The sequence below is a fragment of the Bacteroides sp. AF32-8BH genome (assembly GCF_003435205.1).
Lineage (GTDB): Bacteria > Bacteroidota > Bacteroidia > Bacteroidales > Bacteroidaceae > Bacteroides > Bacteroides ovatus.
In genome coordinates this window covers 1-51,426 of record NZ_QVLZ01000047.1, presented here as the reverse complement: position 1 = coordinate 51,426, position 51,426 = coordinate 1, and the positions used below count along the sequence as shown (strand labels likewise).

At 44.1% G+C, this 51,426-nt stretch carries 47 protein-coding genes and 2 riboswitches; of the genes, 19 read left to right on the top strand and 28 right to left on the bottom strand.

The window, feature by feature from the left end:
• The first annotated feature begins 174 nt into the window (after window positions 1-174).
• Window positions 175-369, top strand: a riboswitch (cobalamin riboswitch).
• Window positions 370-408: 39 nt separating this feature from the next.
• From DWZ47_RS25025 to DWZ47_RS25015, 3 genes are all read left to right on the top strand, one after another.
• Window positions 409-2,802 (top strand): anaerobic ribonucleoside triphosphate reductase, encoded by a 2,394-nt coding sequence (locus tag DWZ47_RS25025; protein WP_004296781.1) that lies wholly within the window; start codon window positions 409-411, stop codon window positions 2,800-2,802.
• A 2-nt stretch (window positions 2,803-2,804) separates the two neighbouring features.
• The gene (nrdG, locus tag DWZ47_RS25020) at window positions 2,805-3,263 is read left to right on the top strand and encodes an anaerobic ribonucleoside-triphosphate reductase activating protein (RefSeq protein ID WP_004296782.1); all 459 of its coding nucleotides are present in this window, start codon (window positions 2,805-2,807) and stop codon (window positions 3,261-3,263) included.
• Window positions 3,264-3,468: 205 nt separating this feature from the next.
• A complete protein-coding gene (locus tag DWZ47_RS25015) occupies window positions 3,469-4,872 on the top strand; it encodes an MFS transporter (RefSeq protein WP_117515035.1) in 1,404 nt (467 codons plus the stop codon).
• Window positions 4,873-4,973: 101 nt separating this feature from the next.
• Here DWZ47_RS25015 and DWZ47_RS25010 read toward each other — a convergent pair whose 3' ends face one another.
• The 3 genes from DWZ47_RS25010 to DWZ47_RS25000 all read right to left on the bottom strand — a co-directional run bounded on the left by DWZ47_RS25010 (window position 4,974) and on the right by DWZ47_RS25000 (window position 8,297).
• Window positions 4,974-6,062: a 2-aminoethylphosphonate--pyruvate transaminase gene (locus DWZ47_RS25010; RefSeq protein WP_004306876.1), complete on the bottom strand. Its 1,089-nt coding sequence runs from the start codon at window positions 6,060-6,062 to the stop codon at window positions 4,974-4,976.
• Window positions 6,063-6,136: 74 nt separating this feature from the next.
• Window positions 6,137-6,922, bottom strand: coding sequence for a phosphonoacetaldehyde hydrolase (phnX, locus tag DWZ47_RS25005; protein ID WP_004306877.1), 786 nt, complete (start codon window positions 6,920-6,922; stop codon window positions 6,137-6,139).
• Window positions 6,923-6,959: 37 nt separating this feature from the next.
• The gene (locus tag DWZ47_RS25000; protein WP_004296790.1) at window positions 6,960-8,297 is read right to left on the bottom strand and encodes a DUF5690 family protein; all 1,338 of its coding nucleotides are present in this window, start codon (window positions 8,295-8,297) and stop codon (window positions 6,960-6,962) included.
• Between the two features lie 187 nt (window positions 8,298-8,484).
• On the opposite strand from DWZ47_RS25000, the gene DWZ47_RS24995 reads away from it, so the two are divergent.
• Window positions 8,485-9,366 (top strand): hypothetical protein, encoded by an 882-nt coding sequence (locus tag DWZ47_RS24995; protein ID WP_008998748.1) that lies wholly within the window; start codon window positions 8,485-8,487, stop codon window positions 9,364-9,366.
• Between the two features lie 110 nt (window positions 9,367-9,476).
• On the opposite strand, the gene rseP is transcribed toward DWZ47_RS24995, so the two are convergent.
• The 7 genes from rseP to tsaB all read right to left on the bottom strand — a co-directional run bounded on the left by rseP (window position 9,477) and on the right by tsaB (window position 16,292).
• A complete protein-coding gene (gene rseP / locus DWZ47_RS24990) occupies window positions 9,477-10,832 on the bottom strand; it encodes an RIP metalloprotease RseP (protein WP_004296792.1) in 1,356 nt (451 codons plus the stop codon).
• A gap of 129 nt (window positions 10,833-10,961) precedes the next feature.
• Complete coding sequence (locus DWZ47_RS24985; protein ID WP_004296793.1) at window positions 10,962-12,131, bottom strand: 1-deoxy-D-xylulose-5-phosphate reductoisomerase; 1,170 nt, start codon at window positions 12,129-12,131, stop codon at window positions 10,962-10,964.
• A 14-nt stretch (window positions 12,132-12,145) separates the two neighbouring features.
• Window positions 12,146-13,006 carry a M23 family metallopeptidase gene (locus DWZ47_RS24980; RefSeq protein WP_004296794.1) on the bottom strand — a complete coding sequence of 287 codons (861 nt, stop codon included), beginning with the start codon at window positions 13,004-13,006 and terminating at the stop codon, window positions 12,146-12,148.
• A 75-nt stretch (window positions 13,007-13,081) separates the two neighbouring features.
• Complete coding sequence (gene rimM / locus DWZ47_RS24975; RefSeq protein ID WP_032845262.1) at window positions 13,082-13,624, bottom strand: ribosome maturation factor RimM; 543 nt, start codon at window positions 13,622-13,624, stop codon at window positions 13,082-13,084.
• Window positions 13,621-14,925: a UDP-N-acetylglucosamine 1-carboxyvinyltransferase gene (murA, locus tag DWZ47_RS24970; RefSeq protein ID WP_004296796.1), complete on the bottom strand. Its 1,305-nt coding sequence runs from the start codon at window positions 14,923-14,925 to the stop codon at window positions 13,621-13,623. Before murA ends, rimM begins: the two co-directional genes overlap by 4 nt.
• 29 nt (window positions 14,926-14,954) lie before the next feature.
• Entirely contained in the window at window positions 14,955-15,566 is a 612-nt protein-coding gene (locus tag DWZ47_RS24965) for a DUF4290 domain-containing protein (RefSeq protein ID WP_004296797.1), read from the bottom strand.
• Window positions 15,567-15,602: 36 nt separating this feature from the next.
• The gene (tsaB, locus tag DWZ47_RS24960) at window positions 15,603-16,292 is read right to left on the bottom strand and encodes a tRNA (adenosine(37)-N6)-threonylcarbamoyltransferase complex dimerization subunit type 1 TsaB (RefSeq protein WP_004306883.1); all 690 of its coding nucleotides are present in this window, start codon (window positions 16,290-16,292) and stop codon (window positions 15,603-15,605) included.
• Window positions 16,293-16,381: 89 nt separating this feature from the next.
• Between tsaB and DWZ47_RS24955 the strand changes: the two genes are divergently transcribed.
• Genes DWZ47_RS24955 through nadD form a run of 3 tightly spaced genes read left to right on the top strand, consistent with a single transcriptional unit; the run spans window position 16,382 to window position 18,457 of the window.
• On the top strand, window positions 16,382-17,263 hold the full coding sequence (locus tag DWZ47_RS24955) for a YicC/YloC family endoribonuclease (RefSeq protein ID WP_004296799.1): 882 nt from the start codon (window positions 16,382-16,384) through the stop codon (window positions 17,261-17,263).
• 43 nt (window positions 17,264-17,306) lie between these two features.
• Window positions 17,307-17,873, top strand: coding sequence for a guanylate kinase (gene gmk / locus DWZ47_RS24950; protein WP_004306884.1), 567 nt, complete (start codon window positions 17,307-17,309; stop codon window positions 17,871-17,873).
• Window positions 17,870-18,457: a nicotinate (nicotinamide) nucleotide adenylyltransferase gene (gene nadD, locus DWZ47_RS24945; RefSeq protein ID WP_115484351.1), complete on the top strand. Its 588-nt coding sequence runs from the start codon at window positions 17,870-17,872 to the stop codon at window positions 18,455-18,457. Before gmk ends, nadD begins: the two co-directional genes overlap by 4 nt.
• Here nadD and DWZ47_RS24940 read toward each other — a convergent pair.
• Window positions 18,432-19,493 carry a metallophosphoesterase gene (locus DWZ47_RS24940; RefSeq protein ID WP_004306886.1) on the bottom strand — a complete coding sequence of 354 codons (1,062 nt, stop codon included), beginning with the start codon at window positions 19,491-19,493 and terminating at the stop codon, window positions 18,432-18,434. The genes nadD and DWZ47_RS24940 overlap by 26 nt on opposite strands.
• A gap of 88 nt (window positions 19,494-19,581) precedes the next feature.
• Here DWZ47_RS24940 and DWZ47_RS24935 point away from each other — a divergent pair, with 88 nt between their 5' ends.
• Window positions 19,582-20,475 (top strand): 1,4-dihydroxy-2-naphthoate polyprenyltransferase, encoded by an 894-nt coding sequence (locus tag DWZ47_RS24935; RefSeq protein WP_004296804.1) that lies wholly within the window; start codon window positions 19,582-19,584, stop codon window positions 20,473-20,475.
• A 3-nt stretch (window positions 20,476-20,478) separates the two neighbouring features.
• On the opposite strand, the gene rfbB is transcribed toward DWZ47_RS24935, so the two are convergent.
• From rfbB to DWZ47_RS24920, 3 genes are all read right to left on the bottom strand, one after another.
• The gene (gene rfbB / locus DWZ47_RS24930) at window positions 20,479-21,615 is read right to left on the bottom strand and encodes a dTDP-glucose 4,6-dehydratase (RefSeq protein ID WP_004296805.1); all 1,137 of its coding nucleotides are present in this window, start codon (window positions 21,613-21,615) and stop codon (window positions 20,479-20,481) included.
• A 21-nt stretch (window positions 21,616-21,636) separates the two neighbouring features.
• Complete coding sequence (gene rfbA, locus DWZ47_RS24925) at window positions 21,637-22,506, bottom strand: glucose-1-phosphate thymidylyltransferase RfbA (RefSeq protein ID WP_004296806.1); 870 nt, start codon at window positions 22,504-22,506, stop codon at window positions 21,637-21,639.
• 99 nt (window positions 22,507-22,605) lie between these two features.
• Window positions 22,606-23,100 (bottom strand): metallophosphoesterase family protein, encoded by a 495-nt coding sequence (locus tag DWZ47_RS24920; protein WP_008650393.1) that lies wholly within the window; start codon window positions 23,098-23,100, stop codon window positions 22,606-22,608.
• Between the two features lie 55 nt (window positions 23,101-23,155).
• Here DWZ47_RS24920 and DWZ47_RS24915 point away from each other — a divergent pair, with 55 nt between their 5' ends.
• The 5 genes from DWZ47_RS24915 (at window position 23,156) to DWZ47_RS24890 (ending at window position 30,609) form a co-directional block, all read left to right on the top strand.
• On the top strand, window positions 23,156-25,243 hold the full coding sequence (locus tag DWZ47_RS24915) for an RNA degradosome polyphosphate kinase (protein ID WP_004296808.1): 2,088 nt from the start codon (window positions 23,156-23,158) through the stop codon (window positions 25,241-25,243).
• A gap of 482 nt (window positions 25,244-25,725) precedes the next feature.
• Window positions 25,726-27,975 carry an inorganic phosphate transporter gene (locus tag DWZ47_RS24910; protein ID WP_099146383.1) on the top strand — a complete coding sequence of 750 codons (2,250 nt, stop codon included), beginning with the start codon at window positions 25,726-25,728 and terminating at the stop codon, window positions 27,973-27,975.
• Window positions 27,976-28,209: 234 nt separating this feature from the next.
• Entirely contained in the window at window positions 28,210-28,716 is a 507-nt protein-coding gene (gene imm9 / locus DWZ47_RS24905) for an Imm9 family immunity protein (protein WP_008650395.1), read from the top strand.
• Window positions 28,717-29,000: 284 nt separating this feature from the next.
• Entirely contained in the window at window positions 29,001-29,627 is a 627-nt protein-coding gene (locus tag DWZ47_RS24895) for an HU family DNA-binding protein (RefSeq protein ID WP_004306889.1), read from the top strand.
• Between the two features lie 91 nt (window positions 29,628-29,718).
• The gene (locus DWZ47_RS24890; RefSeq protein WP_008650396.1) at window positions 29,719-30,609 is read left to right on the top strand and encodes a hypothetical protein; all 891 of its coding nucleotides are present in this window, start codon (window positions 29,719-29,721) and stop codon (window positions 30,607-30,609) included.
• A gap of 15 nt (window positions 30,610-30,624) precedes the next feature.
• Here the strand turns inward: DWZ47_RS24890 and DWZ47_RS24885 are convergent, their stop codons facing one another.
• Complete coding sequence (locus DWZ47_RS24885; RefSeq protein ID WP_032845269.1) at window positions 30,625-31,392, bottom strand: MBL fold metallo-hydrolase; 768 nt, start codon at window positions 31,390-31,392, stop codon at window positions 30,625-30,627.
• Window positions 31,393-31,562: 170 nt separating this feature from the next.
• Entirely contained in the window at window positions 31,563-32,843 is a 1,281-nt protein-coding gene (locus DWZ47_RS24880) for an O-acetylhomoserine aminocarboxypropyltransferase/cysteine synthase family protein (protein WP_004306892.1), read from the bottom strand.
• Window positions 32,844-32,972: 129 nt separating this feature from the next.
• Here DWZ47_RS24880 and DWZ47_RS24875 point away from each other — a divergent pair, with 129 nt between their 5' ends.
• Window positions 32,973-34,013 (top strand): N-acetylmuramoyl-L-alanine amidase, encoded by a 1,041-nt coding sequence (locus DWZ47_RS24875; RefSeq protein ID WP_117515033.1) that lies wholly within the window; start codon window positions 32,973-32,975, stop codon window positions 34,011-34,013.
• Between the two features lie 609 nt (window positions 34,014-34,622).
• On the opposite strand, the gene DWZ47_RS24870 is transcribed toward DWZ47_RS24875, so the two are convergent.
• The 3 genes from DWZ47_RS24870 to accC are packed head-to-tail and all read right to left on the bottom strand — an operon-like array spanning window position 34,623 to window position 38,225.
• The gene (locus DWZ47_RS24870) at window positions 34,623-36,158 is read right to left on the bottom strand and encodes an acyl-CoA carboxylase subunit beta (protein ID WP_004308982.1); all 1,536 of its coding nucleotides are present in this window, start codon (window positions 36,156-36,158) and stop codon (window positions 34,623-34,625) included.
• A gap of 20 nt (window positions 36,159-36,178) precedes the next feature.
• A complete protein-coding gene (locus DWZ47_RS24865) occupies window positions 36,179-36,688 on the bottom strand; it encodes an acetyl-CoA carboxylase biotin carboxyl carrier protein subunit (protein ID WP_004306894.1) in 510 nt (169 codons plus the stop codon).
• Window positions 36,689-36,710: 22 nt separating this feature from the next.
• Entirely contained in the window at window positions 36,711-38,225 is a 1,515-nt protein-coding gene (gene accC, locus DWZ47_RS24860; RefSeq protein ID WP_074559085.1) for an acetyl-CoA carboxylase biotin carboxylase subunit, read from the bottom strand.
• Window positions 38,226-38,356: 131 nt separating this feature from the next.
• Window positions 38,357-38,561, bottom strand: a riboswitch (cobalamin riboswitch).
• A gap of 170 nt (window positions 38,562-38,731) precedes the next feature.
• Here accC and DWZ47_RS24855 point away from each other — a divergent pair.
• Complete coding sequence (locus tag DWZ47_RS24855) at window positions 38,732-39,055, top strand: thioredoxin family protein (RefSeq protein ID WP_004296832.1); 324 nt, start codon at window positions 38,732-38,734, stop codon at window positions 39,053-39,055.
• Between the two features lie 137 nt (window positions 39,056-39,192).
• On the opposite strand, the gene pncB is transcribed toward DWZ47_RS24855, so the two are convergent.
• The 7 genes from pncB to DWZ47_RS24820 form a co-directional block, all read right to left on the bottom strand.
• Entirely contained in the window at window positions 39,193-40,368 is a 1,176-nt protein-coding gene (gene pncB, locus DWZ47_RS24850; RefSeq protein ID WP_008650402.1) for a nicotinate phosphoribosyltransferase, read from the bottom strand.
• Between the two features lie 169 nt (window positions 40,369-40,537).
• A complete protein-coding gene (locus DWZ47_RS24845) occupies window positions 40,538-41,068 on the bottom strand; it encodes a hypothetical protein (protein WP_117515031.1) in 531 nt (176 codons plus the stop codon).
• 44 nt (window positions 41,069-41,112) lie between these two features.
• The gene (locus DWZ47_RS24840) at window positions 41,113-41,838 is read right to left on the bottom strand and encodes a hypothetical protein (RefSeq protein ID WP_117515029.1); all 726 of its coding nucleotides are present in this window, start codon (window positions 41,836-41,838) and stop codon (window positions 41,113-41,115) included.
• Between the two features lie 4 nt (window positions 41,839-41,842).
• Complete coding sequence (locus DWZ47_RS24835) at window positions 41,843-42,448, bottom strand: TetR/AcrR family transcriptional regulator (RefSeq protein ID WP_008776365.1); 606 nt, start codon at window positions 42,446-42,448, stop codon at window positions 41,843-41,845.
• Between the two features lie 137 nt (window positions 42,449-42,585).
• A complete protein-coding gene (locus DWZ47_RS24830; RefSeq protein ID WP_004296838.1) occupies window positions 42,586-43,365 on the bottom strand; it encodes an SDR family NAD(P)-dependent oxidoreductase in 780 nt (259 codons plus the stop codon).
• 372 nt (window positions 43,366-43,737) lie between these two features.
• The gene (locus DWZ47_RS24825) at window positions 43,738-44,676 is read right to left on the bottom strand and encodes a DUF1848 domain-containing protein (RefSeq protein WP_004306900.1); all 939 of its coding nucleotides are present in this window, start codon (window positions 44,674-44,676) and stop codon (window positions 43,738-43,740) included.
• A gap of 312 nt (window positions 44,677-44,988) precedes the next feature.
• On the bottom strand, window positions 44,989-45,315 hold the full coding sequence (locus tag DWZ47_RS24820) for a cupin domain-containing protein (protein WP_004296840.1): 327 nt from the start codon (window positions 45,313-45,315) through the stop codon (window positions 44,989-44,991).
• A gap of 122 nt (window positions 45,316-45,437) precedes the next feature.
• Between DWZ47_RS24820 and DWZ47_RS24815 the strand changes: the two genes are divergently transcribed.
• From DWZ47_RS24815 to DWZ47_RS24805, 3 genes are all read left to right on the top strand, one after another.
• Window positions 45,438-46,307: a DUF6845 domain-containing protein gene (locus DWZ47_RS24815; RefSeq protein WP_004296841.1), complete on the top strand. Its 870-nt coding sequence runs from the start codon at window positions 45,438-45,440 to the stop codon at window positions 46,305-46,307.
• A 151-nt stretch (window positions 46,308-46,458) separates the two neighbouring features.
• Window positions 46,459-47,262 (top strand): helix-turn-helix domain-containing protein, encoded by an 804-nt coding sequence (locus DWZ47_RS24810; RefSeq protein ID WP_008776366.1) that lies wholly within the window; start codon window positions 46,459-46,461, stop codon window positions 47,260-47,262.
• Between the two features lie 94 nt (window positions 47,263-47,356).
• Complete coding sequence (locus DWZ47_RS24805) at window positions 47,357-47,728, top strand: VOC family protein (RefSeq protein ID WP_004296844.1); 372 nt, start codon at window positions 47,357-47,359, stop codon at window positions 47,726-47,728.
• 64 nt (window positions 47,729-47,792) lie between these two features.
• Here the strand turns inward: DWZ47_RS24805 and DWZ47_RS24800 are convergent, their stop codons facing one another.
• Window positions 47,793-48,650 carry a GyrI-like domain-containing protein gene (locus tag DWZ47_RS24800; RefSeq protein WP_117515027.1) on the bottom strand — a complete coding sequence of 286 codons (858 nt, stop codon included), beginning with the start codon at window positions 48,648-48,650 and terminating at the stop codon, window positions 47,793-47,795.
• 311 nt (window positions 48,651-48,961) lie between these two features.
• Here DWZ47_RS24800 and DWZ47_RS24795 point away from each other — a divergent pair, with 311 nt between their 5' ends.
• Window positions 48,962-49,186, top strand: a complete 225-nt coding sequence (locus DWZ47_RS24795; RefSeq protein WP_004296847.1) for a winged helix-turn-helix domain-containing protein — start codon at window positions 48,962-48,964, stop codon at window positions 49,184-49,186.
• A 263-nt stretch (window positions 49,187-49,449) separates the two neighbouring features.
• Here the strand turns inward: DWZ47_RS24795 and DWZ47_RS24790 are convergent, their stop codons facing one another.
• The gene (locus tag DWZ47_RS24790; protein ID WP_004306902.1) at window positions 49,450-50,556 is read right to left on the bottom strand and encodes an AAA family ATPase; all 1,107 of its coding nucleotides are present in this window, start codon (window positions 50,554-50,556) and stop codon (window positions 49,450-49,452) included.
• Window positions 50,557-51,426: the final 870 nt, after the last annotated feature.

Genomic DNA, 51,426 nt, shown 5'->3' with positions numbered 1-51,426 from the left:
AAGATTATTTATTCACAATAGAAGAAGTACCACCAAATTTGACGAAGAACCAATTGGAATATTATCCACGTTAAAATCAGAAAAAAGTTTTCCGTTTTGGAAAACTTTCTGTATCAGCGAGAAAGAAATGTTTCCCGAAATTTAATGTTAAAAGCTAACCAAGCTATTAGATTATCTTCTATCTTTGTATCCGGTTTCGGAGCTAAAAGAGGTTTAGTCAATGAGGGAACGCTGTGTAAATCGGCGACAGTACCCGCTGCTGTAATTCTCTAAGAATCCGCACAATAAGCCACTGCATCGATGTCGGTGTGGGAAGGTGTTGCGAGGGAGGGATAAGTCAGAAGACCTGCCGGAACTTTTTCTTTTAGTTATCAATATTTTAAATTTAAACTTTCGGGAGTTAAAGTTATGAACTACGCGGAAATTTGTATCATCAAACGTGATGGTAAGAGAGAAGATTTCTCTATCAGTAAGATCAAGAATGCAATTAGTAAAGCATTCAGTGCAACAGGTATTCAGGATGAGCAGCAGTTGGTGGCTGACATCACTATGAACGTAATCAGTCAGTTTACTACTCCTACTATTACCGTAGAAGAGATTCAGGATTTAGTAGAAAAGTCGTTGATGAAAGTACGCCCGGAAGTAGCGAAGAAATATATTATTTATCGCGAATGGCGGAATACGGAGCGCGATAAGAAAACCCAGATGAAGCAAGTGATGGACGGCATCGTTGCTATCGACAAGAACGATGTCAACTTGAGCAATGCCAACATGAGCAGTCACACGCCTGCCGGACAGATGATGACGTTCGCTTCCGAAGTAACCAAAGATTATACGTATAAATACCTGTTGCCGAAACGTTTTGCCGAAGCGCACCAGTTGGGAGATATTCACATTCACGACTTGGATTATTATCCGACAAAGACGACGACCTGTATCCAATATGATATGGATGACCTCTTTGAACGTGGTTTTCGCACCAAGAACGGTAGTATCCGTACCCCGCAAAGCATCCAGAGTTATGCTACGTTGGCTACTATTATTTTCCAGACGAATCAGAATGAGCAGCATGGCGGACAGGCAATTCCTGCTTTCGATTTCTTCATGGCAAAAGGTGTGGCCAAATCTTTCCGCAAGCATCTGGCATCGTTCATCAATTTCTATGTCGCCATGGAAAACGGAAATCAGGCCGATGAGAAATCCATCCGCACATTGATTAAAGAATATCTTCCGTCTATCAAGACTACTGAAGCCGAACGCGAAACATTGCGCATTGCTTTGGTGGCTTTACAGATTATTATAGATAAGGAACACCTTGCCCGTATCGTTGAGAAAGCTTATCAGCAGACTCGCAAAGATACCCATCAGGCCATGGAAGGATTTATCCACAACCTGAACACGATGCATTCACGTGGCGGTAATCAGGTGGTATTCAGCTCCATCAACTACGGTACGGACACTTCTGCCGAAGGCCGCATGGTGATCGAAGAATTGCTGAAAGCTACCATTGAAGGATTGGGTACAAGAGGTGAGGTGCCTGTATTCCCGATCCAGATTTTCAAGGTGAAAGACGGAGTTTCTTACTCGGAAAAAGACTTTGAGAAAGCAATGAAAGCGGAAAATATCGAAGAGGCAATGACCGACCGTTACGAGGCTCCCAACTTCGACTTGCTGTTGAAGGCTTGCCAGACTACGGCGAAAGCATTGTTCCCGAACTTCATGTTCCTTGACGCACCTTTCAATCAGAACGAGAAATGGAGAGCGGACGATCCGAAACGTTACATCTACGAATTGGCGACGATGGGTTGTCGCACCCGTGTCTTTGAAAACGTGGCAGGAGAAAAATCTTCTTTAGGTCGTGGCAATCTTTCATTCACTACGCTGAATATGCCGAGACTGGCGATTGAAGCCCGCATCAAGGCGGAAAACCTGATAGAGGATGAACGCAACAAGGATGCCATTGAACAGAAGGCAAAAGAAATTTTCATCGAATCCGTACACCAAATGTCCGTGCTTGTAGCCGATCAGCTTTACGAGCGTTATCAGTATCAGCGTACGGCCCTGGCACGTCAGTTCCCGTTCATGATGGGAAATAATGTGTGGAAAGGCGGCGGTGAGCTGAACCCGAATGAACAGGTGGGTGATGCATTGCGCAGCGGTACGCTGGGTATCGGATTTATCGGCGGACACAACGCGATGGTGGCTCTCTACGGACAAGGTCACGGCCACAACCAGAAAGCATGGGACACGCTGTATGAAGCGGTGATGGAAATGAATAAAGTGGTAAACGAATATAAAGAGAAATATAACCTGAACTACTCCGTTCTGGCTACTCCTGCCGAAGGACTTTCGGGACGTTTCACTAAAATGGATCGTCGGAAATATGGAAAAATCCCCGGAGTGACAGACCGCGACTATTATGTCAACTCTTTTCACGTAGACGTGAAAGAACCGATCAGCATCGTTGAGAAAATCAAGCGTGAAGCTCCGTTCCACGCCATTACGCGCGGCGGACATATCACGTATGTAGAACTGGACGGTGAAGCACAGAAGAATGTACGTGCCATCGCCAAGATTGTGAAAGTGATGCACGACGAGGGGATTGGCTACGGCTCTATCAATCACCCGGTAGATACTTGCCATAACTGTGGTTACAAAGGGGTTATCTTCGATAAATGTCCGGTGTGCCAGAGTGAAAGCATCCTTCGTATGCGCCGTATAACCGGTTACCTGACAGGCGATTTGAGTTCCTGGAACTCTGCTAAACGGGCAGAAGAACAAGACCGCGTAAAACACCTGTAGAAGTGAATTTATTAGGAACTTATCCTGAAACGATTGTCGATGGTGAAGGCATCCGGTACTCTATTTATCTTGCCGGATGTTCCCATCACTGTCCTGGTTGCCACAACCCGGAGAGCTGGAATCCGAGGGCGGGGGAAGAGTTGACGGAAGAAAAAATACAGTCCATCATCCGTGAAATCAAGGCAAATCCTTTGCTGGACGGTGTTACTTTTTCCGGTGGTGATCCGTTCTTCCATCCGGAGGAGTTTCTGCTTTTACTGAAACGGGTGAAAGAGGAGACGGGGATGAATGTGTGGTGCTATACAGGATATAGCTACGAAGAAATCAAGGCACAGCCCCGCTTGAGTGCTGCTCTTGATTATATAGATGTGTTGGTGGACGGACGCTTCGAGCAGGCTCTTTTCTCTCCGTATCTGGAGTTCAGGGGAAGCAGTAATCAACGGATCTTGAAGTTGAAGTAACGACTTTTCTCCACTAAAAAAACTTATTTTTCAAAGGAAACAAAAACACCTGTACCATTGTTTTGTTTACCTTTACGAAACCAAGTGAATCATTTTTCATCACGGAGTAACGCGGTGCTTTTTTTGTAGTCGGTGGTGTTTGTGTTTGCATCCCTGCGTTGCTTTATGGTGAAAAAAGAATGACTACTTACAAGAATAAGTTTTTATGGTACAATCGATAAATTCAACTCAAAAAATAGAGGAAACCGACGGATTGCCGATGCCTAAGCGTATTTGGGCGGTGGTGTCCGTTGGATTCGCTCTTTGTATGTCGGTATTGGATATTAACATCGTCAATATCGTACTACCCACGCTTTCGCATGATTTTGGGACTTCTCCCGCTGTAACCACCTGGATTATCAACGGCTATCAGCTGGCCATCGTCATATCGCTACTGTCTTTTTCCGCTTTGGGTGAAATCATCGGTTACCGGAAAGTCTTTCTTTCGGGTATCGGCCTGTTTTGCATCACTTCATTGATCTGTGCCTTGTCCGATTCGTTTTGGACGCTAACCGTCGCCCGTATTTTTCAGGGGTTCAGTGCCTCTGCCATCACCAGCGTGAATACGGCACAGCTACGTTATATCTATCCGAAGAGCCAGATTGGGCGGGGAATGGGGATTAATGCGATGGTCGTTGCCATATCGGCTGCCGCCGGGCCTTCTGTGGCGAGCGGTATTCTTTCTATTGCCAGCTGGCACTGGTTATTTGCTATTAATGTTCCGTTAGGACTTACCGCATTGTTTCTCGGCATCAAACATCTGCCAAGGCAGGAGGAACGCTCGAAACGCAAATTCGATTATATCAGCGCCATAGCGAATGCGGTTACCTTCGGCCTGCTTATATATACGCTGGACGGATTCGCCCATCACGAGGAAATGGGTTTCCTTTTCATCCAACTGGTTGTATTGGCAGTGGTAGGCACGTACTATGTGCGCCGGCAACTCACACAGACTACTCCTCTATTGCCGCTCGACCTGTTGCGGATTCCGATTTTCCGGTTATCCATCCTGACTTCCATTTGTTCCTTTATCGCTCAAATGTCGGCAATGGTTTCCCTGCCTTTTTTCCTGCAGAACACTTTAGGACACAGTGAGGTGATGACCGGACTTTTGCTTACTCCGTGGCCGTTGGCTACGCTGGTCACGGCTCCATTGGCAGGGTATCTCGTGGAGCGTATTCACCCCGGTATACTGGGAAGTATCGGGATGGTTTTGTTTGCCATCGGGCTTTTCTCGCTTTCCAGTCTGACTGCCGAATCATCTGATATAAGTATTATCCTGCGTTTGATGTTATGCGGTGCAGGCTTCGGATTGTTTCAGACGCCAAACAACAGTACAATTATCTCTTCCGCTCCTACGCAGCGTTCGGGAGGGGCCAGTGGGATGCTGGGAATGGCCCGCCTGTTGGGACAGACCACCGGAACAACATTGGTTGCCTTGCTTTTCAGCTTTGTCACTCATAGCCGGAGCACGGCTGTTTGCCTGATGGTGGGGAGTGGGTTTGCCGTTGTGGCAGCTATCGTCAGTAGCTTGAGGCTATCACAGCCTTCCACCCTGAAAAGAAAATAATGAAGTCCTGAAAGAGGATTAAGTCTTTCAGAACTTCACAGGAACATCATACAACATATTAGTAAGTAATCATTCAAGATGAACTTGAAAGATTTGACTTTCTAGTATTTCGTTTCCCGTATGACTTCTACCAGACGGCGGAAGTCTTCCGGATGCACATCACCGATGTTTCCGATACGGAAGGTATCTGCTTTTGAAATCTTTCCCGGGTAAATCACGAATCCTTTATTTTTCAGTGCATAGTAGAATGTTTTGAAGTCGAATCCTTCATGCGGATAAAGGAAAGAAGTGATGATAGGCGACTGGATGTCATCTTCGAGTAATGTTTTGAATCCGAGTGCACGCATACCTTCCACCAAAATACGGTGATTTTCGCAGTAGCGTTGGTAACGTGCTTCTACGCCTCCTTCTTCAATCAATTCGGTCAGGGCTTGTTTGAAAGCACGGACAACGTGTGTCGGTGAAGTGAAGCGCCATTTTCCGTGTCCTTTTTCCATTGTTTCCCATTGGTCGTAGATGTCCAGGGAAAGAGAGCGTGCCACTCCTTTGCAATATTTTAATTCCGAACGGCGGGCGATGATGAATCCGAATCCCGGTACACCCTGAATACACTTGTTGGAACTGCTGATTAGGAAGTCGATACCGAGTTCGTTTACATCTAAGGGGATACCTCCGAAGCTGCTCATACAGTCTACAATCAGCTTTTTACCATGCATCTTGACGATGTGGGACAGTTCTTTGATCGGATTCAGGATACCGGTCGTTGTTTCGCAATGAACGAAAGCGACATGTGTGATATCGGAGTTATTGCTAAGATAATCGTCTACATATTCAACTGATACCTGCTCTGTTTCTTCAAAAGCCAGCATGTCGTAGTCGAGATGGTAATATTCTGCAATGTTGCCCATACGGTCGCCATAGGCTCCGTTGCTACAAATCAGGAGTTTGTCTTTCGGGGTGATGGTGGCGCCTAAAACGGCCTCCACGCAATAGGTTCCGCTTCCCTGTAAAAGGATGGAAGTGTATTCTTCCGGTTTTTTAGTGGCGATGTTAACCAGGTCTTTGCGGAGTTCCTGAACAATGCCGAGGTTGTAGTCTTCGTCCCATGTACACCAGTCGGTCATCATGGCTTCTTTTACTGTTTCAGAGGTGGTTAGAGGTCCCGGAGTTAATAACAAATATGGTTTCATAATGATGTTTTCTTTAGAAATGAATAAATAAATGATTTTGTTTCTTTTCTGATTGTTGGGTGCGGGCTTGAATGTTAGTTGCCGGCGTTGATCGTTTCAATCAGTGCGGGAAGTTCTTCGATAGTGCGTATCACGTAAGAAGCTCCTGCGGCAAGCATGCGCTCTTTGACATCGGCGATGCGGGCTTCGAGTTCGGAGGCAGGCATTGATTTTGTTTCTGCTTCGGTAAGTGCCATTTCATTGCTGCCGAGAATCACGCCTACACTATACACTTTCGCGTTCACTCCTTCGAGAATATCGGCAATCGTATCACCCACTTTTATAACGGCGTCGAGGCTGGGGACTGCTAATTTCGTCAGGTTCTCAAAAATCATGTAAGGAGCGGGACGTCCGGCGGGAAGCAGGTTGGGAGTGGCGCAATAATCCACGTGGTATCCTTTTGCCTGTGCGGCGGGGAGAACTACATCCATCATTTCGCGGGTATAGCCGGTGGTCGATCCTATTTTAATACCTGCGGCACGCAATTTTTCCAAAGTTGGGATTACTCCCGGAATAGGGTCTGTGTAGTTTTCGAGAGAGGCGAAGAGATGCTTCTCGAAAAGGCGGTTTAGTTCTACCACGTCTTCTTCCGTCCAGGCGCGTTGGTAACGGGCGGTAAACTGTTCGTTCACGTCAGGCATGGAAAGTAGTTCGCGGATGTGTTGAATTTTGGGTAGTCCCATTGGTTTGCGGGTCTGTACAACATCGATTACCAGTCCTTTTTCGGCAAATGCTTCGATAAAAGCAGCCACGGGGGCAAAACATCCATAGTCAACGGCTGTACCAGCCCAGTCCATAATAATACATTCAATCTTTTTCATTCTTGTTTCTATATAATATTGGTTTATTCGTCGGAAATTAATAAGAAGCGAGGGAGGGGACGGGGCAGGATTCGTTCCCGCGTATTTCACCCTGTTTCCCTTTTCTGTATTTTTGTGTCAGATAAATCATTGCTAAGGTGAACGCAAAGGTGCAGACGATTCCTACTGTCCCTGCCATCGTATTGTAGAACTCCAGCCAATTCAAATCCGGGTTGAAACATTCTTTCACTACCAATACCACCACTGTGCCTGTGTAGCCGATGGAATCGACCATCGCTATGAAGAAACCTACATTTCCCTTGATGCGGAAACAGGCGATGAAGCGGTCGAAGAAAATGGTTTGAAAGCTCAAGTAGGAAAAATAGAGGCAGAGGCTCTGGATAAATAACCACACGAGCGGAGAAAGTTGCAGGGTATGGTAGTTGAATGCCACAGTGCTAAGTGTGATTGCTCCCGCAATGACAAGGGTCAATAGAACGGAAAGTACTTTGATGTGGCTTTTCATCACTGCCAAGGTGGCGAAAATGGCCAGGATAATCAGTGTGACTACACCGTCCACTTTGGCGAATACCCACGGGGAAAGTCCGGCGGCATTGACGTCTATGATTTTCACCAGAAAGTCTTCCTTGACATCTTGCAAAACGGTGAGAAAGAGGTTGGCGAAGAAAAGCAGTGTCAATATGGGAGCAAAGCTGCGGAACAGGTTCCAGCGTTGTTGTTTGTTGAGAGTGACACGTTCCACACGCAGTGCTTTGTCTTCGGCAGTCGGTTTGGGCAGGTGATCGAGGATATAGCCCAGTCCTGCCAGCAAGGGCAATGCTACCGCACCGATCAGTGCAGGCATCCAGAACTCACTGACGTGCAGGGTGTCGACAACGAAAAGTCCGATGGATTTGGCTGTGCCGCTACTGACTGCGATACTGAGTCCGAAAAGGGAAGCGAGCAGATCCGTCACCCGGCGTCCTTCGAGGAAGCTGAAGATGACTCCCCACATACAGCCAAGCGACAGTCCGTTGAAGAACAACGCCAACACATTGAACGGGCGGGGCAGGCATCCGAAAAGAACCAAAGAGAGTTCGGCCACTAAAATAGAAACAAGAATGAATTTCAGGCGGCCTTCTCTCTTCAGTTCGGAAATAAGTTTGATCCCGATAAACTTGGATACCATATATCCGAATATCTGGATGATGCTGGTGGCTATCTTATAGTCCATACCAAATAGTTCCATGCCGTCGAACGTGGCGGCGGTGAACGGTTTGCGTAGTGCGTAGACTAATGAATAGGATAGCAGTGCCGCTCCTCCCGCATAAAGGATAAAGAGTAAATCGGAAAGTTTCTTTTGGGCCGAAGGCGACAGTTTTTCTTTGAAATTCATAATGCTATTTTTTTGTTTCCGGTGCAAAAGTAGGGTGTCGGAGCGAACGAAAAAATGAATTTCAATGAATCATATTGTATATATGAGCCTTTAAGTGTACTGAAATATTAATGTAATATTCATGCAATACAAACATAATACCTTAGTCATTCCTTTGCAACGGAATCAATTAACAAACCGAAAAATCATGGACGAACTTACGGATATTTATAAAAGAATAGAGTACCTGCGCAACAACGGGGTGAAGATGAAAGAAATTGCCGACCGGGTGGATATGGCTCCGAGTGTGTTGTCTGCTTTGTATTCGAGTGTGCTTCCCGCTTATATCGATTTATTGAAAACACGCACACCGGACGAGGCGCTGGATGAAGCTTTGGCACTGGTGAATAATGTTTCCAAGAAACGCTTATTAAATAATGTGGGATCGGTGAGGCTGTTGCTTCAGGAGATGGAACCGGACGTGCAGAGCGAGGCGGAGAATGGCAACTCTTTTATCAAGTTGCTGGGGAAAGAGGCGAAGGAGTCTGTGCAGGAGGTGTATAATTATAGCGGTATGTATCTTAGTTACAGTTTGTCGTCTTCTACGGATAGCTTGAAGATCGAGCCGTACATGATTTGTGCTTCCGAGAATAATGAGTATGTGAAGGTGGGGATGATTAATGCGTATAAGTCGGTGCATTGGGGGAGCGGGATTATCAGTAATCATCAGAACTCTTACCTGATGTTCAACGAAAGGGATTTGCCACAGTTTGCGCTGGTGACTATTTACCTGCAACTTCCGCATTATGAGTTTCCGAATATGCTGAAAGGGCTTTATCTCTGTCTGGACTACAATCATAATCCGATTGCGCGTCGTATTGTATTGGTGAAACAGTCGGATAGTACGGATGTTAATCAGTTTCTGGAGATGGAAGGGTGTCTGGTTCCGCGGGCGGAATTGACTCCGGAATTGGAGGTGTACTATAATTATACGTGTCAGGAGGGAGATTATATCAAAACGTGCACGGTGCCTTCACCTAAGTTGGATGAGACGGATTTGGAGAGAGAGAAGAAGATGTTGAAGATTTAAAGACAAACAACAATAAAAAAAGATCCCGGATGAAAATTGGTTTTTAAAACCTTTTTCATCCGGGATGATTCTTTTTATATGTTTTCTCTATCTTTCTATTGTTATATTCGCTAGAAGAAGAATCGCAAAATATCATTGAAGTTAGCCCATATCAACAGACCGAAGAGCAGAATCATACCGGTCATCTGGGCGTATTCCATAAACTTGTCGCTCGGTTTGCGGCGGGCTATCATCTCGTAGAAGAGGAAGAGCACGTGGCCACCGTCTAATGCGGGGATAGGGAGGATGTTCATGAAAGCCAGGATGATGGAAAGGAAGGCTGTCATATACCAGAACTGGTGCCAGTCCCAGGTAGCGGGGAAGATGCTGCCGATCGTTCCGAAGCCGCCCAACTGTTTGGCTCCTTCTTTCGAGAAGAGGTATTTCATGTTTCCTACATAGCCTTTCAGGGTTTTCACACCGAGGGAGACACCTGCGGGGAAGGATTCAAAGAAAGCATATTCTTTTTTTACCATAGGGAGCAGACGGTCTGTGACGAGACAGGCGGTTACACCCATCAGGTAGGCGGAGTCTACACGCATACTTAGCGTGTCTGTTGCACCGTTACGCACATAAGTCAGCGTGATTAGACGTGGATCTATGCTGTCTTTGAGCAGGGTTGCTTCGTTTTTCTTACGTTCTGCCATCGCTTCTTTGAAGTCGGAGAAAGAGATCGGTGTTCCGTTCAGGGCGATGATGCTGTCACCTGCCTGGATTCCTGCTTGTGCGGCAGGAGAGTTCACCATTACGCTGTCTATAACGTACGGGAAACGGTAGGAGGCGAAGCGGACACTGTCTGCCAAGAGGCGTTGCATCAGGTCTTCCGGGATATAGACGGAGGCTTTTGCCCCGTTACGGATGACGCTTACTTCGCGTGCATCGGCAATCTGGCTCAACATGTCGCCGTCATAACGTTCGAAAGGAACACCGTCGGCAGAAAGGAGGATATCACCGTCCTGGAAACCTACCGCTTTGGCAGTCTCGTTGAATTCCATACCAAGAGGGGCTTCCTGTACCTTTATATATTGGTCGCCCCATGCAAAAAGAATCATGGAGTAGATGAACAGTGCCAACAGGAAGTTGAACAGTACGCCACCCACCATTATCAGCAGACGTTGCCACGCCGGCTTGGAACGGAACTCCCACGGTTGTTCGGGTTGTTTCATCTGTTCGGTATCCATCGACTCATCAATCATGCCGGCTATTTTGACATAACCGCCCAATGGCAACCAGCCTACTGCATACTCTGTGTCACTTTTCTTGGGTTTGAACTTAAAAAGGGTGAACCAAGGGTCAAAAAATAAGCAGAATTTTTCTACACGCACCTTAAACAAACGGGCAAAAAGAAAATGCCCGCCTTCATGAACGATAACGAGCAAGGATAAGCTCATAATCAATTGCAGGGCACGAATCAAAAATGTTTCCATATAGTCTATTTACAGTTTAAAGCCTTCAACTAATTCTCTACCGAAGAGAGGATATAAAGGCTATTTTCAATTTATATTAATACTAATCAATTTCTTTATTTTCTTTGTTCATCAATGGGATGAAGCGGATCATATCAGACTGGCTGCTATTTTCCTTGCTTCCGCATCCGTAGCTACATAATCGTCGTATGTCGGATTGGCGATGAAGGCAACCCGTTCCATTGTTTTCTCTATTACGTCGCTCATGCCGAGGAAGCTGATGCCGTCTTTCAGGAAAGAGGCTACCACTACTTCATTGGCAGCATTGACGATACAGGGCATATTCCCTCCGCGGTACATCGCTTCGTAGGCGAGTGCCAGGTTGCGGAACCGTTTCGTATCGGGTTGCTCAAACGTCAGATTCGTGCATTGGGAGAAATCGAGTCTGTCGAAAGAAGAGCTGATACGGTCGGGGTAGGAGAATGCGTACTGGATGGGCAGGCGCATATCTGGCATCCCAAGTTGTGCCTTGACAGCTCCGTCTTCAAACTGCACCATCGAGTGGATGACTGATTGCGGATGCACCACCACTTCGATCTGGCTGGGCTGAACACCGAACAACCATTTGGCTTCGATCACCTCAAAACCTTTATTCATCATGGAAGCGGAGTCGATTGTGATTTTTGCTCCCATTTCCCAGTTGGGATGTTTCAAGGCTTGCGTCTTTGTGACGGATTTCAGCTGTTCCAAGGTGCAAGTGCGGAACGGACCTCCGGAGGCTGTCAATATCACTTTCTCGATCGGGTTACCCACTTCTCCCGCTAAACACTGAAAAACAGCAGAGTGTTCAGAGTCTACCGGCAGAATCGGAGTGCGATATTGTTGTGCCAACTGATTAATCAGTTCGCCCGCTACTACCAATGTTTCTTTATTGGCCAACGCAATCGCTTTCTTGGCGCGGATGGCGTTGATGGTTGGTTTTAGTCCGGCATAACCGACCATGGCTGTCAACACCATGTCGATGGGGCCTGCTTCTACAATCTGACAGATAGCGTCTGTGCCTGCGTACACTTTGATAGGCAGGTCGCTCAATGCTTCTTTCAGTTCGGAATACTTTTCTTCGTTGGCTATCACTACCACTTCCGGCTGGAACTTCCGTGCCTGGGCAATCAGTAGTTCCACGCGGTTGTTGGCTGTCAGCGCATAGGCTTCGTACAGGTCGGGATGTTCTTCGATGACTTGCAGAGCCTGCGTCCCGATGGAGCCTGTTGAGCCTAGGATAGCTATTTGTTTTTTCTTTTTGTTAGTCTCTATATTCATTTTTCTATTATCACTTAAAATACGATGTATTTTTCGGGATTCACCGGATGACCTTTATACCAAAGTTCGAAATGGAGGTGCGGCCCTGTACTAAGTGTGCCGCTGTTTCCTACCAGAGCGATGGCTTCCCCTCCTTTCACGCGTTCACCTTCCTTTTTCAGGAGGGAGCCGCAGTGTTTATAGATTGAAATTAAATCCTGGTTATGTTGTACGCCAATCAGATAACCTGTCTCGGCGGTGTATGTGCTTAGGATGACGGTTCCGTCCATGGTTGCCAATACGCTTTCGTTGGGATTGGCGGCGATGTCGGTGCCGTAATGTTTCTTCTCGGCATTGAAGTGGTCGGACACCATACCTCGTGTCGGACGGTATAAAATGAGTCCGGTCACGTCCGGTTGGGAAGTGATGGAGGTCAGGTTATATTTTTCATTCTCTTCATACTGACGGCGGAATTCTTCTTCCCGTTTGGTACGTTCCATCAGTGTGTCTTCGCGGGCAGTGGTCAGTGAATCGAGTGTCTGCACGCTGTCGATGGATACTTTTCCACTGAAGATATCCTGAATGTTCATGATGTAAAGATTCTGCTTGTTGAGCACTTGTTGTAAAGAGTCTACACGCAGGGCATTGTCCACGATTTGTGTACGGACTTCACTGTTCATGTATCCGGGGAGGTAGTTGCGTAGCGGGGTGAAGGTGATGATGCAGGAAGCGATCAGGAAAAGTACCGCCAGCACGCAAAGTAATACGGAAAGTCCATTGAGCTTGGATACGCGAAGTCCGACAATTTCTTCAAGTGTATTTTCATTAACGATCGTTAGTTTATACTTGAACTTGAAATTTTTCCAGAAAGCTTTACTTCGTCTTCTCTTTGGCATCTCGGGTATTTACTGTTTTTACTATTTACTATTTACTATTTTCAGTGGATGAGCGGCTCATCGTTTGATTCGTTCTCACCGGTCATCTTCCAATTCCTCCAGATTGAGCAACCCTTCGGGAAGTTCCACCGTGATGAGTTTCTGTTTCTGGTCTATTCCTACGATAAATTCCTCCTGGGCGGGAACGAGCAGTTCCTCTTCTTCCGCTCTTTCAACCACGAAAAGGGTGTTTACCGTAGTGGTATCTACATCTATGACTTCTCCCAGAAGTCCGTGATGGATGTCTTCCATTTGGAAACCGATGAAGAAGTTCCAGGACAGTTCGCCGTCTTCCGCTTCTTCGGCGTGTTTCACGGGGAAGTAGACTTCAATGTTGGTGAACATTCGGGCACGTTCGGCACTGTCGACTCCTTCCAGTTTCACCAAGGCGGTGGAGTCTGAACGGAAGCGGTATTCTTCGATGAAGAAAGGCACGAAAATGCCATCGAGCAGGCATATCAGGTAATCACAGTCCACACGGTCGAAAATATCGTCCGTGAAGGTAAATTGCAATTCGCCGTGGATGCCGTGCGGTTTATTGAATAATCCTATCTTGTATACTTCTTCTTTCTTTATCATATCCGGGTGATTCTGGCTCCGATAGCGTTCAGACGTCCTTCGATGTTCTGATAACCACGGTCTATCTGTTCGATGTTACTAATGGTACTGGTGCCTTCGGCGCTCATGGCGGCAATCAGAAGGGCGATACCGGCACGTATATCCGGTGAAGTCAGGCGGGCGCCGCGCAGCTTGAAGCCGTGGTTGTGTCCGATGACTACGGCGCGGTGAGGGTCGCAGAGAATGATCTGTGCACCCATGTCGATCAGCTTGTCCACAAAGAACAGGCGGCTTTCGAACATTTTCTGATGGATCAGTACGCTGCCTTTGGCTTGTGTGGCTACAACGAGCATCACACTTAGCAAGTCGGGAGTCAGTCCCGGCCAAGTGGCGTCGGCTATCGTCATGATGGAGCCGTCGATAAATGATTCTATCTGGTATGTTTCCTGTGCGGGAACGTAAATATCGTCTCCTCTTTGTTCGAGCTTGATGCCCAGACGGCGGAAGCTCTCGGGGATGATTCCAAGATTTTCGTAAGAAACATTCTTGATGGTAATTTCGCTTTTCGTCATTGCCGCCATGCCGATGAAGCTGCCCACTTCAATCATGTCGGGCAGTACGGTGTGTTGCGTGCCGTGCAGTTCTTCCACGCCTTCGATGGTGAGCAGGTTGGATGCGATACCGCTGATTTTGGCTCCCATCCGGTTGAGTAACCGGCAGAGTTGTTGCACGTAGGGTTCGCAGGCGGCATTGTAAATGGTGGTCGTACCTTTGGCAAGTACGGCTGCCATGACGATGTTGGCTGTTCCGGTGACAGATGCTTCGTCCAGTAGCATATAGCTTCCCTGAAGTCTGTCGGCCGTTATTTCGTAGATACCCCGCTCTTCGTCGTAGCGGAAGTCGGCCCCTAAATTCTGAATACCTACAAAGTGAGTGTCCAGACGGCGGCGACCGATTTTATCTCCTCCCGGCTTGGAAATCAATGCCTTGCCGAAACGTGCCACCATGGGACCTATAAGCATCACAGAGCCTCGCAGACTGGAACATTTCTTTAGGAATTCATCGCTTTCCAAATAAGCCAGGTCTACATTTTCTGCTTTAAAACTATAAGAATCAATGCCTTTCTTTGCAACCGTCACTCCCATCTCCCGCAAGAGCTGAATCAGGTTGTTGACATCAAGAATGTCAGGTATATTGTTCACCGTCACTTCCTCTGCGGTCAGCAACGTGGCACAGATTATCTGCAAAACTTCGTTTTTAGCTCCTTGCGGGTGGATTTCTCCGCTAAGCCGATGTCCTCCTTCGATTACAAATGAAGCCATTAATTTTTTTAGTATTAAGTATAAAGTGTTTAGTATCTTCTTTTATTGTTTTGACGATTGTTGGTATAGTTCGTCTTCGGACGGTAGTTCTGATTCAGGCGTTCTGCCATCAGCCGGACGATATCGTCGGTCATTTGGAGTTCCCCGTTGGACAGTTCGTATAGGTCTTCGGCAATCTTTTTGTCGTCCACTGTATCTTTGTTCCATGCCAAGTAATCTTTTTTCATGTGGTTGCAGATAAGGGCAATCAGGTTTCTCTTTTCGTTTCCTTCAGGGAATTCGATCGCTTTTTTTATCAGTACTTCCAGCGTATGTCCGTAGTGACGGTAACGCATACGGGCAGTGGAGTAGGGGATATGGTCCGGGCGGGTCACCAGATTGTCCTTGCGGATGATTTCATACGGATAGTCAATATCCAGCTCAAAACCGGACATGATAGCCAGGTGGTCCCAAAGCTTGTGCTTGAAATCGGGTACATCACGCAAATGGGGGAACATATTTCCCATAATGTTGATGATGGTGTTGGCACAACGCTGACGTTCTGCACGATCCTGAATGGTCAACGCATAATCTACCATGTTCTGGATGCTACGTCCGTATTCGGGAAGCGGCATTCTTTTCTGTTGAGTATTGTATTGCATTTGTTAAATTAAAATTGAGAATTAAAAATTAAAAAATTAAAGAAGCTTTTTCGGCATGGAGGCAACGAATTCTTTCAGGTAGAAAGGTTCGAAGTAAGCCACGTCTTTATAGTCTTCATCGGCCACTGCTTTTTCTGCCAGTGGGAACATCATTTTAGCCAACGGATGGATATTGTCGATAAAATGTGCGTTCGGATGCGTGATCTGTTCGCGGCATTTGTCGGCTCCGTTTCCAAAGAAATAAACCGGTTGTTCGTTCAGGAACTCCAGGTAAGAGTTCTCATCTACGATGTCGGCGGCAACTGTACGTTTCACTTGTAGACGACGGTCATAGACGGCTGCATATACTTCCATGCGGCGGGCGTCGATCATCGGACAAAGCAAAGCGTTTTCGGGCAAGTCGTGATACAACAGCACCGGAACACTCAATACTTCCAGCGTCGGGATACCGATCAAGGGGATATTGCGCCCGTAACAAATTCCTTTCGCCATAGAAACCCCGATTCGGAGTCCGGTGTACGAACCCGGTCCGCAACTCACTGCAACGGCATCCAAAGGGATGGCATGACTGTCTATGAACGACAATGCTTCATCTACAAAAACTCCTAAAGACACGGCGTGTGAAGGGCCTTTCAAGTCTTCTTTCACAAAAATCGTCTGTCCGTCTTGACTGGCCGCTACCGAGCAAACAGAGGTAGAGGTTTCAATATTCAGTATACACGACATAAAAATCAGCTTATTAAATTGTCGCAAATTTACATGATTATTTCCAATTCTTAAAATATTCGTGTACTTTTGCACAAAACTTTAAGGTTATGATACAGTCTATGACAGGATACGGTAAAGCTACGGCCGAACTTCCTGATAAAAAAATAAATGTAGAAATCAAGTCGCTCAACAGCAAGGCAATGGATTTGTCCACTCGCATCGCTCCGGCGTATCGTGAAAAAGAGATTGAAATCCGTAATGAGATTTCTAAAGTTCTGGAACGTGGAAAAGCTGACTTCAGCCTGTGGATAGAGAAGAAGGAGGGTGCGGATGCTGCTCCCATCAATAAGGATGTACTGAAAAGTTATTATAGCCAGTTGGATTCGATAAGCCGCGAACTGGGGATTCCTTGTCCCGCACCGGAAGACTGGCTCCAACTATTACTCCGCATGCCGGACGTGATGACGAAAACGGAAATTCAGGAACTGACGGAAGAGGAATGGAGCATGGTGCATGCTACCATACTTGAAGCCATCAGTCATTTGGTCGATTTCCGCAAACAGGAGGGGGCTGCATTGGAAAAGAAATTCCGTGAGAAGATTGCCAACATCAACAGTTTGCTCGAACAGATTACTCCTTACGAGAAAGAACGTGTAGAGAAAGTGAAGGAACGCATCACTGATGCTCTCGAAAAGACGTTAAGCGTAGACTACGACAAGAATCGTCTGGAACAGGAACTGATTTACTACATCGAAAAACTGGATGTCAACGAGGAAAAACAACGTCTTAGCAACCATCTGAAATATTTCATCAGCACGATGGAAAGTGGTAGCGGACAGGGTAAGAAGCTTGGTTTTATCGCCCAGGAAATGGGTCGGGAGATCAATACGTTAGGCAGCAAGTCCAATCATGCTGAAATGCAGAAGATCGTAGTTCAGATGAAGGATGAACTGGAACAGATTAAGGAACAGGTGCTGAACGTGATGTAAAACAGTATCTATCATTTTTAATTCTTAATTCTTCATTAAACTTATGACCGGTAAGCTAATTATTTTCTCTGCTCCGTCGGGTTCGGGCAAATCTACTATAATCAATTATCTGCTGACGCAGAACTTGAATTTAGCGTTTTCTATTTCTGCTACCAGCCGTCCTCCGCGTGGAACGGAGCAGCATGGGGTTGAATATTTCTTCCTTACGCCGGAAGAATTTCGCCAACGCATTGAGAACAACGAATTTCTGGAGTATGAGGAGGTGTATAAGGACCGTTATTACGGAACGCTGAAAGCGCAGGTAGAAAAGCAATTGGAAGCGGGTCAGAATGTGGTGTTTGACGTAGATGTGGTTGGCGGATGCAATATCAAGAAGTTTTATGGCGATCGTGCGTTGTCGGTGTTTATCCAGCCGCCTTCGGTGGAAGAATTACGCTGCCGGTTGGAAGGACGTGGAACGGATGCGCCGGAAGTGATTGAAAGTCGCATCGCTAAGGCGGAATATGAATTGGGTTTTGCTCCGCAATTCGATTGTGTGATTGTCAATGACAATTTGGAAACTGCTAAAGCGGAAGCTTTGAAAGTTATCAAAGAGTTTTTGGAACAATGAATAAGCAGAAAACCGGAATCTTCAGCGGATCATTCAATCCGATTCACATCGGACATCTTGCTCTAGCCAACTACCTTTGTGAGTATGAAGGATTGGATGAAATCTGGTTTATGGTGAGTCCGCAGAATCCTTTGAAAGCACAGGAGAAGTTATGGAATGATGAATTACGTCTCGAACTGGTAAAGTTGAGCATCAGTGACTATCCTCGTTTTCAGGCTTCAGATTTTGAGTTTCATTTGCCTCGCCCCTCATATAGCGTATATACGTTGGAGAAACTGCGCGAGACATTTCCCGATCGCGAGTTTTATTTCATTATCGGTTCCGATAATTGGGAACGTTTTGGATATTGGTATCAGTCCGAACGTATCATTAAAGAGAATCAGATTCTTATTTACCCCCGTCCCGGCTTTCCCGTCAAAGAGGAGGAATTGCCGGAAACGGTGCGTCTTGTTCATTCTCCTGTATTTGAAATCAGTTCTACTTTTATTCGAGAAGCATTGGATGCAGGGAAAGATGTTCGATACTTTGTGCATCCAAAGGCTTGGGAGGCTATCCAGTTTACTCCGTTAATCGATGAAGAGTAATAACGATGATTTCCGCCGGAGCGCCGACACGGATTGGTAATTTGGAGGTTCCTATTCCGTTTGTTATAATCAAAGGTATTTTTGCAGAATTATATGCCAGTCCGGTGATGAAACGATTGCCATAGTGTGAGTTAAGTGCCGGGGCAACTCCGAATACACGGACTTGTCCGCCGTGGGTGTGTCCTGCCAGGGCAAGGTCGGTGTTAGCTACTGAAACATCTTCGATGTAATCCGGAGTATGAACCAGTAAGATGACAAAATCTTTGGGAGAGAGTGCCAGAGTAGGCGATACTCCGTTGCGCCCCAGATCAAAAGGATTGCGCACTCCAGCGATAATGATCTGCTGCCCGTCTTTACGAAGCGTATCTACTTCATGTTCTAACGGACGCATGCCGTAATGTTTCATTGTATTCACAATATCGTCGTGGCAACGTTCGTAGTCGTTATTGCCCATTACCCCATAAGTTCCCATCGGTGTTTTTACGCGTGCCAGTGCGGAAAACAAAGGTTCCACATATTCACAACCTTCCTGATAGTCACCACCCATTAGAAGCACATCAGCCTTTTGAGCAATCAGTAGGCGGACAAGGTCGTTCAGGCCTTTTTCTTTCAGCAGACTTTTGTAGTGTAAGTCGGAAATGAAAGCGATACGGAAACCTTCAAAGGCTTCGGGAACATCGCGGTGTGTAAAGTCATATTTTACTACACGGTCCACTCCGGTATAGACAGAAGATACATCTACGCTGGAAGAAGTGATTTTTGTTCCCCGCAGTACCAGATCCGACGATTCGTGTGTATCGGTAGAAGTCTTTTCCTTTGTATTCTGCTTTTTGTTTTTGGAAACATTCAGCTCTTTGAGTTGCGAGTGGTCGGGGGAGAATAACCCGGCTATGGCATTAGCCGTATCCGGATAAATAGAATCTGAATTTAAAACAGGGCGTGGCAAGGTAGCCACCATATTCTTTTTCGACTTACAGGAAACCAGCAAAAGCAATGTCAACAGGATAACAGGGTAGATTGTTTTTATTTTCTTCATCTTCTCTTAGTTTGAAGTTTTTCGGGGTGCAAAGATACGAAAAATCATGTATCTTTGTCCGTCAAAACTATTTATAATATATTAAAGTATGGAAGAAGTAAAGCGTAACTCGCTACAAGCATGGATATTAGCTGCACGTCCCAAAACGCTGACAGGGGCTATAACTCCGGTTATGATAGGTACTGCTCTTGCTGCAATGGACGGACGTTTTCACTGGTTGCCTGCACTGATCTGCTGTCTGTTTGCAAGTCTGATGCAAATTGCCGCTAATTTCATCAATGACCTTTTCGACTTCCTCAAAGGAACAGACCGGGAAGACCGGTTAGGCCCCGAACGTGCTTGTGCGCAAGGATGGATTTCTCCGCAAGCGATGAAAACCGGGATTATTATTACGGTTGCTCTTGCCTGCCTTATCGGCTGTACGTTGCTCTTCTTTGCCGGGTGGGAATTGATTATCGTAGGAGTGCTTTGTGTGTTATTTGCCTTTCTTTATACCACCGGTCCTTATCCTCTTTCTTACAACGGTTGGGGCGATGTATTGGTGATTGTCTTTTTCGGCTTTGTACCCGTAGGCGGAACATATTACGTACAGGCGCTAACTTGGACACCGGATGTCACTATCGCCTCTTTAATCTGCGGACTGCTTATTGATACATTGTTGGTAGTCAATAATTATCGTGACCGCGAAGCGGATGCACGCAGTGGAAAAAGGACAGTGATCGTTCGTTTCGGCGAGAAATTCGGTCGCTATTTTTATTTGATGCTGGGGATTACCGCTTCTCTTCTCTGCTTGTGTTTCCTTCGTGAAGGTCATTTCTACGCCGCTTTTCTTCCGCAACTTTATCTGATCCCTCATTTCCTTACCTGGAAACGGATGGTGAAAATATACAGCGGTAAAAAATTAAACAGCATATTAGGCGAGACTTCGCGTAATATGCTGCTTATGGGTATTCTTATTGCAATAGGAATGTTGATAAATTGAGAATCATTTCCCGTACATCTTTTCGTAGTAACCCTGATAATCTCCGCTGGTAACTTCTTCCACCCAGGCTTGGTTGGCTAAATACCATTCGATTGTCTTTACGATACCGACCTCGAATTTAGTTTCGGGATACCATCCTAAGGCATTTGTTATCTTGGTGGGGTCGATAGCATAACGTTGGTCGTGTCCCAGACGGTCTTTAACGAAAGTAATCAGATCTTCGTTGATCCATTCGATCGAAATATCTCCGTTTTCGTCTTTCACTTTCTTTTTGAGAACCTGACGATATTCGGGATTTTCTGCCATCAGACGGTGGATAGTCGAAATTGTCAGTTTCACGATTTCGAGGTTTGTTTTCTCGTTGTGTCCACCAACGTTGTACACTTCTCCGTCTTGACCTTCACGCACAACGAGGTCGATTGCTTTGCAGTGGTCTTCCACATAAAGCCAGTCGCGCACATTGCTACCGTCACCGTAGACAGGGAGATGCTTTCCTTCGAGGATATTCTTGATAATCAACGGAATCAATTTTTCCGGGAAGTGGTACGGACCGTAGTTGTTGGAGCAACGGGTAATCGTTACCGGCATTTTATAAGTGTCGTGGTAAGCCATTACCACCATGTCTGCACTTGTCTTAGAAGCACTGTATGGGCTGTGAGGACAAAGCGGAGTTGCTTCAGTGAAATACCCTTCGGCTCCCAATGAGCCATACACCTCATCGGTAGATACCTGATGATAGCGTACACCTTTTCTCCAGGTCGGATATCCTTGTTCGTCTTTCCCCATCACCCATGCACGGCGTGCACAATCCAGTAAGTTCTGTGTTCCGAGAATGTTGGTAATCAGAAACAGCTGCGGATTTTCAATGCTGCGGTCCACATGGCTCTCGGCAGCGAAATTCACCACATAGTCAAAACGATACTCAGCAAAAAGACCGTCTACCACATCGCGGCTACAAATGTCTCCTTTGATAAAGACACAGCGTTCGTTGTCGATGTCTTTGGCAATCGTTCCTAAGTTACCTGCATACGTCAAAGCGTCCAATATCACGACTTTGATGTCGTTATGTTTGGCTAAGATGTACTTGATGTAATTTGCCCCGATAAATCCTGCGGCACCGGTCACTAGATAAGTTTTCATATTTTATTCTTTATGTTGATTTTAGGATTGTTTAGCCAATTCGATAAGGTACTTTCCATACTCGGTTTTTTCGAGCTGTTGACCCAGTAGAAGCAACTGCTCCGTCGGAATCCATCCCTGACGCCAGGCGATTTCTTCAATACAGCTGACGTAAAAACCTTGGCGGTTCTGAATAGTGGCCACGAAGTTGGAAGCTTCCAGCAGACTGTCGCAGTTACCCGTATCGAGCCATGCAAATCCGCGTCCGAAGAGTTCCACTTTCAATGTACCTTCTTCCAGATACAGACGGTTCAAGTCTGTTATCTCATACTCTCCACGTGCTGAAGGACGAAGAGCCGCTGCTTTTTCCGTCACACTGGCATCGTAGAAATAAAGTCCCGGAACGGCATAATTGCTTTTCGGCACTTCCGGCTTTTCTTCCAGTGAAATCACTTTTCCCTGTTCGTCAAATTCCACTACACCATAAGCGCGCGGGTCTTTCACGTAGTAACCGAAGATGCAGGCGCCCTTTTCTATATTGGCAGCCCGGCGGAGCATGGCGGAAAAGCCCTGTCCGTAAAACATATTATCCCCAAGAATCAGACAGCCCGGTTCGCCGTTCAGGAAATCGGCTCCCAATACGAAAGCTTGTGCCAGTCCGTTAGGTTGTTCCTGAATTTTATAGGAGAAAGACATACCCAGTTCCTCACCCGTTCCCAACAAGTCGCGGAACATCGGCAAATCGCGTGGAGTCGAAATAATCAACACTTCGCGTATTCCTGCCAACATAAGTGTTGACAACGGATAATAAATCATCGGCTTGTCATACACAGGCATGATTTGTTTGGAAATCGCTTTAGAGAGCGGATAAAGTCGGGTGGCACTACCACCGGCTAGAATAATTCCTTTCATGTTCGTCTGAGTTATTCATTAACTGCGTGCAAAGGTCGGAAAGAATTCCGACGTGGCAAAATTTTAAAATAATTTTTCAATCTGGCAGGAACATTTATTTTATTTGTCCGCCAATTCGATGACTTCCAAGTCCTGAAAGGCCCCCTGGTTGATAACAAAACGTACCAAAGTCCGTACTTTGTGGAAACCGGACATGCCGGCAGCTCCCGGATTAATATGCAACATATCCAATGTTTTATCATATTTCACCTTTAATATATGAGAATGTCCGCTGATAAAAAGTTTGGGCGGACGTGTCATCAGACTGCCGATGATGGAAGGATCGTATTTCCCCGGATAACCGCCGATATGTTTAATCAGCACTTCTGCACCATCTACCGTGAAACGGTTTATTTGCGGATACAGCTTTCTGATTTCCTGTCCGTCAATATTTCCATATACCGCCCGGAATGGACGGAAGGCGGCTAACCTTTCCGCTACTTCCAGCGAACCGATGTCTCCGGCATGCCAGATTTCGTCACATGGTTCAAAATATTCCAGATATTTCTCGTCCCAGTAAGCGTGAGTATCAGATAATAATCCAATTCTTGTCATAAATTTCTTTGTTTAATCCCACAAAGATACTATATTTGGAAAAATCTTAAAGCACATGGAAAGCAAATATAATTATTTCAAGCGAGATATTAGTTGGCTCTCATTTAATTATCGCGTATTGTTGGAGGCTCTGGACGAGCGTCTACCGCTCTACGAACGTATCAACTTCATCTCTATCTACTCTTCCAACCTCGAAGAGTTTTACAAAATCCGTGTAGCCGACCATAAAGCTGTTGCCTCCGGCGCTACGGAAAGTGATGAAGAAACCGTACAATCCGCCCGCGAACTGGTAGAAGAAATAAATAAAGAAGTCACCCGCCAGCTGGATGACCGTGTACGCATTTATGAAGAGAAACTACTACCTGCCCTGCGCAAGAATCACATCATCTTTTATCAGGACAGACATGTAGAACCGTTCCACCAGCAGTTTATTAAAGACTTTTTCCGGGAAGAAATTTTTCCCTACCTGCAGCCTGTGCCTGTATCCAAAGATAAAATAGTCTCCTTCCTGCGGGATAACCGCCTTTACCTGGCCATACGAGTCTATCCGAAGAAAGAAGGAAATGAAGGAACTACCAGTCTGACAGAATCCCGGCAACCTCTTTACTTCGTGATGAAGCAACCCTACGCCAAAGTGCCCCGCTTCATCGAACTTCCATCCCGCGAGAAAAACCATTACCTGATGTTTACCGAAGATATAATCAAGGCAAACCTCAACCTTATTTTCCCCGGCTACGATGTTGATTCCAGCTACTGCATCAAAATCTCCCGTGACGCTGACATATTGATTGACGACACCGCCAGCAGTGCCGACCTTGTCGCTCAACTCAAGAAGAAAGTGAAGAAACGTAAGATCGGTGACGTCTGCCGTTTCGTCTACGACCGTGGTATGCCTCATGACTTTCTGGACTTTCTGGTAGACGCCTTCCATATTCAGCGTGATGAACTTGTCCCCGGCGACAAGCACCTGAATCTTGAAGACCTGCGTCATCTTCCCAACCCGAACAAATCTCTTCACAGCCTCGAAAAGCCGAAGCCAATGAAGCTGACCATCCTCGACGAAAAAGAATCTATCTTCAACTACGTTGCCAAGAAGGACCTGTTATTATATTACCCTTATCACTCTTTCGAGCACTTCATCCACTTCCTGTATGAAGCCGTGCACAACCCGGAAACCCGTGAAATCATGGTAACCCAATACCGCGTAGCTGAAAACTCCGCCGTCATCAACACCCTGATAGCCGCCGCCCAAAACGGCAAGAAAGTCACCGTATTCGTGGAACTGAAAGCCCGTTTCGACGAAGAAAACAACCTTGCCACGGCCGAAATGATGCAAGCCGCCGGCATTAAAATAATATACAGCATACCCGGTCTGAAAGTACACGCCAAAGTAGCCCTTATCCGCCGCCGCGGACTGAACGGTGAAAAAATACCCAGCTACGCCTATATCAGCACCGGTAACTTTAATGAAAAGACCGCCACCCTCTACGCCGACTGTGGCCTTTTCACCTGCCGCCCGAAGATAGTGGCCGACCTCTATAACCTCTTCCGCACCCTGCAAGGAAAAGAAGACCCGAAGTTCACCACCCTTCTTGTCGCCCGTTTCAACCTCATCCCCGAATTGAACCGCCTGATTGATCGGGAAATCGCCCTCGCCGACGAAGGCAAACAAGGCCGTATCATCCTAAAAATGAACGCCCTCCAAGACCCCGCCATGATTGACCGTCTCTACGAAGCCTCCGAACACGGCGTACAAATAGACCTCATCGTCCGTGGAATCTGTTGTCTTATCCCCGGACAGTCATACAGTCGTAACATTCGTGTCACCCGTATTGTAGACAGTTTCCTCGAACACGCCCGCATCTGGTACTTCGGCAACGACGGCAAACCCAAAGTCTTCATGGGCTCCCCCGACTGGATGCGTCGTAACCTCTACCGCCGCATCGAAGCCATCACCCCCATTCTCGCCCCCGACCTGCGTGACAGCCTCATCGAAATGCTTAATATCCAGCTCGCCGACAACCAAAAAGCCTGCTGGGTAGACGACAACCTGCGAAATATATTCAAAAAAAGAGCGCCCGGCACCCCCGCTGTACGAGCCCAATACACCTTCTATGACTGGTTAAACAAAACAAATAACTAAAAAACAACCAACTAATTAACTAACATAAGAATCCCATACCCGTGTCCTGCAACTTACAACGCCCCACACGGCCTTCCCGCAACGTTCCCGCTGCACATCCCCCGTTATACGCCCTTACTACATGGCTTCCCTCGCAACAACCACACCGACATCTCATGCAACCTCCTCCACAACGCCCACCCCGCACGCCCCTCCGGCCTACTTTTTTCTCCGTCAAGCGAGCCCCCGTAACGGAGCGTCAAAAAGGGCAGACTGTTTGAGCGTAGCGAGTTTCTGCCCTTTAGCGCAGTGCAGGGAGCGAGTAGGAGAAAAAAGTCAGCCTTGAATTTTTCTTTGCTTCTTTCTTTTGTTTCAAGACAAAAGAAAGACGATTACGAGACAAAAGAAAGACGATTGTAACATAAATGTAACATGTATGACACCTCCCTGCAACGTCAAATCCCGTCCTTTGCAGCCGGAAACAACATACACATATATTTATTATGGAGACTATTTATTTATGCATTATCATCTTCCTCTTTGTACTAGCTGTTTTCGATCTGATAGTCGGAGTCAGTAATGATGCAGTTAACTTTTTGAACTCTGCGGTAGGCGCCAAGGCCGCTTCGTTTAAAACCATTCTTTTCATAGCCGGTATTGGTATATTCATTGGCGCTTCCCTGTCCAACGGTATGATGGACATTGCCCGGCACGGCATCTACCAGCCCGAGCACTTCTACTTTGCCGAAATCATGTGCATTCTGCTGGCCGTCATGTTGACCGACGTAGTACTGCTGGACGTATTCAACTCCATGGGGATGCCCACCTCTACCACCGTTTCACTAGTCTTTGAACTACTCGGAGGTACCTTTGCCCTCTCACTTATCAAAGTACATAATAGCGATACCCTCGGTCTGGGCGACCTCATAAACACCGACAAAGCCCTCTCCGTCATCATGGCGATCTTCGTCTCCGTCGCTATCGCCTTCTTCTTCGGAATGCTTGTACAATGGCTTGCCCGTGTGATATTCACTTTCAACTATACGAAAAAGATGAAATACAGCATCGCCCTCTTTGGGGGGATAGCCGCTACTGCCATCATCTATTTCATGCTTATCAAAGGACTGAAAGACAGCTCCTTCATGACCTCTGAAAACAAACACTGGATACAAGACAACACACTGATGCTAATCACCGTTTTCTTTGTATTCTTCACCGTACTGATGCAAATCCTTCACTGGATGAAAATCAATGTTTTCAAAGTCGTCGTACTGATGGGAACCTTCGCTCTGGCTCTCGCTTTTGCCGGTAACGACCTTGTCAACTTTATTGGCGTTCCCCTCGCAGGTTTCTCCTCTTTTTTAGATTACACCGCCAACGGAGAAGGAAATCCGAACGGCTTCCTGATGACCTCCTTGCTGGGACCTGCTAAAACACCGTGGTATTTTCTTATCGGAGCCGGAGCCGTCATGGTCTACGCCCTCTGCACCTCTAAAAAAGCACATGCTGTAATTAAAACATCTGTCGACCTTTCCCGCCAAGATGAAGGAGAAGAAGCATTCGGAAGTACTCCGATCGCCCGCACAGTAGTCCGCATCAGCATGACACTTGCCAATGGAATCTCCCGAATAATGCCGGACGGCAGCAAAAAATGGCTTGACTCCCGCTTCCGCAAAGACGAAGCAATCATTGCCGACGGAGCTGCTTTCGACCTTGTCCGCGCTTCTGTCAACCTGGTATTGGCCGGTCTGCTCATCGCCTTGGGAACCTCCCTGAAACTTCCCCTTTCCACCACCTACGTAACCTTCATGGTAGCTATGGGTACTTCTTTGGCCGACCGCGCCTGGGGACGTGATTCAGCCGTTTACCGTATCACCGGCGTATTAAGCGTCATCGGAGGCTGGTTCATCACCGCCGGAGCCGCCTTCACCATCTGTTTCTTCGTAGCTCTCGTACTCCATTATGGAGGTAACATCTCTATCATCGCCCTCATCGGTATAGCTGTATTCATCTTGATCCGTAGCCAGGTGATGTACAAGAAACGCAAAGCGAAAGAACAAGGTAACGAAACGCTGAAGCAACTGATGCAAACCACAGACAGCACAGAAGCCTTGCAACTGATGCGTAAGCACACCCGCGAAGAACTTTCCAAAGTATTGGAATATGCAGAAACAAATTTCGAACTGACTGTCACTTCATTCCTTCATGAAAATCTGCGAGGATTGCGTCGTGCCATGGGGTCCACTAAATTTGAGAAACAGCTCATCAAACAGATGAAACGTTCGGGCACCGTCGCCATGTGTCGTCTCGACAATAACACCGTACTCGAAAAAGGACTTTATTACTATCAAGGCAACGACTTCGCCAGCGAATTGGTCTACAGTATTTCCCGCCTCTGCGAACCTTGCCTCGAACATATCGACAACAACTTCAACCCATTGGACGCCATCCAGAAAGGTGAATTCAGCGATGTATCCGAAGATATCACCTATCTGATTCAGCAGTGTCGTAAGAAAATGGAAAACAACGAGTACAACGACTTCGAAGAAGAAATCCGTCGTGCCAACGACCTCAACGGACAGCTTTCACTATTGAAACGTAAGGAACTGCAACGCATCCAAAGCCAATCAGGAAGCATCCGGGTGAGCATGGTGTATCTCACGATGGTTCAGGAAGCACAGAACGTAGTCACTTATACCATCAATTTGATGAAAGTAAGCCGTAAATTCCAGATAGAAACTGAAATGCCGTAAGGACGAAAAGCAAGGATCGTCCACTGAATAACGGACGAATCATACTCCGCACGGAAAGGACTGTCTGATAAACCCTGTTTACATAGGAGGGGGTGTATCAAACAGTCCTTTCTTTTTCAGAAATAGGTTTAAAAAAAGCTCTATTCTTTAGTATTTGATCTGGTAAAATTGTATATTTATAGTCGATAAGATACTTGAGACGATTTTAGATGCAATGATATAAAAACGAAATGAATGAAATATCAGTTAGAAATAACCACCTTACTGGTTCCTGTCAATGTGCATCAACTGTTTGAGAAATGTGAATGGCCTGAACTAAACTGTTTTGACAGAGAAATGGTTGAAGGCTATTTCTCTGATTTGGTGAATGGTATTCAAACCGATGAGGCTTTGGACGATTGGACGCTGACCGTTGTCCTTTATATCGGCACTTATTTGGGAGCCAACCATATCAGTATCTGGAAACATGGAATCACCGATACGGTAACTAAAGAAAAAGTACTGACGATAGGTATACCTCTTCCTTGTAGTAAAACCATTCGTTGGGGAGTGAAGAAGAAAGGACGTTTTACGGGTAAAATACCGGATGAAAGCTTTAGGAGGAATAACAGACTCCTTCCCGTCAACTTTGCAAAATATGATAATATGGGAACTTATATAGAAGATAACATCCGGATAGCCCTTTTGAACCTGTTTGAAGTTGGTTTTACCCTGAAAGGATATAAAGTAAAGAAACGGTGATAAGTAACTGAATTGTAATCAAACTTCTTTTTCATAGGGATTAAACTTGCTTATCCCGGCAGGAAAACGTATCTTTGTTGGTAAGAAAACTATAACCGCAAGTTCTGATTATAAAACCGGAACTTTTGATTATGTAATCAGAAGTTTCAGTTATAAAACCAGAACTTGCGGTTTTAGTTTGTCCTATAGGAAAAACAACTTTTCCTGTAGGGGAGAACAAGTTTTCTACCTATAGCGAGTAAGTTTTCTATTAATAATCAATATTTCAAATAAACTTTAGTATTATGGCAATGTACGTAATGGAAGAAATGCCCGATATTCATGGAACGGGCGAACAGGTACTTTATCCTCGGTTTGCAATGATAGATCAGGTATCTACCGAGGATTTAATACGTCAGATAGCATCCAGCAGTGGTTTTAATGTCGGAGATGTGGAAGGCGTAATTACACAGATCGGTATTGAAATGGCACATCAGATGGCAGAAGGCAAGTCTGTGAAGCTGGATGGTATCGGAACATTCTCTCCTTCGTTGGCGTTATGCAAAGATAAAGAACGCGAAAAGACCGGAGAGGGTGAAACCCATCGTAACGCACGAAGCATTGTGGTGGGGAGCGTGAACTTTCGTGTAGACAGGAAGATGGTGAGGCGTATCAACGGAAGATGTCTGCTGGAAAGAGCTCCGTGGAAGTCGCAACGCTCTTCACAGAAGTATACACCGGAGCAACGACTAGCATTGGCTGTTAGATATCTGGAGGAACATTCTTTTCTGACGGTCTACGAATACCGGAGACTGACAGGTCTGCTGCGCACAACGGCTACCAATGAATTGCGTCAATGGGCGTATACACCCGGTTCCGGTATCGGGATTGATGGTAGAGGAACACATCGGGTGTATATAAAGAAAACATAATTCATCATATTTGTATGATGATACTCTACAAATACTTTATATCTTTGTAAAACAATGACATAAATCGCGATTTAACCATACCACTGAAAATATGAAAACAAAAACTTTATTAGGCTTCTTTCTCCTCTCTCTCATGACTTTTTGTATATCAGCCTGTCAAGATGATGCAGAGATTATTTTATTTAGCGGTTCCGAATTAATCGACGAAACGGGAACCTGTACGAACACGATTTCTTCTACAGTCCTGTATCTTAATGGATGGGAAGCGGAGAATATCGGGATAGCTAATGGAAAAGGTGGCTACTCGGCGCAAAGCTCCGATGAAACGATTGTGACGGCGACAGTCAACGATAATAGGTTATGGCTTAGCTCACACGGTAAAAAAGGGAAAGTAACGGTTACTGTTAGTGATAAGGATGGTAATTATGTCACGCTGCCTGTTACGGTTTCTTATGGTGTACTGACATTTACATGTCTCGACCAGCCTGAATTCCAAGTGTCCAGACCTAGTGAAGATATGTTGTTATTGGACGCAGAAGAGGACTTGCAGAAGAAGGTGAATGCGGCAATGGCTTTTTATTCTTTTATTAATAAGGGAGATATCTGTGTGTTACGACCGGATGATGTGTATCGTTTATCTGAAGAAGGAGAAGGAGGGAAATTCACCTATAAAACAAAGGATGAACAGGTGCTTGTTGAAGGGACATATCGGATAGAATGGGCTTCACTGGCTGGAAAACAGAAAAAAGCTTTTGTCTTTACATATAAAGGTGAAAATGATGTAGAGAAACAACACACCTTCTTTAATTTTAGCCCGTATTTAGGAACTCAAAGTCTTACAAGAGAAAGAGGTCCGATTACTACGGCATGGTTGGAAGATGTATCTGATTCACCTTATCTCGAAGATGTTTTACCTGCAGATAGAACGGTTGTATATTGGGTGGATACAATGATCTTCAGTTTATCTGCGGAGGATTTGTAATCATTTGTACGGGCTTTATTGTAAAGCCCGTATACGTACTTCGGTTGTTTTCTCATTTTTCAATCCTTCTTTTACTTTATTGATATCCGTATCTCCGTAATGATAAGGATACAAAATGTGCGGCTTGATAATTTGAGTTGCACGTATCGCTTGTTCCGGTGTCATGGTGTAGGGTTGGTTGACTGGCAGGAAAGCGATATCAATATCTTTCACTTGGTTTAGTTCTGGAATATCTTCTGTATCTCCGGCGATATAGATGCGGGTCCCTCCCAGAGTAAGAATATAGCCGTTGTCACGTCCTTTGGGATGGAACTTATCTCTGCCGGGAGTCGTATTATAGGCCGGTACGGCTTCCAGTTTCATATCATCTGCCAATTGAAGCACATCACCGTTCTTCATTTCCTGTCCTCTGTTCAGCATTTTCCGGCAATTAGGATTGGCAATAATTCTGGTCCCGCTTGTTTCGATAGCTGCTATTGCTTTGGTATCGAAATGGTCTCCATGTTCATGCGTAATCAGGATGAAATCCGCCTTCGGCTGTTGTGTATAGTCGGCGTAATCGGATATTGGATCAACGAATATTTTTTGTCCTGCATATTCCAGCAATAAGCTCGCATGTCTGAAGAAAGTGATCTTCAGGCTTTTCCCATTTTGGGTGGTAAATGAATCCATTTCAAAGTTTTGCATCTTTGTAGTCAGGTTAGTTGGGTTGTTAAATGAATGGGAATAAGAAAATCCGTAAGAAAAGCATAATACGAATGCTAATAATAGATTCTTTTTCATATCTGTACAGAATTTGGTTCCCTGCAAAGATAAACATCCGGGAAGATTTATCGGTTCATATTTGAAATGATTCTTTGCGAAATTAACTTTCTTTTTGTGGAAAATAAGAAGGTACGGGAATGAAATATTTCCCGTGCCTTCTCTTATTATTTTATGCCTTTACGGTATTCTTATGCGTTCAATGCCTGTTCGATATCAGCAATAATATCATCCGCATTTTCGATACCTACCGATAGACGGATCAAGTCCGGGCGTACACCTGCTTCCATCAGTTGCTCATCCGTCAACTGGCGGTGAGTATGGCTCGCCGGATGGAGCACGCAACTACGTGCATCCGCCACGTGAGTAACGATCGCAATGAATTCCAGTGAATCCATAAACTTGATAGATACGTCACGTCCGCCTTTCAGTCCGAAGGAGATGACTCCGCAGGAACCATTCGGCATATATTTCTGTGCAAGGCTGTAATATTTATTGTCCGGCAGTCCGCAATAGTTTACCCAGGCAACTTTCTCATTTTTAGAAAGATATTCGGCTACTTTCTGCGCATTACGGCAGTGTTGAGGCATACGCAGGTGCAACGTTTCAAGTCCCAGATTCAATAAGAAAGAATTTTGCGGGCTTTGGATGCTGCCGAGGTCACGCATCAGTTGGGCAGTTGCTTTGGTGATATAAGCACCTTTGCCGAATGCTTTGGTATAAGTCAGTCCGTGGTATGACTCGTCCGGAGTACAAAGTCCCGGGAATTTTTCAGCATGAGCATCCCAGTCAAAATTACCGCTGTCTACGATACAGCCACCTACGCTTGTAGCGTGTCCGTCCATGTATTTGGTAGTAGAATGAACCACGATGTCAGCTCCCCATTCAAATGGGCGGCAGTTGATCGGGGTCGGGAAAGTGTTGTCAACAATCAAGGGAACCCCGTGACTGTGTGCGATGCGTGCAAATTTCTCAATATCCAGTACTTCAAGAGAAGGGTTGGAAATCGTTTCACCGAATAAAGCTTTTGTATTCGGTTTGAAAGCTGCAGAAATTTCTTCTTCGCTGGCATCCGGATTAACGAAAGTCACATCGATGCCTAGCTTCTTCATAGTCACGCCAAACAGGTTGAACGTACCTCCGTAAATAGCGGAAGAGCAAACAAAGTGATCTCCTGCCTGACAGATATTAAAAATGGCATAGAAGTTGGCAGCCTGGCCGCTGGAAGTCAGCATAGCGGCTACACCACCTTCAAGGGCAGCGATTTTGGCGGCAACAGCGTCATTCGTTGGATTTTGCAGGCGGGTATAAAAGTAACCACTGTCTTCCAGGTCGAACAGGCGGGCCATCTGCTCGCTGGTATCGTATTTGAAAGTTGTACTTTGATAGATGGGCAATACGCGTGGTTCGCCTTTTTTAGGCGTCCATCCTGCCTGTACACACAGGGTTTCCGGTTTGAATTGTTTTGCCATAATGTTATCGGGTTTTAATGTTTTATTTCAAAAAATGTTTTAATGCTGCAAAAGTAGGGAAAATAATTGTATTTTTGCCCTGTTTATGAGTGAAATGATACTCTTGCGAAGGAGATAGTTAATGTAGTTATGAAAAATAAACTCTATATTCTTTTATTCTTAGCTTTTCTTTTTTCGGGCACAACTCTTTGGGCACAGCAGAAGGCAACCCCGAAGGCGGGTGAAGGTATCTCTTCTTTTCTGTTGAGGCACAACCGCTCTCCGAAGAAGTATTACGACGACTTTATTGAGCTGAATAAACAGAAACTGGGAAAGAACAATGTGCTTAAAGTGGGCGTGACGTATGTTATTCCTCCCATCAAGAAATCAGCTTCCGAAAGTTCCGGAACAAAGCAACAATCTCCGAAAGCTAAATCAACAAAAATAGGAACTACCCTCAATCAGCCTCTGTTTGGAAAACAACTGGCTGATGTGAAAGTCACTTCCAACCGTCTTGCCGGTGCTTGCTTCTATGTGGTCAGCGGGCATGGAGGTCCTGATCCGGGTGCTATCGGGAAAGTTGGTAAATACGAACTGCACGAAGATGAATACGCTTATGATATTGCCCTTCGTCTGGCACGTAACCTGATGCAGGAAGGGGCCGAAGTCCGTATTATCATTCAAGATGCTAAAGATGGTATCCGTGATGATTCATACCTGTCAAACAGTAAACGGGAGACTTGTATGGGTGATCCAATTCCTTTGAATCAGGTGCAACGCTTACAGCAACGCTGTGATAAAATAAACGCTCTTTACCGGAAAGACCGTAAGAACTACTCTTATTGCAGGGCGATTTTTATTCATATTGATAGCCGTAGTAAGGGAAAACAAACGGATGTCTTTTTCTATTATTCGAATAAAAAGGGAGAAAGCAAACGATTGGCAAATAATATGAAAGATACGTTTGAGTCAAAATATGATAAGCATCAACCCAACCGGGGCTTTTCCGGCACAGTAAGCGGGCGTAACTTATACGTACTTTCCCATACCACTCCCGCTTCCGTCTTTGTGGAGTTGGGTAATATCCAGAATACGTTCGATCAGCGTCGGTTGGTGATGAATTCCAATCGTCAGGCACTCGCCAAATGGCTGATGGAAGGCTTCCTGAAAGACTATAAGGAGAAGAAATAACATTTTTACTTCTCCTTTCGTGAACAAAATAAAAATCTGAATGTTTTATATATGCAAATCGCCTGATGGCTACTTGTAGGTATGCGAATATATATAGGCTAGTGAATATGCCTCCCCGGCATAACAGGAAGATTGCATAGTAGTTTTGTCGTGTTTTATTTTGTGTTTGTGTTGTGACGGTGCTGCGATGTGAATCGGGGTACCGTTTTTTCGTTTCTCTTGAATTCCTTAAAGGGCGTGTTATTTCATTTTCTTATCATATTATTGAATAAAATCTTATCAATCCTGTGAACAAAATCCGGAAATCTATGTTATTTATTGTGCAAATCGCCTGATAAAGCTTCTTGTGTGTATGCGAATATAGATAAGTCAAGCAAGGTATGCCTCCCCGGCATGACAGGAAGATTGCATAGTAGTTTTGTCGTGTTTTATTTTGTGTTTGTGTTGTGACGGTGCTGCGATGTGAATCGAGGTGCCGTTTTTTTTGTCACATATAAAGAAACGGCAGGCTTACAAATAAGAAACGAGCTTACAAATCTCCTAAAGTATATCATAGAATCTCTGCAAGCTCGTTTTATGAGTGGTGCTTTTGCGCACCTTATCTAGTTGTTATAAAGGCATATTACCATGCTTCTTGGGCGGGTTTGTCTGCATCTTGTTTTCCGTCATTTCCAGTGCCTGAATCAGACGTTTGCGAGTCTGTCTCGGATAAATGATTTCGTCAATATATCCCAGCTCGGCAGCCTGATACGGAGTGGCAAACTTTTCTTTGTAGGCTTCCAGTTCCTTGGCCTTTGTTGCTTCGTCAGCTTTGCGGAACAGGATATTGATGGCGCCGTCCGCACCCATCACAGCAATTTCTGCACTTGGGTAAGCGAAGTTCACGTCAGCTCCGGTCTGCTTGGAGTTCATTACGATATAAGCACCACCGTAAGCTTTGCGGGTAATCACTGTCAGTTTGGGAACAGTGGCTTCTGCAAATGCATAAACTATTTTTGCACCGTGACGGATGATACCATTGTTTTCCTGTGTATATCCCGGAAGGAATCCCGGAACATCTTCGAATGTAATCAATGGAATATTGAAGCAATCGCAGAAACGGATAAAACGGCTTGCTTTGTCGCTGGCATCAATATCGAGAACACCGGCAAGATAAGCTGGCTGATTCGCTACGATACCTACCGAACGACCTGCCATACGGGCAAAGCCAATGATAATATTCTTAGCAAAGTTCGGCATCACTTCGAAGAAATAGCCGTTGTCTATAACACGTTCGATAATGTCTTTCATGTCATACGGTACGTTCGGGTCTACCGGAACGATTGTATCCAGAGAAGTATCTTCGCGGTTTGTTTCGTCAGTGCAAGGTTTTTTCTTAGCTTCATCCATATTATTCTGCGGTAAGAAAGAAAGCAGTTCACGGATGCTCATCAGCAATTCTTCTTCGGTATTGCACATAAAGTGAGTCACACCGCTCTTGCTACTATGTGTCATTGCGCCACCCAGCTCTTCTTTACTTACTTCCTCATGAATCACAGCTTTTACTACATCCGGACCAGTCACAAACATGTGACTTTTTTCTTTCACCATAAAGATGAAATCGGTCAGGGCAGGAGAGTAGCAGGCACCTCCGGCGCAAGGACCCAGGATTGCCGAAATCTGTGGAATCACACCGCTGGCCATTGTATTCTGATAGAAAATATCAGCATAACCGGAAAGGCTCTCGATCCCTTCCTGGATACGTGCACCGCCCGAATCATTCAAAGCGATAATCGGGGCACCGTTCTTCAATGCAAGTTGTTGTACTTTCACAATCTTTTTAGCATTGGAAGCTGACAGTGAGCCGCCATATACCGTAAAGTCATAAGCGTAAACAAACACCTGGCGACCGTCCACCTTTCCGTAACCGGATACGATACCATCTCCCGGAATTTTGTTCTTATCCATACCGTAGTTCGTACAACGGTGAACCATCAACTTATCCAGTTCAACGAAAGTACCCTTATCGAGTAACATCTCGATACGTTCGCGAGCAGTCATTTTACCGCTTTCATGTTGCTTCTCTATTTTATCAACGCCTCCACCAAGAGAAGCGATGCGGTCACGTTCCTCGAACGTGGCGTATGCTTTATTTATTTCTTCCATAATGCAATCCGTTCTTATTATTATGCAATCGGTTCTAATGTTATTAATGTCTGTTCGCCGGTTATGCTATCACCTTCTTGAACCAGAATTTCTTTAATGCGGCAATCCGAAGTCACTTTGTAGTTGCTCTGCATTTTCATTGCTTCGATAACGATGGCAGTATCTCCCGCTTTCATTTCCTGACCGACTACAACAGGTATTTTCACTACCTTGCCCGGCATCGGAGAAATGATGCAGTCGTTCTGTTCCTCTTCCCCTTTCTTGCGCATCCGTAGATATTTTGCCTGGCTGTCCACAATTTCTACATTGAAACTGCTATAATGCGTATTCACTTTATAGCTTTTCCCGTTATCACGGCGAATCAGCTGTGCATTCGAACTGCGTCCGTCCATCAAGATGTTGCAAGTGCCGTTTTCCGCCATCACTACATCTGCTTCAAACGGTTTTCCATCAATGGTAAGCACCACCTTGTTATCTTCCTTGCTGACCAACTCTACTTCGGCCACACGGTTTCCTATATGAATTTCCATAATTGAATTCTCTTTGTTAAAATTAGATTCTCAACACTCCCTTGTGCAGTCCGAACTCTTTCCATTTGCTGATAGGACGGTTGTCGGTAGCCATACCGCTGTTGTTCTCTTCGAGGTTCATCAAGTAGTCCATATAGGCGGCAATCAAAGCAATATTTTCGGAATGTTCGCTAGTGCGCATGATACGTTGTTGCAGATATTCGCCGTTCTTGGTGATGAATCCTGTATCATAGTGACCTTCCACGAAATCGGGAGTGTCCATGATGGCACGCAGATAGCTGATGTTGTTTTTCACACCGGTCAACTTATATTCGTGGAGTACGCGGCGCATCCGCTCGATAGCGTATTCGCGGTTGGTAGCCCATACAATCAGTTTACCGATCATCGGGTCGTAGTAGATTGGAATTTCATATCCCTCGTACACATAACTGTCGATACGTACACCGATACTGTTCGGCTCTGTAATCTGTTTGATGATACCCGGGCTCGGCATGAAATTCATTTCTGTATCTTCGGCACAAATACGACACTCAATAGCGTGTCCGCGTTGCTGGATATTTTCTTGTTTCAGTTGAAGCACCTGTCCGTCGGCAACTTTAATCTGCTCTTTCACCAAATCTACCCCAATCACTTCTTCCGTAATCGGATGCTCCACCTGTAAACGGGTGTTCATCTCAAGGAAATAATAGTTGCGGTGTTTGTCAACAAGAAATTCGATAGTACCCGCACCAATGTAGTTTACTGCTTTAGCCGCGGCTACCGCTTTTTCACCCATGTCTTTCCGCAGTTCGGGAGTGACGAAAACCGAAGGAGTCTCTTCTACGATTTTCTGGTTACGGCGTTGCACGGAACATTCGCGTTCGCACAGATGAATGACGTTTCCATGCTTGTCACCAAGAATCTGGAACTCGATATGATGAGGCTCTTCAACGAACTTCTCCAGATAAACCGTGTCATCGCCAAAGGAAGACAACGATTCGCTCTTGGCAGTGGTATAAGCTTCTTTCACTTCTTCGACACTGTGGATGAGGCGCATACCCTTTCCACCACCGCCCATAGAAGCTTTCAGCATCACCGGATATCCGATCTTATTGCAAAGCTCTATGGCTTCTTCCACACTTTTCAAATTGTCTTGTGTGCCGGGAACAACGGGTACTCCCGCCTCGATCATTTTGATACGGGCAGCAATTTTATCCCCCATGGCTTCCATTGTTTCCGGATTAGGTCCGATAAAGATGATTCCTTCTTCCTGACATCGACGGGCGAAGGTAGCATTCTCGGACAAGAAGCCGTAACCCGGATGGATGGCGTCCGCATGAGCTGCTTTCGCCACTTCGATGATTTTTTCTATATTCAGATAACTCTCTTTGGATGCTGCCGGCCCTACGCAATAAGCTTCGTCTGCATAAAGCACATGCTTCGCGGTCCGATCTGCTTCGGAGAAGATAGCGATACTCGTTATCTCCATCTCCCGGCAGGAGCGCATCACCCTTACGGCAATTTCACCGCGATTGGCTACTAAGATTTTTTTTATCATACTTTTTTCAATTAAGTACATACTTATTAATGTCTTCCCATCTAATGGACATACTCCACCCGACGAAAAACAGTATTTTTTTGATTTGGGGCTTAACAAGTGATGCTCTTTCTCCTAACCCACGAGGAGGGGAGCGTCTTACACAAAATGGCAGGTCTTCTGACTGACTCTTGTCTTATTTGCCTTCCCGATTAACATCAGTGGCGTTAAATTAGTTCAATTATAAGACATTGAACAGAGCTTCACAGCAGCGGGACTGTTCGGGACTTACACCCGATTCCCTATTAATCGTCATCCGTTGGATACGGATTCTGAACCATTTCGGGGGGCAAAGATAAATAAATATTAAATAAGATGTTCCTTTTTTGCACGAAAGTTTCATTTTTGTGCAATGCTTATCTTTAAATAAGGATTCTTTAATTAGTGTATAACCTTGCTACTTTTCTAAACTATATTTCTCCTGATATTGTTAGGTTGATAGTAATTAATTAAAAGGAGATATTCGTATGAAAGAAAAGAAAATAGCTCGTGAAGAAAGAAATCAGGAGAAACTGGCTAACGGTGATTGGGTAATGGCAGAGTTTTATGCAACGTGGTGTCCTCATTGCCAACGTATGAAACCGGTTGTTGAAGAATTTAAGAAACTGATGGAAGGAACATTGGAAGTGGTATTGGTAGACATCGATCAGGAACCAGCCCTTACAGATTTCTATACAGTTGAGTCGACTCCTACCTTTATTCTTTTTAGAAAAGGACAACAGCTCTGGAGACAATCCGGCGAATTACCTTTGGAAAGATTGGAAAGAGCAGTGAAAGGATTCAAATCCTGACGATTATTGCATAGTTTGTTACAATGATATGCGTAGCTGATTCTATGCTGGTATGTCTTTGTCTGGCATACTTCTAATATGCATAAAGAAAAGCAGGAAGTACCTCACCGGAGAATACTTTCTGCTTTTCTTTATTTTTATTGCTTTCTGTTGAGTCGTAACTCATACAGGCAAGCCTGTACCTCTTCAAGGCTGCCGGTATGTTTTCCTTCATCATCAGACAGTTTGATACATTCCCTCCATTCCTGATTGACATTCATCTTACATTGTGTCAGTTTCATCACGATGTTCGAAGGTTCGAACCCGGTATCGTTGGTGAGATTGGTACCGATCCCGAAAGAGCAGCGGATTTTGTTTTTGCAGTATTCTTGAATATCCAATGCTTTTGTAAAGTCTAGGGCATTGCTGAATACGATGGTTTTGGTTGTCGCGTCGATTCCCAACTCTTTGTAGCGGGCAACCAGCTTATCGATAAACTCAAATTCATTGCCGGAATCACACCGCACTCCATCGAAAAGTTTGGCTTGTTTACGGCTAAGGTTGCTAAGGAAGATGCCGGAAGTATATGTATCGGAAAGTGCGATACCTAAATCACCGTCATAAACATTCACCCAGTTTTCGAGTGCCATATAGTTGGCATGTTTATATCCGAACTGTGCTCCATGAAACATAAACCATTCATGTGGATGAGTTCCCATCATTTTCATTCCATATTTCATTGCAAAGTTACAGTTGGAAGTTCCGGTGCAATATTGCGCTGTTTCGTTCAGCTTCTTGATAACCGTTTCCTGCACATCAATGGAGAATCTTCTCCGTGTGCCGAACTCTGAAAAGCGAAGCTGATGTTGATTCGACAATTCTATTTTCTCCGACAGCTTGCAAAGAATCTCGTTCATGTCTGCTACATTGCCAAAGAAACGGTTTTTGATTTCGGAGACAATAGCGAGCAAAGGCACTTCGTATAAAGTCACTTTATAAAGCAAGTCAGTCACTTCGATGTGGAGATGACAAGCTTCATCCAGATGAATATCAATCTTATTCGGATCGAAACGAAAAGAAGACAACCACTCCCAGTAGACTCTCGGAAGGAATCTGCAGTTTTTCGTCATATATTCCAGCTCCTCTTCCGTAAACCTCAACTGACTAAGATTCTTGATCTCTGCCTTGAGTGCCTTCAGGAAATCTTCGGTATATTGAGTTTCATTCCGGTCGTTGAAACTAAACGTGCCCATTGCATAGGGAAACAGTTTGATATAAGCATACGATGTGGTAAACTTATAAAGATCGGTATCTAGTAATGTCTTAACAATCATTTCGTTCGCTCTTTATATTTTATAACGTCGTAAAGTTAGTATTTGTTGAATAATATAACGACTTAATCATTAATAATTATGCCTTTTTTTATTCGAGGGGAATAAAGCCAGGATCTGAATATATATTCTGTTTGCAATGGCAAATTCCTTATCTCTTATTATAGTTACCTCAATAAGTCAAGCCGATTTTCAACGTAATGGAATGGTGTGACAATTCTTCCTTAAACGTCGTATGGAAATACGGATCTTCCTGTTTCTTTGTCCGTTCCAGTTTCTGGAGTTCATAACCTGCCATCAAATTCAGTTTAAATTTCCGGTTGACCTTAAATTGTGCACCGATGGAAGGAGAGAGGTAAAAGCCTCCGTTTGCTTCTCTGTCTGTGGCAAAAGACCCACCGATATGACATTCCAGATAAGGAGTCAGTCTCCTGGGCTTCGTTATATAAAATTGCGCACTGGCATAAAGCGGAATGAGCAACTTCTCATAAACAGAAAGTCCGCTACCCGCACCGATGGCAAACCGTTGACTGATGTGGTAGTGACTGACGATTTGCCAGTTGAAAGGCGTGTAAGAAGGCTGATTCATAGAAAAACCTGTCCCGATATATGTAGTGTAAGAGAGACGTCTGCTGTTTGTTTGTCCGTCGGCACATACAGTGATGAAAGATAGCAGCGCAAAGATGAATATAAATTTCCTCATAATGATGCAAGGATAGAGTCTGATAATATTATGGTTAGCTACTGCTATTGCACATACACGGTTATACTTTTAACGATATGCAATGCAGTTGTGAGTGAAGAAGTATCTTTGGTAAGATCTCCATTACTTCCATCCGGGCTACTGTGTCCGATCAGTTTGGCTGTAAATTCTTTCTTGCCGGAAGTCAAATCCACTTCTGCTGCGTAGACAAGGGCAGGCTGTCCGCTCCCTTCTTTTCCACCGGAGTAATTGGCGTCTCCTTCTTTGGCCGATTTCGGATATGCATCATTGAAATCTGTAGAATGATTGATTTCAATTTTGACTATAAACTTCTTCAACTTCCCGGTTGGCGACATCTTCACATTAAAACTACCTTTCGGAGTAGCTCCGCTGATACCGTCCGTCAACGGTTCCTTTTTGCTAGGGAGATATAACCCGTCTTCATATTGGATTCCCCGTTGATAACACCAATGCGGCAGCGCTTCCTTTCGGCGGTTACCGCCGGAGGCTTGCCAGGATTGAGTGGCTATTTTGTGTGTCACATACACGGTGGACAGATAATTCCCTTCCATGTCTTCAGTCCAGATTGCAATCTGGGGCGGATTTTTGATGTTGATGCCTAGAAACAAAGGAAAATTATGCAACCACTCTTCCCCTTTTTCAATAGATATTTTAAGATCGTTACTGTCGTATTCTACTAAATCCCGGTTGCATCCACTATTTATCAATAGAGAAAGAAACCATATTCCTATTATTGTCATTTTATTCATTTGATTAGAGTTGTTTTTGTAACCAGAGGTCTACTAATAGATTGATGCCTTCTTCCAATTCCTCCCAGCCGCTTTCCTGCTGAATCTTGAGGCCGTTGTAGACCGGGCAGTTTTCTTCGAGCAATGCCAGATAACTGATGGCTGCGGTGATGATGGAAGCCATAGCAGCAATCTCTTTTTTCGGATGTTTTGATAGTTTGCTGACTGCCTCTACCAGCCAGATTCCTTTCTCTTCCCGTTTGTTGCGCAACTCTTTCACAAACTTATTGTCCGTTGTCAGTTCCCAGCGATACAGGCGTTTCAATGTATAATTCTCCCGTAACCGCATGATTTGTCTTTTGAATATCTGCTTGATAAATGCGGCTAAATGAGCCTGATCCGGTAACTCTTCATCGAAATTAATCCAATAGTCGTTCTGCTGAATGTAGGCTGCTATCAGTCCATCCAGCGAATTGAAATAACGGTAGATAAGCATTTTTGAAACTTTGGCCTTGGCTGCTACCGCATTGATCCCCAACCCCTCGAAACCGCTTTCTTCAATGATGTCGTTGACGGCTGTAATCAGGGTCATTTCCGTAGCCTGTCTGTTTTTAGTAATCTCTTTTTCCATACTTTGATACTTTTGTTACTGACTGGTCACAAAGATATGTTTCCTATCGGTAACATCAAGGAAAAAGAGATTATTTTTTGTAATGGTTGCCGGTTAATAACCTATCATCTTTACCGATAATACGTTATCCGGTCGTTTTATGATAACGCCACTGTCGGATTATGAACGGTCAGTCCGCCATCCACCACAATCGTTTGTCCAGTGATGTATCTGGCATCGTTCGAAGCCAGAAAAGCGATGGTAGCTGCAACATCCTCCGGTTCTCCCAGATAAGGAGTGGCACATTGACCGAGGAAGATATTACGTACATCCTCATTCAGGTTGTCCAATGCAGCGGGAGTAAGTACCAGTCCCGGAGCTACGGCGTTGCAACGGATGTTTTTCTTTCCCATTTGAGTAGCGATATATTTCGTCAGGTTGATGACACCCGCTTTGCTGGCGCCGTATAAAGTACCGTTGGCATCAGCCGTAAGTCCGCTTATGGAAGCTACGTTGACAATGTTCCCACCACCATTGGCAGTCATGATAGGAATGACCTGTTGGGAAAGATACATCGTGCAGCAGAGATTCAGATGGAATGCTTCGTCAAAGTAGTTGATGTCCAGCTTTTCGATGCTAAGGTCACGTTTGGGATCAGTTCCTCCTACATTATTAATCAGTACGTCTATTCTTTGATATTCATTCATGGAAAAATCAATCAACTCTTTGCAACTCTGGAGTTCGGTGGCGGAGAAATAGACATGACGCACGTCAGCCCCTGCGTGCGTGAGTTCGTTGGCAAGCTGCTCCGCTCTTTTCTCGGAATGGTCAGCGATGACTACTTTGCCTCCTTCGGAGACAATGCGGCGTGTGGTTGCTTCGCCGATACCACCGGCGGCACCGGTGATGACAACTACTTTATTTTCGAATCTGTTCATATAATGGGAATTTGATGGTTACCTTTTATTAGAAACAGCTGGCAGAGGAATTTGTTAGCCCTCATAAACTCTCTTTAATAAGATAAGGTGTTCGATTCGAAAACTTTTGCATCTTTTCCAGTTTTACGCTCTGATTATTTAAGAAAACTGTTAAATGTTAATGCCTGCCCACTCATTTGTTAATACGGCTCTGATTCTATTAAACCATGTTATAAGATACGCTGCTTTGGCCTCAAAATTTGGAGAAAACCGAAAAGTCCGTATCTTTGTACTGTGTTTTTCATAGTATTAGATTTAAGGTTAACAAAAGATTGGCTGTCTGGGATAGATAGCCTTTTTTTATGCCTGTAAGTCAACTGCAGACCGAAGAGATTAAAACAACGAATATTGGTTATCCCGCAGGCTTTTCATCTCCCGTTCCTTTACGATATCATCTTCGGATAAATGGCCGATGAGTAGCGGTGAGTTTTTATCATGTTTTCTCCTATTATATACTGCCGTGTTATAATTGCCTTTGATGGCATAACAATAAATACATCCGTTCAGGCAACTTTCATAAGTTCCGATATCAATGCTTTCAATGCAGTTGCAGATGTTACGCTGGTTTTTATCCTTTTGGGCGAGGATAGGATAACCGATGATCTTTTCTATCAGATCCTTATCAATACACAGGCCGCTCGGAATACCTAAATGTCTTAAATCCACTTTTACAGTACAAGTATCCAGCTGTATGTCAGGATAAACGTCGATTGTTTTTTTAAAGGAGACAGCCATTTCTTCTATTTCCTCTTGAGTCAGCGGATGGATGTTGAATAACCGTACAGAGTTCCGGATATGCTGGTAATGATCTATGAATCCCAGCATACATTTGGCAGTGTGGTCTTTGAGTTCGTCGGCAATCCGGGCAAATGCTTCCTGGTGGAAAGAAACATTGTATTCCTCGTTCGTCAGTATCGGATCATATCTCCAGATCACCCTTTCCCTGCCGATTTTATCAGCCAGCTTTTTAAAGGTATCCATTCGTTTATCGATGGAGGGCAAATGATTTTCCAGCTTTTCTCCGTAGGGGTTAAGTGTAAATTGGAAGTAATAGTTGTAATCCTGCAATTTCTCCAGTTGGTTGAGCATAGGTGCCGGGTTCTTGGTCCAGAAAACAAAGCAATCTACTACAGCAGGAGATAGAGAGATCTTGCTAATCATTTTCGGATGATATGGATTGGGCACTAATACATATCCTTCTTTAATCCGGTTGAAAAACCACTGGGAATAGAATGCCGGAATATCTGTCCGGCGGCTGGCACTGATTATCATAGTTCAAAGTTACAAAAAAAAAGACGATGTTGTTTCAATGATTCCCTCTTTTTTGTATTCTTACTTACCCAAGAAGTAACTAGTGTGAATGAATATGTTAAATGTTAACGTGTGAAGTCTGAAATGTTAATGCGCTTTCCAGAGTATTAAACCCTGTTATAATATGGGCTGTTTAGGCTCTAGAATTTGCTATTTACCTGAAATATGGTACCTTTGTACAGTGTTTTTTTCATAAGTATTAGATTTAAGGTTAACAAAAGATTGGTTGCTCGTGATGAGTAGCCATTTTTTGTTTTTATACACTATGATTGTTTATTCCTTAATCATAGTCAACAGCATCTTAAATCTCTCCACTGCTGTAAGGGCATGCGGCGCATTCGCCGGAAATACGATACTTTCTCCTGCTTTTACGGTGAACAGAGTTCCGTTTACAGTAATATTCACTACCCCTTCCAATACCTGCACGAGCGCATCAAACGGGGCACGATGTTCGCTTAACCCTTCTCCTTTATCAAAAGAAAATAAAGTGATATTTCCTGCCGGACTTTTGATTAACTGTTTGCTGATAACGCCTCCTTCAGTATATTCAATGAGAGAAGCCAAATGGAGCACAACTCCTTTTTGAAATGATTGTTCCATATTTGTTTTATTTTTAAGTTAATATCATATAGAGAACACTTTTCGAATATGCATTGTTTGTCTATAACAAAAAACGATTTTTATTGTTATAGTACGAAAGACTCAATAAACTAACCATTATTATGAAGAAGAATATCTTATTGTTTGGAGCACTGATAGGTGCTTTCTTATTGGTTTCCTGTTCGGGAGGAAACAAGAAACAGGCTGCGTCCTCCGTCACTCCGGAGGAATTGGATAATGCCAGTAAAGTGATAAACTATTATCATACATCGCTCATCGTGTTGAGGCATGTAGCTAATGCAAAAGACGTAAATGCGGTCTTGGGATATATGGAACAGACAGGAAAAGTTCCTGAAGTATCTCCGATAGCACCGCCTGAAGTATCTGCCAGAGACACTGCGGAATTGATGGATCCGGGAGATTACTTTAATATACAAGTCCGTCAGAATCTGAAGCAGAGTTATAGAGGACTTTTCAGTGCACGGGCGCAATTCTATGATAATTTTAATAAGTTTCTCTCTTACAAGCAGGCCAAAGAGACAGCCAAGGCTGGCAAGCTCTTGGATGAAAACTATCGGCTAAGTGTAGAAATGTCCGAATATAAACAAGTGATTTTTGATATTCTAAGCCCTCTCACGGAACAGGCTGAAAAAGAACTTCTTGCCGACGAACCGTTGAAAGATCAAATCATGGCTATGCGTAAGATGTCCGGCACTGTGCAAAGCATAATGAATCTTTATTCCCGCAAACATGTACTGGAGGGTGCTCGCATTGATGTGAAGATGGCAGAATTGAAGAAAGAACTCGAAGCTGCAAAGAAACTTCCTGCTGTCACAGGCTATGATGAAGAGCAAAAGAATTATTATAGCTTCCTGTCTTCTGTGGAATCGTTTATGAAAGATATGCAGAAAGCAAGAGATAAAGGCGCATATTCCGATGCAGATTACAATGCGATGTCGGAAGCCTACGAATATGGACTTTCCGTTATCTAAAGAATTCTTCCTCTGTTTGAATGAGTTGCAATCATGTTTCTTCAAGCAGGGGATGCTTTTTTAATTAAGTAAAGAAGTCCTTTTTTTACTATCCCCTTTTAAACAGGAGTTTTACTTTTGCATTTGGATTAAGAAATAATATCTTTGTTATATGCAATCATTTCAACTGATAAAACCCTGTTTTGCACTGGCTCCCTATATACGGCATTACTGGATATTGCAAGACGACTCAATAGCTCCTGTCTCCGAACGGACTCTGCCTATTGGCTGCATGCAACTGGTATTCCATAAAGGGAAACAACTTCTTTTGTTGGGCGAGTCGGAGCTGCAACCCCAATCCTTTATTTCCGGACAATCGGTCGGTTTCTCGGATGTGATGTCTACAGGCAGGATAGAGATGATTACTGTTGTTTTTCAACCTTATGCGGTAAAAGCATTGTTTCATATACCCAGTCATTTGTTCCATGGGCAGACTGTAGATACCGATGCGATGGAAGATGTAGAACTGTCGGATTTAGTGAAACAGGTCACGGATACTTCTGATAATGCAGTTTGTATTCGGTTGATAGAGCAGTTTTTTCTTCGTCGTTTATACACTCTTCCCGAGTATAATCTCAAGCGGATGTCTGCTGTCTTTCATGAAATAAACCTCCGGCCGCAAATCAATATTTCTCATTTGTCGGAAACAGCCTGTTTGAGCAGTAAGCAGTTTGGGCGTATCTTCGCCGATTATGTCGGCACTACTCCCAAGGAATTTATTCGTATTATCCGTATGCAACGGGCGTTATCCATGCTGCAACAGGATGCTACGATTCCTTTTGTACAAGTGGCTTATGAATGTGGCTTTTCCGATCAGTCTCACATGATAAAGGAATTCAAACTCTTTTCCGGTTATACCCCTGCGGAGTATCTTTCTGTATGCGCCCCTTATTCCGATTATTTCTCTGAACTCTAAAGATGTCTCTTTTTTTCTATCGGGCTTCCTCGTGTTACCCTACTTTTGCAATGTCTTTGCAAAGGCTTAGTAGTAACCATAAAAAAGAAACGAGATGAAAAAATTAATTGCATTTTTTGAGATTCCTGCTACCGATTTCCGTCGGGCTGTCGATTTTTACGAAACTGTGTTGGGTGTGCAACTTCCGACTTTTGAATGTGAAACAGAGAAAATGGCTTGTTTCACGGAAGAAGGTGAAACCGTCGGTGCTATTTCTTATGCTTCAAATTTCGACTTTCTTCCTTCAACGCATGGCGTACTTATCCATTTCAACTGTGAGGATATTGAACAAACGTTGGAAAAAGTACTTCTGAAAGGAGGGAAAGTTGTCATTCCCAAAACAAAGATTGAGGCAGACGATAAAGGATGGTTTGCCGTATTCACGGATAGTGAAGGAAACAGGATTGGCGTCTATGCTGAAAAATAACAGGTAGGGAAGAGGGAACAGCCTGTCTGGAAGTGACTGCTGTTCCTTCGTCCCCTTATCCGGATTATTCTACCGGAATATAGATCTCCGTCAACAACTCTTCGGGGGGAGTGTCACATGGATTGTTCAGATAGCGTTCAGCACTGGCTTCATCACGTATCGTACATTCCATTTCGGGCAGATACTTTCCGTAAATCGTATCGTACACAGCTTGCAGATTGTCATACGGGCCTTTATAAAGGAAAATAGCATAACGTCCGGCTGGGATAACCTTGAATCCCACATCACTTTTGGGGCCAACCTTTACAGGCATTACCATGCATACGTCTGTACGCAGTTTCTCGGCTGGCGTCACTTTCGGATCATCGTGGTAGATGCAAAGCGGGCTGAAATCTCCCATCGGCAGTTTTTGTTCTTTGATGAATTGGAATAAACGGCCCCAAGTGCCACCGTAATCATTCAGTTTGTAGTCGCCTGTAAGGCGGATATAAATCACATTCCGTTCGGAGACATTTCTGATCTCTTTTTTTAGTTCCAGGTCTGGCCTGATAATCGCTGGTTTCATAATTACAAAGTTTTTATTGTTTCTATATTCTAAAGGTGAAATGCCATAAAATTGCTTGAACACTTTCGATAATGAAGAAGGGGATGCGTAACCAATCCGGTAGGCGATGTCAGCAATCGGAATATCCGAGTAGCGGAGTAGGCGTGCGGCAGTTTCTGTCCGCGTCCGGACAATAAACGTACCAATCGGTTCACCGAGAAAAGCTTTCATGATCCGGTGAAAGTAAAAAGGAGAAAAGTTTGAAATTCTGGCCAGAGATTTTAAATCAATATCTTCTCCTAAATGTTGGATGATGTATTCCACTACAACATTTACGCACTTTTGATATTCCTCTTTCGTTGTTTTTTTCTGTTGCATAACTAATTTTGGTATTTCACTTCGCAAAGGTATTGGTAAAAAAGCGAAATGACTTGTCCGATATTGCGGAAATGTCAACTTTCTATTTTCTTTCTATGGTTGCCCTATACCTGTTTTGAGAATTTATTTTGATATATAATGTACCTTACAGTGGTGTTATGGTGTGAACCATGACCAAATTTTTAACCGTTAATTGCGAAATTGATTTTCTTGTTTTAAATAATGTCAAAAACTAAAATAAAAAAGCCGGTTTTGTTATAAACTATTATTAAAATGATTATATTGTAACCGAATTATTAATAAAAATAGCCATGGATAAAACAATTGTAGGGAACAATGCCGGAAAGGTCTGGTATGCCCTGAAAGAAATTGGTGAAATTTCAATACCTGAATTGGCGAGAAGATTAAACCTAAGCGTAGAAAGTACAGCATTGGCCGCCGGTTGGTTGGCACGAGAGAACAAAATTTGTATCCAACGGAAAAATGGATTAATTGCTTTATCTGATGAAAGCGCTTTTCCCTTCAGCTTTGGATAATAGCAGGTTTTGTGAGTGAATATCTTTGAAGTTCCGTTAACTTATAAGTAAGAATATGTCCGTATAAGGTATCACAAGTTAAGTTTGAACTTAAGAAGTTTTATATTTAAAAGAGTTGCTCAATAATAGGGCAACTCTTTTAACGTATAATAAACGTATAAAAATGTCGAATCGTGTCCGGATGTAGATAAAATTTATATACTTGTATTCCACAATAATAATTGCCTGTTTTTTCTCTGGCAATTCTATTCCGGAGAATATCTTTAGAATCCTACCCGTTTTCTTCCCTGGGAGAAATCCATTCCTTCGTAATTATAGATTTCAGCCAGTGTCATGGGGTGTGTCTGTTCGGGAATATCCAGGCTTTCTTCCTTGATTAGTTGATTAACCTTATCAGTAGTCAGGTCTTTAAACTCGTATCGGGCAGCCAGACGTCCTTTTCTAAGCAATGCTTCGTCGATATCTTTTAATGGAGCATTAAAGGTGCAGATAAATTTGATACACAATTCATCGCTCAATAGCCCGTCGCTAATATTCAGTATGTTGACTAAGCCGGCATTCATACGGTTGCCTCCGTTGCGGCTTGACAATAGTTCTTCGCAATCCTCTACGATGAAGATAGAATTCTTTTGTTGGCGGATGAAAGTGATAAAGCTCGGATCCGAAAGTTTATCTACCAGGTCTCCACTCATATAGATCATTCTCTTTTTTCCAAGATTGATAAGGTGGCGGATATAAGTCGTTTTTCCTGTACCCTGTTTTCCATGCAAAATGATTAATCCGCTTTTGTTGTCCTCCAGCAGAAAGTTTTCGATCTCGGCAGCTACGGGAACAAAATCATCGTTATAGTGACGATCAATCTGAATAGCAGGTTCATTAACTTGCGATTGTTTCAGGCTGAAGTAGTTATGAGAGTATGTTACTATAAATAGATTGTTAAGTTTCTCATTTTCCTTCTTGTGGTTTTCGCAAATCTGATTGATCTGATTGATTTCCTCCTTGTCGATATTGGAATAGACAATCTTTACGCAATTATCAAAATAGCCGATCATCAAATTCTTTTTGCAGATAACGATACAGTCGTATAACTCTTTTGTAGATGTATTATCTTCTTCTTCCTCCTCTTCTTCTTTTTCATTTTCAAAATGATTGCAGTACACATGCTCGAATATATCGAACGCGTCATCTTGCTGATAAAGTTCCTTGATTTCTTTCAGAAAATCCTGGTTTACTTTATATTTTACCATTTTCATGGAAGGGAATCGTTTGAATATCTGATAGAATAGACTACAAATGCTACTGTCGCTGAACCATCCTGTGGAGTAATCAAAAATATCTGTGAAATCTGCGAGTGTGTATTCTTTACTCATTTTTTCTTTTTATATAAATAGAATGGCAAAGGTACGAAATAAATCTATGATATGAACTGAACCGATTTATCATTTTCTCGAAAAACATAGGCGTGGATAGTTTCCTGTATTTATATCAAAGCTCCTGCAAATGATTTTTCATTTTCATTTCTCATGTTCTCATAATATATGTGATAACAATCTTCAAATCAGTTATATAACACTATGAGAAATAAAAGAAGAAAGGGTATTTCTCATAGTGTTACCAGCATTTTGTCCACAAAACAAAGTATTTCTCATAGCTTTTCAAGGCATTTCTCATAATCTTTCGTAGGGCAAAGAGGCTAATTAATTGTAATAGATTCAATGCTACATATTCAGTTATGTATTGATTAATAATATATTATAAAGCGTTTATGAAAGTGTATGGAGTAGATATTCTCATGTTTTCCTACCGGTATCTGAATCGTTCCACTAGAGTGGAAAGGTCTGTTCACTAGAGTAGATAGAACCGTTCACTCCAGTGCAACGATCTGTTCACTAGAGTGCAACGATACGAATAGTGGTAGGAAGAAATAACAATGATTAGGGAAAAACATAAAGGTATAAGGTGAATAACATACAGGAAAGTAGTAAATAGCAAGAAGTTGCTTAATAAAACCGAAGAAGGAAAGGAGTAATCGTAAATCCGGCAAAAGTCCGGAAAAACTACAATTATACTGTATGAGAAATGAGTAAAATGTATAGACGGAGTATGAGAATAAGATGAGAAATAGTTTAAACCCTATGAGAAATGCTCGATTTTACGGACTAAATCATGGCAATACTATGAGAAATGCCCTTTTGTGTTTTATTTCTCATAGTATTATCTATTTGATTCACAGATGATTA

Coding starts and splice junctions, on each gene's coding strand:
- DWZ47_RS25025 (WP_004296781.1), top strand. CDS start 409: ATGAACTACGCGGAAATTTGTATCATCAAACGTGATGGTAAGAGAGAA.
- DWZ47_RS25015 (WP_117515035.1), top strand. CDS start 3,469: ATGGTACAATCGATAAATTCAACTCAAAAAATAGAGGAAACCGACGGA.
- DWZ47_RS25010 (WP_004306876.1), bottom strand. CDS start 6,062: ATGAAACCATATTTGTTATTAACTCCGGGACCTCTAACCACCTCTGAA.
- phnX (WP_004306877.1), bottom strand. CDS start 6,922: ATGAAAAAGATTGAATGTATTATTATGGACTGGGCTGGTACAGCCGTT.
- DWZ47_RS25000 (WP_004296790.1), bottom strand. CDS start 8,297: ATGAATTTCAAAGAAAAACTGTCGCCTTCGGCCCAAAAGAAACTTTCC.
- DWZ47_RS24995 (WP_008998748.1), top strand. CDS start 8,485: ATGGACGAACTTACGGATATTTATAAAAGAATAGAGTACCTGCGCAAC.
- rseP (WP_004296792.1), bottom strand. CDS start 10,832: ATGGAAACATTTTTGATTCGTGCCCTGCAATTGATTATGAGCTTATCC.
- DWZ47_RS24985 (WP_004296793.1), bottom strand. CDS start 12,131: ATGAATATAGAGACTAACAAAAAGAAAAAACAAATAGCTATCCTAGGC.
- DWZ47_RS24980 (WP_004296794.1), bottom strand. CDS start 13,006: ATGCCAAAGAGAAGACGAAGTAAAGCTTTCTGGAAAAATTTCAAGTTC.
- rimM (WP_032845262.1), bottom strand. CDS start 13,624: ATGATAAAGAAAGAAGAAGTATACAAGATAGGATTATTCAATAAACCG.
- murA (WP_004296796.1), bottom strand. CDS start 14,925: ATGGCTTCATTTGTAATCGAAGGAGGACATCGGCTTAGCGGAGAAATC.
- DWZ47_RS24965 (WP_004296797.1), bottom strand. CDS start 15,566: ATGCAATACAATACTCAACAGAAAAGAATGCCGCTTCCCGAATACGGA.
- tsaB (WP_004306883.1), bottom strand. CDS start 16,292: ATGTCGTGTATACTGAATATTGAAACCTCTACCTCTGTTTGCTCGGTA.
- DWZ47_RS24955 (WP_004296799.1), top strand. CDS start 16,382: ATGATACAGTCTATGACAGGATACGGTAAAGCTACGGCCGAACTTCCT.
- gmk (WP_004306884.1), top strand. CDS start 17,307: ATGACCGGTAAGCTAATTATTTTCTCTGCTCCGTCGGGTTCGGGCAAA.
- nadD (WP_115484351.1), top strand. CDS start 17,870: ATGAATAAGCAGAAAACCGGAATCTTCAGCGGATCATTCAATCCGATT.
- DWZ47_RS24940 (WP_004306886.1), bottom strand. CDS start 19,493: ATGAAGAAAATAAAAACAATCTACCCTGTTATCCTGTTGACATTGCTT.
- DWZ47_RS24935 (WP_004296804.1), top strand. CDS start 19,582: ATGGAAGAAGTAAAGCGTAACTCGCTACAAGCATGGATATTAGCTGCA.
- rfbB (WP_004296805.1), bottom strand. CDS start 21,615: ATGAAAACTTATCTAGTGACCGGTGCCGCAGGATTTATCGGGGCAAAT.
- rfbA (WP_004296806.1), bottom strand. CDS start 22,506: ATGAAAGGAATTATTCTAGCCGGTGGTAGTGCCACCCGACTTTATCCG.
- DWZ47_RS24920 (WP_008650393.1), bottom strand. CDS start 23,100: ATGACAAGAATTGGATTATTATCTGATACTCACGCTTACTGGGACGAG.
- DWZ47_RS24915 (WP_004296808.1), top strand. CDS start 23,156: ATGGAAAGCAAATATAATTATTTCAAGCGAGATATTAGTTGGCTCTCA.
- DWZ47_RS24910 (WP_099146383.1), top strand. CDS start 25,726: ATGGAGACTATTTATTTATGCATTATCATCTTCCTCTTTGTACTAGCT.
- imm9 (WP_008650395.1), top strand. CDS start 28,210: ATGAAATATCAGTTAGAAATAACCACCTTACTGGTTCCTGTCAATGTG.
- DWZ47_RS24895 (WP_004306889.1), top strand. CDS start 29,001: ATGGCAATGTACGTAATGGAAGAAATGCCCGATATTCATGGAACGGGC.
- DWZ47_RS24890 (WP_008650396.1), top strand. CDS start 29,719: ATGAAAACAAAAACTTTATTAGGCTTCTTTCTCCTCTCTCTCATGACT.
- DWZ47_RS24885 (WP_032845269.1), bottom strand. CDS start 31,392: ATGAAAAAGAATCTATTATTAGCATTCGTATTATGCTTTTCTTACGGA.
- DWZ47_RS24880 (WP_004306892.1), bottom strand. CDS start 32,843: ATGGCAAAACAATTCAAACCGGAAACCCTGTGTGTACAGGCAGGATGG.
- DWZ47_RS24875 (WP_117515033.1), top strand. CDS start 32,973: ATGAAAAATAAACTCTATATTCTTTTATTCTTAGCTTTTCTTTTTTCG.
- DWZ47_RS24870 (WP_004308982.1), bottom strand. CDS start 36,158: ATGGAAGAAATAAATAAAGCATACGCCACGTTCGAGGAACGTGACCGC.
- DWZ47_RS24865 (WP_004306894.1), bottom strand. CDS start 36,688: ATGGAAATTCATATAGGAAACCGTGTGGCCGAAGTAGAGTTGGTCAGC.
- accC (WP_074559085.1), bottom strand. CDS start 38,225: ATGATAAAAAAAATCTTAGTAGCCAATCGCGGTGAAATTGCCGTAAGG.
- DWZ47_RS24855 (WP_004296832.1), top strand. CDS start 38,732: ATGAAAGAAAAGAAAATAGCTCGTGAAGAAAGAAATCAGGAGAAACTG.
- pncB (WP_008650402.1), bottom strand. CDS start 40,368: ATGATTGTTAAGACATTACTAGATACCGATCTTTATAAGTTTACCACA.
- DWZ47_RS24845 (WP_117515031.1), bottom strand. CDS start 41,068: ATGAGGAAATTTATATTCATCTTTGCGCTGCTATCTTTCATCACTGTA.
- DWZ47_RS24840 (WP_117515029.1), bottom strand. CDS start 41,838: ATGAATAAAATGACAATAATAGGAATATGGTTTCTTTCTCTATTGATA.
- DWZ47_RS24835 (WP_008776365.1), bottom strand. CDS start 42,448: ATGGAAAAAGAGATTACTAAAAACAGACAGGCTACGGAAATGACCCTG.
- DWZ47_RS24830 (WP_004296838.1), bottom strand. CDS start 43,365: ATGAACAGATTCGAAAATAAAGTAGTTGTCATCACCGGTGCCGCCGGT.
- DWZ47_RS24825 (WP_004306900.1), bottom strand. CDS start 44,676: ATGATAATCAGTGCCAGCCGCCGGACAGATATTCCGGCATTCTATTCC.
- DWZ47_RS24820 (WP_004296840.1), bottom strand. CDS start 45,315: ATGGAACAATCATTTCAAAAAGGAGTTGTGCTCCATTTGGCTTCTCTC.
- DWZ47_RS24815 (WP_004296841.1), top strand. CDS start 45,438: ATGAAGAAGAATATCTTATTGTTTGGAGCACTGATAGGTGCTTTCTTA.
- DWZ47_RS24810 (WP_008776366.1), top strand. CDS start 46,459: ATGCAATCATTTCAACTGATAAAACCCTGTTTTGCACTGGCTCCCTAT.
- DWZ47_RS24805 (WP_004296844.1), top strand. CDS start 47,357: ATGAAAAAATTAATTGCATTTTTTGAGATTCCTGCTACCGATTTCCGT.
- DWZ47_RS24800 (WP_117515027.1), bottom strand. CDS start 48,650: ATGCAACAGAAAAAAACAACGAAAGAGGAATATCAAAAGTGCGTAAAT.
- DWZ47_RS24795 (WP_004296847.1), top strand. CDS start 48,962: ATGGATAAAACAATTGTAGGGAACAATGCCGGAAAGGTCTGGTATGCC.
- DWZ47_RS24790 (WP_004306902.1), bottom strand. CDS start 50,556: ATGAGTAAAGAATACACACTCGCAGATTTCACAGATATTTTTGATTAC.